This is a genomic window from Streptomyces sp. NPDC043878, assembly GCF_056435735.1.
This window is the reverse complement of sequence record NZ_JBWKDW010000019.1, coordinates 107184-164149: the sequence shown is the minus strand read 5'-3', so window position 1 is coordinate 164149 and position 56966 is coordinate 107184. Positions and strand designations below refer to the sequence as shown.

The 56966-nt window shown below is 69.4% G+C and carries 44 protein-coding genes and 7 pseudogenes (1 of these 51 only partly in view); 24 read left to right on the top strand and 27 right to left on the bottom strand.

What is annotated here, in order from left to right:
* Positions 1–251: 251 nt before the first annotated feature.
* The 3 genes from AC07AZ_RS25690 to AC07AZ_RS25680 all read right to left on the bottom strand — a co-directional run bounded on the left by AC07AZ_RS25690 (position 252) and on the right by AC07AZ_RS25680 (position 3364).
* Positions 252–1769 (bottom strand): glycoside hydrolase family 43 protein, encoded by a 1518-nt coding sequence (locus AC07AZ_RS25690; RefSeq protein WP_478851607.1) that lies wholly within the window; start codon positions 1767–1769, stop codon positions 252–254.
* A 57-nt stretch (positions 1770–1826) separates the two neighbouring features.
* Entirely contained in the window at positions 1827–2021 is a 195-nt protein-coding gene (locus tag AC07AZ_RS25685) for a hypothetical protein (protein WP_478851605.1), read from the bottom strand.
* 359 nt (positions 2022–2380) lie between these two features.
* A complete protein-coding gene (locus AC07AZ_RS25680; RefSeq protein WP_478851603.1) occupies positions 2381–3364 on the bottom strand; it encodes a LacI family DNA-binding transcriptional regulator in 984 nt (327 codons plus the stop codon).
* A gap of 264 nt (positions 3365–3628) precedes the next feature.
* Here AC07AZ_RS25680 and AC07AZ_RS25675 point away from each other — a divergent pair.
* Together AC07AZ_RS25675 and rph are read left to right on the top strand one after the other, a co-directional pair.
* Positions 3629–4579, top strand: a pseudogene (locus AC07AZ_RS25675) (glycoside hydrolase family 5 protein); the annotation flags it as partial.
* Positions 4576–7176 (top strand): rifamycin-inactivating phosphotransferase, encoded by a 2601-nt coding sequence (gene rph / locus AC07AZ_RS25670; RefSeq protein ID WP_478851601.1) that lies wholly within the window; start codon positions 4576–4578, stop codon positions 7174–7176. The pseudogene AC07AZ_RS25675 and the gene rph, both read left to right, overlap by 4 nt.
* 170 nt (positions 7177–7346) lie before the next feature.
* On the opposite strand, the gene AC07AZ_RS25665 is transcribed toward rph, so the two are convergent.
* The 5 genes and pseudogenes from AC07AZ_RS25665 to AC07AZ_RS25645 form a co-directional block, all read right to left on the bottom strand.
* The gene (locus tag AC07AZ_RS25665; protein WP_478851599.1) at positions 7347–8084 is read right to left on the bottom strand and encodes an NADPH-dependent F420 reductase; all 738 of its coding nucleotides are present in this window, start codon (positions 8082–8084) and stop codon (positions 7347–7349) included.
* Positions 8085–8196: 112 nt separating this feature from the next.
* Positions 8197–8790 (bottom strand): TetR/AcrR family transcriptional regulator, encoded by a 594-nt coding sequence (locus tag AC07AZ_RS25660; RefSeq protein ID WP_478851597.1) that lies wholly within the window; start codon positions 8788–8790, stop codon positions 8197–8199.
* A 247-nt stretch (positions 8791–9037) separates the two neighbouring features.
* Positions 9038–9877, bottom strand: coding sequence for a helix-turn-helix transcriptional regulator (locus AC07AZ_RS25655; RefSeq protein WP_478851595.1), 840 nt, complete (start codon positions 9875–9877; stop codon positions 9038–9040).
* A 341-nt stretch (positions 9878–10218) separates the two neighbouring features.
* A complete protein-coding gene (locus AC07AZ_RS25650; protein ID WP_478851593.1) occupies positions 10219–10968 on the bottom strand; it encodes an SDR family oxidoreductase in 750 nt (249 codons plus the stop codon).
* A gap of 399 nt (positions 10969–11367) precedes the next feature.
* Positions 11368–11472: pseudogene (locus tag AC07AZ_RS25645) on the bottom strand (SDR family NAD(P)-dependent oxidoreductase); the annotation flags it as partial.
* A 637-nt stretch (positions 11473–12109) separates the two neighbouring features.
* On the opposite strand from AC07AZ_RS25645, the gene AC07AZ_RS25640 reads away from it, so the two are divergent.
* A complete protein-coding gene (locus tag AC07AZ_RS25640; protein WP_478851591.1) occupies positions 12110–12412 on the top strand; it encodes a hypothetical protein in 303 nt (100 codons plus the stop codon).
* Between the two features lie 676 nt (positions 12413–13088).
* Here the strand turns inward: AC07AZ_RS25640 and AC07AZ_RS25635 are convergent.
* Positions 13089–13493 (bottom strand): type II toxin-antitoxin system PemK/MazF family toxin, encoded by a 405-nt coding sequence (locus AC07AZ_RS25635; protein ID WP_478851589.1) that lies wholly within the window; start codon positions 13491–13493, stop codon positions 13089–13091.
* Between the two features lie 167 nt (positions 13494–13660).
* Here AC07AZ_RS25635 and AC07AZ_RS25630 point away from each other — a divergent pair.
* Both AC07AZ_RS25630 and AC07AZ_RS25625 read left to right on the top strand, forming a co-directional pair.
* A pseudogene (locus tag AC07AZ_RS25630) lies at positions 13661–13792 on the top strand (IS701 family transposase); the annotation flags it as partial.
* Between the two features lie 204 nt (positions 13793–13996).
* A complete protein-coding gene (locus tag AC07AZ_RS25625) occupies positions 13997–14872 on the top strand; it encodes an SCO6745 family protein (RefSeq protein WP_478851587.1) in 876 nt (291 codons plus the stop codon).
* A gap of 301 nt (positions 14873–15173) precedes the next feature.
* On the opposite strand, the gene AC07AZ_RS25620 is transcribed toward AC07AZ_RS25625, so the two are convergent.
* Positions 15174–16601 carry a serine/threonine-protein kinase gene (locus tag AC07AZ_RS25620; protein WP_478851585.1) on the bottom strand — a complete coding sequence of 476 codons (1428 nt, stop codon included), beginning with the start codon at positions 16599–16601 and terminating at the stop codon, positions 15174–15176.
* Between the two features lie 882 nt (positions 16602–17483).
* Between AC07AZ_RS25620 and AC07AZ_RS25615 the strand changes: the two genes are divergently transcribed.
* Both AC07AZ_RS25615 and infA read left to right on the top strand, forming a co-directional pair.
* Entirely contained in the window at positions 17484–18275 is a 792-nt protein-coding gene (locus AC07AZ_RS25615; RefSeq protein WP_478851583.1) for a GNAT family N-acetyltransferase, read from the top strand.
* Positions 18272–18496 carry a translation initiation factor IF-1 gene (gene infA, locus AC07AZ_RS25610; RefSeq protein WP_467912458.1) on the top strand — a complete coding sequence of 75 codons (225 nt, stop codon included), beginning with the start codon at positions 18272–18274 and terminating at the stop codon, positions 18494–18496. The genes AC07AZ_RS25615 and infA overlap by 4 nt, the downstream gene beginning before the upstream one ends.
* A gap of 464 nt (positions 18497–18960) precedes the next feature.
* On the opposite strand, the gene AC07AZ_RS25605 is transcribed toward infA, so the two are convergent.
* Positions 18961–19491, bottom strand: a complete 531-nt coding sequence (locus AC07AZ_RS25605; RefSeq protein ID WP_478851581.1) for a GNAT family N-acetyltransferase — start codon at positions 19489–19491, stop codon at positions 18961–18963.
* Between the two features lie 486 nt (positions 19492–19977).
* Between AC07AZ_RS25605 and AC07AZ_RS25600 the strand changes: the two genes are divergently transcribed.
* From AC07AZ_RS25600 to AC07AZ_RS25580, 5 genes are all read left to right on the top strand, one after another.
* On the top strand, positions 19978–21306 hold the full coding sequence (locus AC07AZ_RS25600; protein ID WP_478851579.1) for an ABC transporter substrate-binding protein: 1329 nt from the start codon (positions 19978–19980) through the stop codon (positions 21304–21306).
* Positions 21307–21376: 70 nt separating this feature from the next.
* The gene (locus AC07AZ_RS25595) at positions 21377–22330 is read left to right on the top strand and encodes a carbohydrate ABC transporter permease (RefSeq protein WP_478851577.1); all 954 of its coding nucleotides are present in this window, start codon (positions 21377–21379) and stop codon (positions 22328–22330) included.
* Entirely contained in the window at positions 22330–23163 is an 834-nt protein-coding gene (locus tag AC07AZ_RS25590) for a carbohydrate ABC transporter permease (RefSeq protein WP_478851575.1), read from the top strand. The genes AC07AZ_RS25595 and AC07AZ_RS25590 overlap by 1 nt, the downstream gene beginning before the upstream one ends.
* An 87-nt stretch (positions 23164–23250) precedes the next feature.
* On the top strand, positions 23251–24435 hold the full coding sequence (locus AC07AZ_RS25585) for an ABC transporter ATP-binding protein (RefSeq protein ID WP_478851573.1): 1185 nt from the start codon (positions 23251–23253) through the stop codon (positions 24433–24435).
* A gap of 342 nt (positions 24436–24777) precedes the next feature.
* Positions 24778–25395 (top strand): hypothetical protein, encoded by a 618-nt coding sequence (locus AC07AZ_RS25580; RefSeq protein ID WP_478851571.1) that lies wholly within the window; start codon positions 24778–24780, stop codon positions 25393–25395.
* A gap of 203 nt (positions 25396–25598) precedes the next feature.
* On the opposite strand, the gene AC07AZ_RS25575 is transcribed toward AC07AZ_RS25580, so the two are convergent.
* The gene (locus AC07AZ_RS25575; protein WP_478851569.1) at positions 25599–26147 is read right to left on the bottom strand and encodes a phosphatase PAP2 family protein; all 549 of its coding nucleotides are present in this window, start codon (positions 26145–26147) and stop codon (positions 25599–25601) included.
* A gap of 339 nt (positions 26148–26486) precedes the next feature.
* On the opposite strand from AC07AZ_RS25575, the gene AC07AZ_RS25570 reads away from it, so the two are divergent.
* From AC07AZ_RS25570 to AC07AZ_RS25560, 3 genes are all read left to right on the top strand, one after another.
* Positions 26487–26717, top strand: a complete 231-nt coding sequence (locus tag AC07AZ_RS25570) for a hypothetical protein (RefSeq protein WP_478851567.1) — start codon at positions 26487–26489, stop codon at positions 26715–26717.
* Positions 26714–27541, top strand: a complete 828-nt coding sequence (locus AC07AZ_RS25565; protein ID WP_478851566.1) for an alpha/beta hydrolase fold domain-containing protein — start codon at positions 26714–26716, stop codon at positions 27539–27541. The genes AC07AZ_RS25570 and AC07AZ_RS25565 overlap by 4 nt, the downstream gene beginning before the upstream one ends.
* A gap of 327 nt (positions 27542–27868) precedes the next feature.
* Positions 27869–30328 carry an Orn/Lys/Arg family decarboxylase gene (locus AC07AZ_RS25560; RefSeq protein WP_478851564.1) on the top strand — a complete coding sequence of 820 codons (2460 nt, stop codon included), beginning with the start codon at positions 27869–27871 and terminating at the stop codon, positions 30326–30328.
* Positions 30329–30514: 186 nt separating this feature from the next.
* Here AC07AZ_RS25560 and AC07AZ_RS25555 read toward each other — a convergent pair whose 3' ends face one another.
* From AC07AZ_RS25555 to AC07AZ_RS25545, 3 genes are all read right to left on the bottom strand, one after another.
* Positions 30515–31513, bottom strand: coding sequence for an amidohydrolase family protein (locus AC07AZ_RS25555; RefSeq protein WP_478851562.1), 999 nt, complete (start codon positions 31511–31513; stop codon positions 30515–30517).
* 238 nt (positions 31514–31751) lie between these two features.
* Positions 31752–32330: an N-acetyltransferase family protein gene (locus tag AC07AZ_RS25550; protein WP_478851560.1), complete on the bottom strand. Its 579-nt coding sequence runs from the start codon at positions 32328–32330 to the stop codon at positions 31752–31754.
* Positions 32323–33009, bottom strand: coding sequence for an alpha/beta fold hydrolase (locus tag AC07AZ_RS25545; protein WP_478851558.1), 687 nt, complete (start codon positions 33007–33009; stop codon positions 32323–32325). The genes AC07AZ_RS25550 and AC07AZ_RS25545 overlap by 8 nt, the downstream gene beginning before the upstream one ends.
* A gap of 111 nt (positions 33010–33120) precedes the next feature.
* Between AC07AZ_RS25545 and AC07AZ_RS25540 the strand changes: the two genes are divergently transcribed.
* Positions 33121–34119, top strand: coding sequence for a helix-turn-helix transcriptional regulator (locus AC07AZ_RS25540; RefSeq protein WP_478851556.1), 999 nt, complete (start codon positions 33121–33123; stop codon positions 34117–34119).
* Positions 34120–34504: 385 nt separating this feature from the next.
* Positions 34505–34858, top strand: coding sequence for a hypothetical protein (locus AC07AZ_RS25535; RefSeq protein ID WP_478851554.1), 354 nt, complete (start codon positions 34505–34507; stop codon positions 34856–34858).
* Positions 34859–35512: 654 nt separating this feature from the next.
* Here the strand turns inward: AC07AZ_RS25535 and AC07AZ_RS25530 are convergent.
* Entirely contained in the window at positions 35513–36271 is a 759-nt protein-coding gene (locus AC07AZ_RS25530) for an AfsR/SARP family transcriptional regulator (protein ID WP_478851671.1), read from the bottom strand.
* A 62-nt stretch (positions 36272–36333) separates the two neighbouring features.
* Here AC07AZ_RS25530 and AC07AZ_RS25525 point away from each other — a divergent pair, with 62 nt between their 5' ends.
* Both AC07AZ_RS25525 and AC07AZ_RS25520 read left to right on the top strand, forming a co-directional pair.
* Positions 36334–36900, top strand: a complete 567-nt coding sequence (locus tag AC07AZ_RS25525) for a hypothetical protein (protein ID WP_478851552.1) — start codon at positions 36334–36336, stop codon at positions 36898–36900.
* Between the two features lie 551 nt (positions 36901–37451).
* A pseudogene (locus tag AC07AZ_RS25520) lies at positions 37452–37901 on the top strand (transposase); the annotation flags it as partial.
* Positions 37902–38003: 102 nt separating this feature from the next.
* Here the strand turns inward: AC07AZ_RS25520 and AC07AZ_RS25515 are convergent.
* Together AC07AZ_RS25515 and AC07AZ_RS25510 are read right to left on the bottom strand one after the other, a co-directional pair.
* Positions 38004–38423: a DoxX family protein gene (locus AC07AZ_RS25515; RefSeq protein ID WP_478851550.1), complete on the bottom strand. Its 420-nt coding sequence runs from the start codon at positions 38421–38423 to the stop codon at positions 38004–38006.
* Between the two features lie 238 nt (positions 38424–38661).
* Positions 38662–39383 (bottom strand): annotated as a pseudogene (locus AC07AZ_RS25510) (dienelactone hydrolase family protein).
* 927 nt (positions 39384–40310) lie between these two features.
* Here AC07AZ_RS25510 and AC07AZ_RS25505 point away from each other — a divergent pair.
* A complete protein-coding gene (locus tag AC07AZ_RS25505) occupies positions 40311–41828 on the top strand; it encodes an alpha-L-arabinofuranosidase B (RefSeq protein ID WP_478851669.1) in 1518 nt (505 codons plus the stop codon).
* Between the two features lie 378 nt (positions 41829–42206).
* Here AC07AZ_RS25505 and AC07AZ_RS25500 read toward each other — a convergent pair whose 3' ends face one another.
* The gene (locus tag AC07AZ_RS25500; RefSeq protein ID WP_478851548.1) at positions 42207–42998 is read right to left on the bottom strand and encodes a hypothetical protein; all 792 of its coding nucleotides are present in this window, start codon (positions 42996–42998) and stop codon (positions 42207–42209) included.
* Between the two features lie 844 nt (positions 42999–43842).
* On the opposite strand from AC07AZ_RS25500, the pseudogene AC07AZ_RS25495 reads away from it, so the two are divergent.
* Positions 43843–44114 (top strand): annotated as a pseudogene (locus tag AC07AZ_RS25495) (xylosidase); the annotation flags it as partial.
* A gap of 53 nt (positions 44115–44167) precedes the next feature.
* A complete protein-coding gene (locus AC07AZ_RS25490; RefSeq protein WP_478851546.1) occupies positions 44168–46186 on the top strand; it encodes a glycoside hydrolase in 2019 nt (672 codons plus the stop codon).
* 308 nt (positions 46187–46494) lie between these two features.
* Here the strand turns inward: AC07AZ_RS25490 and AC07AZ_RS25485 are convergent, their stop codons facing one another.
* The gene (locus AC07AZ_RS25485) at positions 46495–46878 is read right to left on the bottom strand and encodes a hypothetical protein (protein WP_478851543.1); all 384 of its coding nucleotides are present in this window, start codon (positions 46876–46878) and stop codon (positions 46495–46497) included.
* 702 nt (positions 46879–47580) lie between these two features.
* Positions 47581–48159 (bottom strand): TetR/AcrR family transcriptional regulator, encoded by a 579-nt coding sequence (locus AC07AZ_RS25480; RefSeq protein WP_478851541.1) that lies wholly within the window; start codon positions 48157–48159, stop codon positions 47581–47583.
* Positions 48160–48324: 165 nt separating this feature from the next.
* On the opposite strand from AC07AZ_RS25480, the gene AC07AZ_RS25475 reads away from it, so the two are divergent.
* Complete coding sequence (locus AC07AZ_RS25475; RefSeq protein WP_478851539.1) at positions 48325–49191, top strand: AraC family transcriptional regulator; 867 nt, start codon at positions 48325–48327, stop codon at positions 49189–49191.
* Positions 49192–49308: 117 nt separating this feature from the next.
* Here AC07AZ_RS25475 and AC07AZ_RS25470 read toward each other — a convergent pair whose 3' ends face one another.
* The 4 genes from AC07AZ_RS25470 to AC07AZ_RS25455 all read right to left on the bottom strand — a co-directional run bounded on the left by AC07AZ_RS25470 (position 49309) and on the right by AC07AZ_RS25455 (position 54272).
* Positions 49309–49644, bottom strand: coding sequence for a hypothetical protein (locus tag AC07AZ_RS25470; RefSeq protein WP_478851537.1), 336 nt, complete (start codon positions 49642–49644; stop codon positions 49309–49311).
* Positions 49645–50026: 382 nt separating this feature from the next.
* Positions 50027–51151, bottom strand: a complete 1125-nt coding sequence (locus AC07AZ_RS25465) for a S8 family peptidase (RefSeq protein WP_478851535.1) — start codon at positions 51149–51151, stop codon at positions 50027–50029.
* Between the two features lie 180 nt (positions 51152–51331).
* Positions 51332–53317, bottom strand: a complete 1986-nt coding sequence (locus AC07AZ_RS25460) for an APC family permease (protein WP_478851533.1) — start codon at positions 53315–53317, stop codon at positions 51332–51334.
* 463 nt (positions 53318–53780) lie between these two features.
* Entirely contained in the window at positions 53781–54272 is a 492-nt protein-coding gene (locus tag AC07AZ_RS25455; RefSeq protein ID WP_478851532.1) for a hemerythrin domain-containing protein, read from the bottom strand.
* Between the two features lie 246 nt (positions 54273–54518).
* On the opposite strand from AC07AZ_RS25455, the gene AC07AZ_RS25450 reads away from it, so the two are divergent.
* Positions 54519–54797 carry a GlsB/YeaQ/YmgE family stress response membrane protein gene (locus tag AC07AZ_RS25450; protein WP_478851530.1) on the top strand — a complete coding sequence of 93 codons (279 nt, stop codon included), beginning with the start codon at positions 54519–54521 and terminating at the stop codon, positions 54795–54797.
* A 104-nt stretch (positions 54798–54901) separates the two neighbouring features.
* On the opposite strand, the pseudogene AC07AZ_RS25445 reads toward AC07AZ_RS25450, so the two are convergent.
* Both AC07AZ_RS25445 and AC07AZ_RS25440 read right to left on the bottom strand, forming a co-directional pair.
* A pseudogene (locus AC07AZ_RS25445) lies at positions 54902–55192 on the bottom strand (IS5/IS1182 family transposase); the annotation flags it as partial.
* A 115-nt stretch (positions 55193–55307) separates the two neighbouring features.
* Positions 55308–56966: the 3' portion of a glycoside hydrolase family 2 protein gene (locus AC07AZ_RS25440; RefSeq protein ID WP_478851528.1), read on the bottom strand. The gene runs 1062 nt beyond the window's last position; 1659 of the gene's 2721 nt are visible here — the last part of the coding sequence; its start codon lies off the right edge, out of view; its stop codon occupies positions 55308–55310.

The following is a 56966-nucleotide window of genomic DNA, read 5'->3' as shown; positions in this document are numbered from 1 at the left end:
GTGCGGGCAGCGTCCGCGCCGCGGTGTTCCCCCTACCCACGAAGAAGTCGCGGCGGAACGCGGCACTCACACCAAGGCCGAACTCCACCACTCGACGGCCACGTCGAGGAAAGCGCGCACCGGAGGCCCTTCGTCTCACGGCGCCCGGCGGCGTGCCGCGCGGTCCGCGGTCATGGCCGCTCCGGGCCCGACGGCGAATGCCTTGCCTGTCGGGCCCGGAGCGGTGCGACACCGGCTGGGTGCGGGCCGCGTCAGCGATCGACCGGCTCGTACTCGAACCAGTCGAAGTGAACGGAGCCGGCACCGGCGAACATACCGATCACCCGGCCGGTGAAGCCGCCGGCGACCTCCGTGGCAAGGTACTTCCCGTCCAGTGAGGCAAGCTCGACAAAGGTGCCGTCCGCCTCCTCGATGCCGATCGCGACGGTGTCCGGGCCGGTGCGCGCATCGTCCACCGCGTGTACGGCGCTCACCTCGATGCGGAGGACCACAGGTCCGGGGGGTGTCGGACGGGACGTGACGACGGTGCTCAACGGGCCGATACGGGCCCGCACTTGTACCTCGCCGGACGAGGCCTCGATGTCGTAGTGATGCTGCTCGTCGAGGCGGACGGCCACGCCGCCGCGACCGTCCGCGGCATCGACCAGGGTTCGCACGCGACATGACGCGTGCTGCTGCCGCCGGCCGACGAACGTCACGTCGGTGTCGTCGAGCGATCCGCCGCGTGCCCGCAGAGTGAGCCAGCCGGGCTTTTCCTTCGTCGTCCACACCTCCGGCGGTCGGTGCCGCAGAGAGATCCAGTGCGGGGCCAGCCCGCTCAGGTCGAAGTCGTCCAGGCCGGGGACGGGGACCGGCGGCTGCAGCGGCCAGGGGGGCGCCGGCAGGGAGGTCGACAGTTCGCCGACGACCGGCCAGCCGTCGGCCCAGTCGACCGATGCCAGGAACGTCTCCCTGCCGAGTACGTGCCACCCGGGAGTACCACCGCCCGGCCGCACGCCGAGCACGACCATCCACCACGAGCCGTCCGGTGCCTGCACCAGGTCGGCGTGCCCGGTGTTCTGGATGGGATGGTCGGTGCCCCGGTGGGTGAGGATCGGATTGGCCGGACATGGTTCGAACGGGCCCGTCGGCGTACGGCTGCGGGCGATGGAGACGCCGTGGCAGCGCTCCGTGCCGCCCTCGGCGATGAGCAGGTACCAGTAGTCGCCGATCCGGTACAGGTGCGGGGCTTCGGGCGCCTTGGCACCGGGGGCGCCGGACCAGAGCCGGCGGGAGGGGCCGAATGTCTCCCCGGTGTGGGGAACGATACGGATCTGTCCGACTCCGGCGGTGGTGCACCAGCAGTTGCCGTCCTCGTCCCAGGCGAGGTCCGGATCGATGCCCTGGACTCCGGGCAGGCGGACGGGATCGGACCAGGGGCCGGCCGGATCGGTGGCCGTGAACAGCAGATTGCCGTCCCCGCTCACATTGGTGACGATCAGCCAGAAGCGGCCGTCGTGATGGCGGAGGGTGGGTGCGTAGATGCCGCCCGAGGAGCGGGTGCCGGGCGGCAGGCGCAGTTGGCCGGGCCGGTCGAGCGCGTTGCCGATCTGGGTCCAGTGCACCAGGTCCCGGCTGTGGAAGACGGGCACCCCGGGGAAGTACTCGAAGCTGGAGCAGGCCAGGTAGTAGTCCTCGCCCGCCCGGCACACGGAGGGGTCGGGATGGAAGCCGGGGATCACCGGGTTGTCGATGGTGGTGGCCTTCTCGGGCTTGCTCGACACCCTCATCAAGTCCTTTCACTGGTGTGACGCGTGGGAGGCACCGGCGGAGCCGGGACGGTCGGTTCAGCGGTGGAGCTGGACGACCACGATCGAGTAGGCGGGTACCGTCCGGCGGGTTGCACTGCGCGTCGTCGCGGAACCGATCGAAGTGGCGTTCTTCAGGTGCGCGTACACGGTCGGGGTGGCAGCGGACGGGCTGAACCCGCTGTACGACAGCGTGACCGTCGCGGCGCTGGCGGGGTCCTTGTCGATGAACATGACGGTGAGGTCGCCGTTGCCCCGCCGAACGGCGTGCGCGGAGACCAGGGGGTCGAGCCGACGGCCCGGACCAGCGTGTCGCCCGGCGCGCCCAGCTTGGTGGAGTGAGGACGGCGTCCATGGTCCGGCGGGTCGCGGGCTTTTGCCGGCCTCACGACAGGGACGAAACTTTCGCTCCTAACGGTCAGATAATTTCCTTGCCGAGATTAGCCAGGGGAAGCACGGTGGTCAACGGTCGCGAAGCCCGCTCCCTTCGCAGGAAGCCCCCGGACACACCAACTCGCCCGCTGCCGACGGGTTGTCGGCAGCGGGCGTCCGGGCGGCTGATCAGGCGTGCAGCAGCACGCAGGCGCCGAGGGTCAGCCCCTGGGCGGAGCCGTGCTGCCCCGGACCGTGAGGGTCGTCGCGATCTCCACCCCGACCTGAGGTGCCGCTTCACCGCGACCGAGCGTGAGAGCCAACTCGGTGGCGGCCACAGCCATCTCGGTGAGCGGCTGATGGACGGTGGTCAGCGGCGGGTCCACCCAGGCCACGACCGGCAGGTCGTCGAAACCGACCACGCTCAGGTCGTCCGGGATCCGCAGGCCGGCCTCGCGCGCCGCCTGGTAGACGCCCAGCGCCTGCAGGTCGTTGGCGGTGAAGATCGCGGTCGGGCGCTCGGGCAGAGCGAGCAGGGAACGAGCCGCCGCGCAGCCGTCCTCGTGGGTGAGGGGGGCGTGCACGACGAGTTCCGGATCGACCGGCAGAGCCGCTGCGCGCATCGCGGAGCGGTATCCGTCCAGCCGGGCACTGCAGTACAGCTGGTCCTCGGGGCCGCCGATCATGGCGATGCGGCGGTGCCCGAGCTCGGTGAGGTGGCGGGTCGCCGCCCGGCCGCCGGACCAGTTGGTGGCGCCCACGAACGGGACGTCGTCCGGCAGTTCCGTGGCGGGGTCGAAGACGACGAACGGGATTCCCTTCGCCTTCAGTTGCTCGCGCTCCGCCTCGGAGAGCTGGGCCACGGACAGGACACAGTTGGGACGCCTGGAGACGGTGTCGTCCCAGGTCGGCTCGGCGGTGTCGTGCAGCCCGAACTCGGAGACCATCAGGCCGACCCGGTGCCGGCGGGCGACCCGCTCGACGCCTCGGATGATCTCGACCGCCCACATGTGCTTGAGCTCGCGGAACACGAGTTCCACGACGTTGTTCCGGTTGGCCCCCGAGGGTTTGCGGTAGCCGTGCTCGTTGACAAGGGCCTCGACCCGGGCACGGGTGTCCGCGGAGACCCCCGACTTTCCGTTGATCACCTTGGACACGGTAGGGACGGAGACCCCCGCCGACTCGGCGATGAACGCGATGGTCACCGGCCGGGACGTGGCGCCCCGCCCGCCACCCCTGCCCGCCGGCCCGTCAGCTGCGTAGTCCGCCAAGGTCGCCTTCCCGGTCTTCGAACCGCTCGCACCAGGCGGGACCGGATGCGGGAGACGGTTGAACAGCACTGTCTGGGTAATGCCCGGCCATTCTGGCATCTCCTGGCGCCGAACCTGTGGCCTTGAGCACATCCTCATGTTAACTTCTCCGCCGCATGCAGCGAAAGTTTCCTCGACGCCGTACTCACCCGCTACCGCGCCACCTGGACCCAGATCGCGGCGGAGTTCCGCGACGAACCGCCAGGACTCACGCTCGAAAGCGTCAACGAGCCGACGTTCAGCGGCACTTCGGGCGACGACGAGAACTACCGGCTGCTGGCCGAGCTCAACCGGGTCTTCCACACGGTCGTTCGCGACTCCGGCGGCCAGAACGCCACCCGCCTGCTCGTACTGCCCACCCTGTACACGAACGCCGACCAGGGCCGCCTCGACGCCCTGGCCGCCGAACTGACCTCCCTGCGCGACCCGATGATCGCCACCACGGTCCACTTCTACGGCTGGTGGCCGTTCAGTGTGAACATCGCCGGCTACACCAGGTTCGACGCCACCTCGGAGCAGGACCTCACCGAAACCTTCGACCGCGCGCACAACGCCTTCGTCTCACGCGGCATCCCGGTCATCATCGGGGAGTACGCCCTGCTGGCCTACGACCACAACCGTCCCGGCATCATCGAGCGGGGCGAGGTGCGCAAGTACTTCGAGTTCCTCGGCGACAACGCGCGCCGACGGAAGCTCACCACCATGCTGTGGGGAAGCCTGTCCGTTCCGGTGGACGGGAAATGGCGAAGGCAAGGAGAGCTCTCTCCTTGCCACTCTCAACATATAGCGCACTGGGGGGCTTGCCGCAAGGCCCTGGTCACGGCGGAGAATCGTCGGCCGAGCCACAACTTCCGGAAACGGGGCCATGACGTGCGTGTGTTGTTGTCGACGTATGGAGGATGCGGTGACGTCGGATCAACGGCGGGAACGACCATGCCGTTACGGTGGCCGCCGTCCGACTGGGCGGCGCGGCCGGCCGACTCCTCAGAGGGAAGGCGACCAGGGATGAGGTTGTGCTCGACAGGAAGTTCGCCGGAGTTGGAGGCGCCGGTGATTCGATCGGCCACCGCAGTGCAGGGAACCACGGCTGTCTCGGAGGAATCGCGATGATCGAGCAGTACGTGTTGGATCTCCAAGAGGTTGACGACAGCCAGGTCGCGGTCGTTGGTGGCAAGGGCGCGCACCTGGGCGGGCTGTCGCGGATCGAGGGCATCCGGGTGCCGGGTGGCTTCTGCGTGACGACGGACGCCTTCCGGCGGATCGTGGCGGAAGCGCCGTCGATCGACGATCGGCTCGATCAGCTGTCGCGCCTGCACCCGGACGACCGGGAGGCGATCCGCACGCTCAGCGCGAGGATTCGTCGGACCATCGAAGGGATTGCCATCCCGGGCGACATCGCGGCGGCCATCACCGGCGCGCTCGCCCGGCTGGGCGAGCAAGCCGCCTACGCCGTCCGGTCCAGCGCGACCGCGGAGGACCTGCCGACGGCCTCCTTCGCCGGTCAGCAGGACACCTATCTGAACATCGTGGGGCCGACGGCGGTCCTCCAGCACGTCAGCCGGTGCTGGGCTTCGCTGTTCACCGAGCGGGCCGTGACCTACCGTCAGCGGAACGGCATCGACCACCGTACGGTCCACATGGCCGTGGTCGTGCAGCAGATGGTCTACCCGCATGCCGCCGGCATCCTGTTCACGGCCGACCCCGTCACGGGAAACCGGAAGACCGCCACCGTGGACGCCGGTTTCGGTCTCGGCGAGGCCCTGGTATCCGGCCTCGTGAACCCGGACGTCTTCGCGGTTCGAGACGGCGAGGTCGTCGCCAAGGCGATCGCCACCAAACAGCGTGCCGTGCACGCCCTGCCGGCCGGCGGTACACAGGAAGCGGCGATCGACTCCCGGCGGCAGGAGCAGCCGGCGCTGACGGATGCGCAGGTCGTGCGGCTCGCGCAGCTGGGGCGGCGGATCGAAGCGCACTTCGGCCGCCCGCAGGACATCGAATGGTGCCTGGTCGACGATGACTTCGAGATCGTTCAGAGCCGTCCGATCACGACGCTGTTCCCCATCCCCGAGACCGGCGACCAGGAGAATCACGTCTACGTCTCCGTTGGTCACGGGCAGATGATGACCGACCCCATGAAGCCCCTGGGGCTCTCCATGTGGCAGCTGACGGCCATGGTGCCGATGCACGAGGCCGGCGGGAGGCTGTTCGTCGACGTCACCCGGCGCCTGGCCTCGCCCGCTAGCCGTGCCGGCCTCCTGGACGCCATGGGGAGGGGCGATCCGCTGATCAGGGACGCTCTGGAGACCGTCCTCGACCGTGACGATTTCGTTCCGCCGCTCCCGGACGCAGGTCCCAGCGGGCCGCCGGCCAGCGGCGCGCCCGCCCCGACCGAGATCGATCCGGCCGTCGTCACCGAGCTGATCGAGCGCAGCCAGGCGTCCATCGCCGCCCTGGAACGTGACATCCGGACGAAGACCGGGCCGGCACTGTTCGACTTCCTGTTGGCGGAGGCGTTCAAGGAGCACAAGCGAGTTCTCAGTGATCCGCTGAACATTCAGGCGATCATGGCGGGGATGGAGGCCACATGGTGGCTCAACGACAAGCTGCGGGAGTGGCTGGGCGAGAAGAACGCGGCTGACACGCTCTCGCTGTCCGCCCCCGACAACATCACGTCGGAGATGGGACTGGCGCTGCTCGACGTCGCGGACGTGATCCGCCGGCATCCAGAGGTGGTGGCATTCCTGCAGGGTGTCGAGGACGAGAGCTTCCTGGACGAGTTGCCGAAGCTCGCGGGCGGGAGCGAAGCGCGCGACGCCGTCGAGGCCTACCTCGACCGGTACGGCATGCGCTGCGTGGGCGAGATCGACATCACGAGACCACGTTGGCGCGAGTGCCCCACCACGCTCGTGCCGGTGATCCTCGACAACGTACGGAACTTCGAGCCGGGCGCCGCCGAGCGGCGCTTCGAGCAGGGGCGGCAGAAGGCGCAGCAGAAGGAACAGGACGTGCTGTCACGCCTTCGGGCCCTGCCGGACGGGGACCAGAAGGCCGGCGAGACCAAGCGGATGATCGACCGGGTCAGAGCCTTCATCGGATACCGGGAGTACCCGAAGTACGACATCATCAGCCGCTACTTCGTCTACAAGGAGGCCCTGCTGGAGGAGGCCGGGCGGCTGGTGCAGGCCAACGTGCTTCCCGAGAAGGAGGACGTCTACTACCTCACCTTCCAGGAACTCCACGACGTCGTGCGCTCGAACCAGGTGGACGACCAGCTCATCCAGCAGCGCAAGGAAGCCTTCCGGTCGTACCACGCCCTCACCCCGCCCCGGGTTCTCACCTCGGACGGTGAGGCCGTCACCGGGGCGTACCGGCGCGACGATGTGCCGGCCGGCGCCCTGATCGGCCTACCGGTTTCCGCCGGGACCATCGAGGGAAGGGCCCGCGTCATCCTCGACATGGCCAAGGCCGATCTCGAAGCGGGCGACATCCTGGTCACGACCTTCACGGACCCCAGCTGGTCGCCGCTGTTCGTCGCGATCGCGGGTCTGGTGACGGAAGTGGGCGGCCTGATGACCCATGGCGCAGTGATCGCACGGGAGTACGGCTTGCCCGCCGTCGTGGGCGTGGAGCGGGCCACCAGGCTGATCCGGGACGGGCAGCGGATCCGCGTGCACGGAACCGACGGGTACGTCGAGATCCTGCCTTGACCGACCACACCGAGAGGTCCAGGACAGCCGCCTGCCCGCGCACACGACCCGTACTGCTCTTCCGGCCTTGCCGAAGTGAGCGCCGTTCTTCGTGTTCGTCGTGTGCGTTCGCGGCGTGCCGACGCTGCCGCTCTCGTGCCGTTGCGTGCACGAGAGCCGCGACGGGTGACTCAGCGGTGGGCGGCGCGGTTCATCTCGACGACGTCGTCGACGGTGGGATTGGCACCGAGGGCGGCGAAGCGTTCCGGGAGGCTGTCGCGGACGGCCGCGTCCTTGGCGCGGTCGGCCGCGGCCAGGGCCGCCGGCAGCTCGTCGAGGGTCAACTCGGTGCAGTAGGCGGGGCTGTTCGGCTGCTGGCGCCAGGAGTCGGCCAGGGTGCCGGCGTCGTAGGGGTCGAAGCCGGTGTCGTCCACGAGCTGCATGGCCACGCGCCGCGCCTCCTCGGAGTCGCCGGCGACGGGGATGGCGAGGCGGCCGGGTGTTCCGGCCGGAACACCCTTGGTCCGCTGGGTTTCGGCCAGCGCGGCGTTCCACGCCTTGACCACGGGGCGGCCGAGCAGCTCGGCGGTGTACACGCTCTCCACCTGGCCGTTGTCCACCGCCTCGATCGGTTCGCTGAGCATGCCGGGGTAGTAGTTCGAGGTGTCGATGACCACCGTCTCGTCGGGCACCGACGCGAACAGGTCCGCCAGCTGGCCCGCCACCCCGAACGGGATCGACAGGACGATGACGTCCCGGCCCTCGACGGCGTCGGCGAGGTCCGCCGCGCGGGCCCCGGACTCCAGCACCTCCGCCCGGACGGCCACGGGGCCGCGGGCATCGGCCACCTGGACGTCGTGACCGGCCGTGCTGAGCTTGGCAGCGAGGTTCCCGCCGATGGCGCCGGCGCCTATGACAGTAATTTTCATGATTTGTTCTTTCGGAGGTTGTGCCGCCCCTGAGGGCAGCGCGCGATGTGATGGCTGGGTGGTGTGGTGCCGCCTGGCGTTACGGGAGGGTCGGGGCGGGGTGTCTGGCGGTCTACGCCCGGGTGTCCCGCTGGCGGTAGCCGCTCGCGATGAGCGTGCGGAGCCGGTCGAGCGACTCCTCCTCGGTGCCGGTGCCCTTGATCCAGGCGACGGAGCAGGCCGCGAGGAACAGGTCGTGCCCCCGCACCGACGGGCGCACGCGCCCCGCGAGCTGCGCGGCTCGCACGTACTGATCGGTGGCGGTGATGAGGATGTCGCAGGGGATCGTGAGCGGGTTGTCCGGCTCCTGCGCCCGGGCCGCGGCCATGAGCGGGTCCGGCAGCCCGCTGAAGGCGCTGAAGTACTCCTCCATCGCCCGCAGCCACTGCTCCAGCGCCTCGGCCGGGTCGTCGAGCTGCTCGATGTCAGCCTGGCGGGCCACCAGCTCATCGGAGCGCGTCTGCAGCACGGCCGCCAGCAGCGCTTCCCGGGTGGGGAAGTGCCGGTACAGGGTGCCGGGTCCGACGCCCGCCTCCTTGGCCACCGCCTCAAGGGAGGTGCCGACCCCGTGCTGCAGGAAGTGACGCTGCGCGGTCTCCAGGAGCGCCGCACGGTTGCGCTGGACGTCCGCGCGGGGCTTGCGTCCCCGCTGCTCACCGGCGCTCATGCGCCCTCCTGCCTGCCGTGATCCTGCGGCCGCATCAAAACGGATGCTGCCTCCGTACATGTTCGAGAGTAAAACGGAGGCTGCATCCGGTCAAATGGGCGGCCTGAGCGCGGAGCCCGGACATCGCGGGGGGACGACATATTCGGCCGTAGAGCGCAGGGCACAAGCGGTGCGGGCTGCACCATTCCAGGGTGCCCTTGTCCGGCCCCTCCCTCGCCGAGCCCGGCCCGGCCCCCGGTCCAGGACGTCAGGGGGTGAGCTGTTGGTGCCCTATGACGGAGAGCAGCTCGAGTTTGCTGTGGCTCTCCGTGCCGGGGCGAGTGGTCAGCACCACCAGGGTCTGGGCGCGGTTCTCGGTGTACAGGAGCTGGGCGTCGACGTCGATGCGGCCGAGTTGGGGATGGAGGATGGTCTTGCAGTCGTCGTAGCTCTGTGCGACCTCCTGAAGTTCCCACATGCGGACGAACTCGGGGCTGTGTTCCTGGAGTTCGGCGAGGATGCGGGCGGCTCGGGGGGTGTCGCTGCCGGCTGTCAGCGCGGCCCGCAGGCGTGCTGCCTGGGCGCGGCCGTGGCGTTCGCGGGTCTCCTCGGGAACCATCAGGCGCTCGGCCGGGTCCATGAACCAGCGGTAGTAGCCGCTGCGGGCCAGACCGGTGTGGCGGGTCTGGTCGCCGAGCAGCGCGACGGCCAAGGGGTTCATCGCGAGGGTTTCGAACAGGTCGGTCTGCACCATGGCCGGGGAGTCGTCCAGGCGGTCCAGGACCCGCATCAGCGTCGGGCTGACATGTTCGCAGCGGTGGAAGCGGGCCGGGGCGTTGTGGCCGATGAGGACGAAGAGATGGTCGCGCTCGTCCAGGGACAGCCGCAATGCCCGGGCGAGAGCCGCGGTGATCTGGACCGAGGGCTGCGGAGCACGCTGCTGTTCGAGCCGGGCGTAGTAGTCGGTGGACATGCCGGCGAGCTGCGCGACCTCCTCGCGGCGCAGCCCCTGCGTACGCCTGCGCGGCCCCTCGACCAGCCCGACGTCGCGGGGGCGCAACATCTCACGCCGGTAACGCAGGAATTCCGCCAGTTCCTTCTTGTCCATACCCCCATCCTCGCCGCATCCCGCCCGGCTATCCAGAGACCGCCGATCCATGGCTGAGCCACTCCTCTCCCACCCGCGCGAAGCCGCTCACACGGCCCACGCGAGGGCGCTCGCGGCGAGACGACCCGATGGTCACCTGCCCCTGCGTGACCCGCTGGGAAATTCGCCGGCTGTCGGCGGTGCGCCGCAGGCCGTCGGCATGGAAGGCGGCCTGCGGCGGCGGGCTCCGTCGAGGACGCCTGACGCTTTGGACGGGCCCCGGGCCTCGTCGCCCGGCCTGGCCGATACGACGAGGTTCGTCGTGTGACGGCGCTCGCGTGCTGTCGGAAGAAACAGGTCGGTCAGCTGCCGCTGATCATGGCGAGGACGTCGTCGTAGGAGCCGTTGGCCACCGCGTCGCGGATGAACCTGGCGCGCTCGACGACGATTTCCTTCGCGTCGGGCTTCTCGCGCAGCAGGTCGAGGGCCTCGGTGAGGAAGTCGTCCAGTGGCATGGACTGGTCGTTGTCCTGCTGGCCCAGCAGGGTCGTGCGCACGCCCGGCGGGACCACCTCGATCACTTGGACGCCGGCGTCGGCACCGGCGAGCTGGATGCGCAGGCTCTCGGAGAAGGAGTGCAGCGCGGCCTTCGTCGCGCTGTAGGTCGGGGTGATCGGGAACGGGACGAACGCCAGCGCGGAGGTGACGTTCATGACGACCGCGTCGCCCTTGCCCACCAGCAGCGGCAGGAAGGCGTACGTCATCCGGATCGTGCCGAGCAGATTGGTCGCGACGTGATCCTCGGCGACCTGGAGTCCGGCCGGGTCGAGGAGGTCCTCCAGCAGCATGATGCCCGCGTTGTTGACCAGGACGTTCAGCCCCGGATGGCTCGCCGCCACGGTCTCAGGGGCCCGGGCGATCGAGTCGGGGTCCGCGACATCGAGGACGAGCGCGTCGATGCCCGGGTACTTAGCCGTGATCTCGTCGAGAAGTTCCTTGCGCCGGCCGGCGACGATCACCTTGTTGCCGGTCGCGTGCAGACGCAGGGCCAGACCGAGGCCGATGCCCGAGGTTCCGCCGGTGATCAAAATCGTGTTGCCGGTCATCTTCATGGGGGTCCTGCTCCTTCGGTACGGCGGGCCGGTGAGCGCCCGCAGCCTCGACCGTAGGAGCGCCCGCGCAGGGGCGGGAGAGGAGGGCTTGTCCATGGAGCGACGATCCCTGGCTGAGCCGTAGAAGACGCCACAGCCGGTCAGCGCCTCCAGAGCGGGCGCAGGGAGCCGCCGGTAGGAGACCCCGGTGGCGAGGATCACAGTCTGTGCGGTAACGGCGGATCCGTCGTTGGAGCGTGGAGCCGCTGGTCCAGGCGGCGTCGGCACCCGTGGAGATGCCGTAGACCAGAGCGAAGAGGCCGCCGCTGACGCCCGGCGGGACCACCTCGATCACCTGGGCGCCGGCGTCAGCACCGCCGGGTAGTAGCGCGTCACGCCGGGGATCCGGGTGACCAGCGGAGCGAGGAGGACCTCGGCTCCGAGGTCCGCGAGGCGGATGGCCAAAGTGCGTCCGAAATCGCGGCCGGCGGCAGTAATGACCACGCGGTGGTTGTCGAACCTCATGTCGTCAGCTCAGCACGATGCTGGCCGAACCGCACGTGCCTCAGCCACTGATCAGCACCGGGAAACACCTCCAACTCCGCATCCAGCACCGTCCAGTACCGGGCCCCGACGGCAAACACACCGGAAAACTCCGCACAGCTCACGTCCTCAACTCCACAGCCACCTGCAACGGCACACCACAGAGCCAGACACCCCCGGAGATTCACCGTCCAGCGCCTAACGAGGCACCGTCCAGCAACGTCACACCACACCCACGGAGCCCCAAGGAAGCTCAGGGTGCCCTGGGTGTCCGGCGTGGTCGGGGGGACCGGATCGGAGGTCGGTCCTCCTCGATCGCGTCTCCGCTGCCGTCATGCCCCCTTCGACTCGGTGGCCGCGGCGGCGATTCTGGTCGGCGGTTCGGGGGCCGGGACCCGCCGGGACCCAGGGGCCGTACGACAGCCCGGACTTGGGGGCCCCACGGACCGCAGCGCCGGCATTGCGATCACAGCGATGACGGGCGCCTACCGGGAGAGGCTCATGCACAGGCAAGCACGCGGTGTGGCCTGCGGAAACGTGGAAAGCCCCCGCCCGCCGCTGTATGCTCCCCACCCAGCTGCGGCCTACGCAGAGACGTCTCGGCGCACAAGGGGGCACCATGCTGCAGGTCCAGGACTGGTTACTTGTTGGACTCGGCGGGGTTTTCGTGATCTTCGGCCTTGTTCTCCGCTTGACGTCCCGCGGCAAGGCGGAGCTGGCAAACACGGCTTCCAACCGTTTCGGCGGTCCCATCCGGTGGATGTACCCACTGTCTATTGGGCTCTGTCTACTGTTCGGTCAGCTTCCGCGACTTCTCGGCGCGCCTTACGTGGCGGTCGGAGTCTTCGACGCCATGGGCCTTTTGCTGGCGCTCGCCCTGGTTGTCCTCATCATCCGGCAGCTGCGACTCAGGGGGAGGTGACGGAACGGGGATCAGGCGTGAAGTGACCTGCACTGCCTGCGGATTACTGGCCGTGGAAAGCGGTGCACCGGTTCTTCACCGCTGGCGGAAGCAGGGCTGACCAGCGATTGCCCGACCGGCTCCGCGCGACCCGTGAAGCAGAGGGCCGGGATGCGGAGCCGACGGCGGGGTGATCGACTCGCAATCCGCGAAGGACACTGCGACCGTCGCGGCCGCGACCAGCGGCATGAGTTCGACCTCGGCCTGTGCGGCGGCGGAGCGAGATGACGTCGCTGTCACCGGCCCCGGGGCCGCCGGTGGTCACCACGCGGGTCTGGCCGTCGGACGGGCCCTCGGATTGAGCCTCGTCGACAAGGCACTATCCCCGACCGAGGCCCCGGATTTCGCCTGCCCGGACTTGGGGGCCACACGGACCGCAGCGCCAGCCTCGCCATCACAGCGAACTACGGGCGCTTACCGGGAAAGGCTCACCGTCTCCGCGCGGCTCGCCCCACCGCAGTCAAGAGGTCTTGCGTAGCAACCACCGTGGAGGGACCATTGATCGTCGCGGCACCTCCTAGTACTCCAGCCGTAGATCGTGATCTCCATCGTGAGGGGCGCCGAGGAGGCAGCTGGCAGCGTCGATCATCTGGACGAGACCGACCACGCTGTCGCGGGCGTTCGTTTCCTTCTCCGCCTACCCGAGTCCACCGAGACGGAGGGCGTTCCTTATCTCGCTGAGCTTCGCGGTCGTCGCCGGGGTCCACTCCTTCACCTGCTCACCGAGACGGAGGGCGTTCTCGATCTCGCTGAGTTTCGCGGAGGACAGGGCGCCCGCCCGCTCGATCAGGTCGTCCCGGGACACGGTGGTCAGCCACGTGCAAGGGGTAAAGCCCGGACGCGGGAACGCGAACCGAAGCACGCCTTCAAAGGGCAGTCCTTCCACGGCGCCTACTGCCACTTCGACGCCCAGACCGGTGATGTCGACACCCGCCCGAGCGACGACCTGCATCACCCGGATCCCGGACGCGTCGTCTCCCGACAGCAGCACGACCGGCCGCCGCTCGTCGAACTCCACCCACCAGACTTCGCCACGTTGCACATGTCCTCCTGACACAGGACGGCGGGCGGACGCTGCGCGACCCCGACGCGCTGTGGAGACGGGTGCGGCCAACCGTTGATCATCGGTGTGTGAAGACAAACGATCACGCGGTGGCCGCAGGTCACAGCGTAGACCCTGCCCGCTGGCAGGAGGCGTTCGAGGGCCTGATGAACCGGATAGCGGGACGGTTCACACGGGTCGAACCCCGGTTCCGAGTCCGGAAGTTGGTGCTCGGACTGCTGTCGGACCTGCCGCGCAAGAACTGCTGGACCATCGCCGAATGGGCCGGGGAGAGGACCCGGAGACCAATCCGGGCCCTGTCGCAGGGGGGTTGGGTGCGGTGTCGTCACGAACTCCTACCGAGAACCGGTTGCAGGGCAGTAGTCGCCAAACCAGCTCTCCGATAGCGTACCGACCAGACGGTATGACTGGGTGTACCCCGCGCGCCGTCGTGTGCTCGATGAACAGCAACGTTCCATCCGCCACAGGACGGAGAGCCGCTCATGACGCAGACCAAGGACCTCGACGACCTGGTCTTCGCACGCGAGACCTGGAGAACTCTCGAGCCCTACCACGGAGCTGTCTACTTCTCGCCCGAAGCCGCGGGCCTGTACGCCGAGTTGGGCGTGGACGCCAGGACGGGGTACTTCGCGTCCCGCTCCGCCGCGCTCGGCGCAGCTCCGGCGGATCTGGTCATCGCCACGTTCTACAACTTCAATCCCGAACTGGTGCGCCGAGCCATACCCGCGGCATGGGAAGCGGCCACGCCGCAGCGGTTCGCCGCCGCCCGGCTCAGCGGGATCGATGGCACACTCCGCCGCATCCTCGGCGCCGACGTCTCCTCACCGGCGCTGGCCCGCGCCGCGGAACTGGCTCGTACCGCGGCTGAGGTGACCGTGCGCCATCCACAAGGCCGCCCCCTGTTCGCCGCGCACGCCGCACTGCCGTGGCCGAGCGCACCCCACCTCGTGCTCTGGCACGCGCAGACTCTGCTGCGGGAGTTCCGTGGCGACGGGCACGTGGCGGCACTGCTGACTGCCGGACTGAGCGGGATCGAAGCTCTCGTGACGCACGCCGCCGCAGGCGACGTCGACGCAGGGGTCCTGCGCGAATCGCGGGCATGGACTCCGGAGCAGTGGTGCCAGGCCGTGCGGAACCTGCGTGAGCGTGGATGGCTCGACGACGCACCCCACCTGGCCCTGACCGAGGACGGTGCCCGGCGGAGGGCGGAGATCGAGCACACCACCGACAGGCTGGCCGCCCTCCCCTACAGCACGCTCGGTCATGCTGCCTGTGCCGAACTCCGCTCGCTGGTAAGGCCGTTCAGTCTTTCGGTGGCCCGAGAGCTCCTGCCGTGGGCAGTCGAGCGCCTCAGGTGAAGGAGGTTGGTTGTTGGTTCCGTGGATCAAGGGGGCAGTGCCCCGAGGTGACCGCCCCCACCGCCGCCCTGGCTTGGCTTGGCTTGGCTTGGCTTGGCTTGGCTTGGCTTGGCTTGGCACCCGAGATGATCCGCGGCCCAGGGCTGATGCCTGCTCCGCGCGGTGACAGCCTGCTCGTCGCGCTCGGCGACCCACCGTGCGTGAACCTGCGGGCTGAAGCCGAACGGGGCCCAAGCTCAGCCACCTGCATCCCTACCATCTCCGGCAGGTGAATGCCGACGGTCAGCTCCTGTCAGGTCCGTCAGCCGGCCTTGGCCCTGTTCTTCTCGGACTTCTGCTGTGCCTTCTCCTGCGCCTTTGCCGCCTTCTTCGATTTTCCAGGATGCGGCTTGGGCGAATTCGGCTTCGTCTTCGCCTCTCCTCCGCTGTCGGACGCACCGTTGTGAGGAGCGCCGATCGAACTGGCCGGATTGCGGCTCGGATCGTCGGAAACGGCAGCGGCGCTCCTCCTGGAGGCGGCGTCGCGGAGCAGCCCGGCGGAGGCGTCGTGAGCAGAGGACGACGGGGTTACTGGTACCGCGGAGTCGTTGTTGCTTCCCGTCGGGGTGCTGCTTTCGGCGCCGGCTGTCTGGGCAGGTCGGCTGACAGCGCGGGTGGCCTTCCCGTTCTCTCCTGCATGTGAGGCGTCGTCGCTGACGGCGAGGGTGGCGGCCATGACAGCGGCGAACGCGGCGGCTGCACCGGCCGCCAGGACACGCCGGGGTGCGGGCGCGGTCTTCGCCACGGCCCGGTCCGGGGCGGGCGGTGGATGCAGGTGCGTGGAACGGCCGTTTTGCGGCCGTTCGCAACCCCCGACGACGGGCGTGATGCCCTCAGTGGTCACGGCGGGCAGGGAGCGAGGCATGTCGGCCAGGGCGGCCAGTGTCCCGGCACAGGCAAGCGCAGACGGACGGGTCTGCTCGTCCAGGGCAGTCATGGCCCGCAGCAGGACGGCGAGCTCTTCCGGCAGGGAGCCGGGCAGCTCGGGTGGACGGTGGAGGCGCGCTATCGCCGCCTCCAGGGGACCGCCGTCGTACTCGAGCCTGCCCGTGAGGCATTCGAGGAGGACGAGACCGAGGGCGTAGATGTCGGCGGGCCGGCCGACCAACCGGCCGAGCACCTGCTCCGGCGACAGGTACGCGGCGGTGCCGATGAGTGTGCCAGTGGAGGCGCGAGTGGTGGCGTCGACCAGGCGGGAGATACCGAAGTCGGTCAGATAGGGGCGGCCCGACGCGTCGAGAAGGATGTTGGACGGCTTCACGTCGCGGTGAACGATCCCCGCCCCGTGCGCGTGAGCCAGAGCCTCGGCAAGGTCGACACCGAGTGCGGCGGTGTCTTCACAGGACAAAGGGCCCTCCGCGATGCGACCTTTCAGCGTGGGGCCTTCGATCAGCTGCATGACCAGGTAGGCGCGGCCGTCGTGCCGCCCGGCGTCGTAGGCGGTGACCAGTCCGGGATGCTGCAGCCGTGCCAGGATCACCGCCTCGCTCCCGAGGCCTTCGTCCGTTTCGAAGCCGGTGCCGGGCCGGAAGACCTTCACCGCCACCGGTCGCTTCAGCCGCAGGTCGAAGCCACGGTGGACATCGGCTGCGCCGCCCGAACCAATGACAGCGTCCAGGCGGTAGCGGCCGGCCAGTATCTCGGCGGAACAGCGGGACGCCAGCGCCATAGCCGAATCGCGCAGCCTCATTCCATCTCCCATGCTTCGAAGCCCGATGACCGCGGGCGCCCGTTGCCGACCGGGTGCGCGCCGAAGGCAAGTACCCCGAGACGGCTGGACTACCCGACTGATCCACCGGCCTCGTCCCCGCCACCTGCACCGGAACACCGGGACAGCAGCCTGGCTACCGCGTCCTGACCCGTCCGCCTCCCGGCCCACCACGGCCTCCGGCCGCTGGTCGCCGCTGCCCGCACCTTCCCGCCTATGACATCCGTGGTTGGCGGCCACCCAGCATCGGTTGCGACGTCTCGCTCCTGTACTGGCACGGACGGTTGAGCGGCAGGCAGTTGCCGTGCGACGCAAGAGATCCCGTCACGGGATACCTCATCCCTTTCACCCCACCAAGGTGGAGATCAGAGGCATTCACCCCATTGGGCAACAGGGTCATCGAGACCCTCTACAACCGGCGCCGCCTGCGCAAGCATCGGACTTTCGGCCGCCTCCCCCCTGCCGAGACCAGGCAGCGGCATCAGCACACCCTCACGGCATAACGATCGCGTGTCCGAGATCTCGGGGAACCTCACCTTCGCCCTGCTCCACGGTTTCGAACGCCTCACGGTCCGTAGTGGACGATGCGTCGAACTCCTCGACGTCTTCCTCTCGTTTCCGCATCTGCTGGGGACGCCTCGACGAGGCCGGATCGTGAGGGCGTTACGCGCGCGTGGAAAAAGGGTTTGAGCGAGGCGGCGCCCCGCTGCTACTTTCGCGGTGGACCGTGAAGTCGTCGTATGGAGGTGAGCCCCGTGAACACAGTCACCCATGGGTGCTCCCTCAAGCCGTCACGGTTCCGCGGCTGACGTTCGGTGTCGCCAGGAGCGCCTGAGATCGAGGCACTCCTGGAGGGAGACTCCGATGACTACGAAGCCTTTCACATCTGGCCCGAGCGAGAACGCGGTGATGATCACCCGCGTCGCGGACAGGCAATGGCATGCGCTGGATGACGACCTGGTGGTCGGCCGCGGGCATGCGAAGCACCGGCCCGACGGACGCTTGTTCGTCAGTATCGATGCCTGGCACGACACCGCCTTCGACCGACTCGCCGAGGTGATGCTGGCGGCACTGCCGGCGCCTCTGTACACGCTGGTCGACGAAGCCGACGTCGAGCTGACGGCCGGCTGGCGGCGGGCAGGGTTCACGATCCGGCGCCGCGAGTGGGAGTACGTCGTGCCGACCGACCCGCGGGTCACAGGACTCGGTGCAGTCCTGCCGCCTTCGGGCGTGACGATCGTGGCCGCCGGCCAGGCTGACGAGAGTCTGCTGCGGGCGGTGGACCGAGCGATCCGTGACGAAGTCGAGGCGACCGTCGGGTGGCAGTCGATGCCCGCGGAGGTGGTCTCTCGCCCCGTGGGTGACACCATCGTCGACCCGTCGAAGTACGCGGTGGCCGCGGCGCCGGACCGCTACCTGGGTCTGGTCCGGGTGGTGACGGCGAACCGGCCACGCGTCGGGCTGGTCGCGGTCCGGGCCGGCGAACAACGCCAAGGCATCGCGCGGGCGCTGCTGGCCCACGCGCTGGGGACGCTGCACGACTGCGGGTTCGCCGCGGCCTGGGCCGAAGTCAACGAGTCCAACCACGCAGCCTCGGCGCTGTTCGGGGGCATCGGCGCCCAGCCGGCGAGCAGCAACCTGGAGCTGGTGCGATGACGAAGAACAAGAACGTCATCGAAGTCGAGGGCAAGGTCGTCGAGTGCCTGCGCAGCGCCATGTTCACCGTGGAGCTCGAGAACGGGCACCAGGTCCTCGCGCACATCAGCGGGAAGATCCGCAAGAACTACATCAAGATCATGCTGGCGGACCGGGTGCTGGTGGAGCTCCCGCCGTACGACCTGACGCGCGGCCGGATCGTGTTCCGGTACCGGAACTAGCGGCGGTCGGCACCTTCCGCGGTAGCTGATCCCGGGGCCCCGATCACGGCGTTTGCGTGACCGGGGCCCCAGGATGGCTCGTACAGTCGCGGCGGCCACCGCTTCAGCCCCCGCAGGCAGATCTGATCCGAGCGGCAAGATCATCGCACTCCACTCCTCCTGGCGCGAGTTCGGCGATGACCTTCCGGGCGGTGGCCAACGCCGCGAGACGTGCGGTCTCGGTGAGAGCGGCGGTGAAGTGCTCGACCCGGTCGCGTGGTTCGCCGGCCCCGGGCGGTGGCCTCGTCCTGCTGGGCCTGGAGGGCGGCCAGGAGTTCGGTGCTGTTCATGCGGCCGCCTGGAGGGTGTCGCGCCAGGCTGGTGCGGGTGTGGTGAGGCGGCGGGTCGGACCGCCGACCAGGCCGGCAGGTCATGGGGCGGGTAGCGCCACTGACAGCCCGTCCGGTTCTGGTGGAAGATCGCGTTCACGACCTCCCGGAGGTCACAGGTCCCGGGGTCTCCTGTCGCCGCATGCACACCAGGTGCTCCCGCTCGTCCCATGACTCGGTGACGGCGAAGCCGAACCGTTCGTACAGGGCGATGGCCTCGGTCCGCCACTTCCACACCGAGAGCCGCACGGTGCTCACGCCGCTCTCCGCAGCAAGCGCAAGCGCGGCACCGATCAGGCCGGACGCAACGCCCCGGCCCCGGAATGCCGGATCCGTCCAGAGTCTCCTGATCTCCGACTTCCCGTCGAGAGGGGCGGTCAGCACCAAGCAGCCCACCGCGGCGTCCCCGCCCAGAGCCACCAGTACGACATCGTCACCGAACGCGGTCCGCGGGTTGCGGATTTCAGCCAGATAGCGGTCCGGCAGCCCTTGCACATCGGCAACAGCCTCGCCCTTCTCGGCTTCCGTGCGCAGATGGTAGGCCGCCAGCAACCCTTCCAGGCCGTCGTCGACGTGAGCGGCCTGGTCCGGCCAGCGGACGATGGCGATCTCGCCTTGATCAGTCATGACGCCAGCATCACACGACAGAATCCGGACGTGATGCGAGCCCCTTCGACCACTTCCGGGCACACGCCCTGGACCCGCCTACGCGATGCCATGCGCGGGCTGCACAGCGCCCGAGCACGACACAGCGACTCTCAACCCCGTCAGGTCGCAGACTCGCGCAGTCGCTGTGCACCGATCGCGCGGCCGTCGCGCGACCGGCATCGCGCCCTCCGTGCAGCGGGGGAAGGCCCGCCCGCGTCGGCCCCCGCAACACCGCAGTACGGCTCCCCCACGCACCCGGAACGCCTCCCCAGGATTGCCGGACCGTCAGCAAACAGGCCGAAAAGGGATCACAGCCGGCAGGGACACGACGCCATGAACCCAAATGGGCCCCTATGGAGAAATATGCTTGATGTTGCGTTCTGTCCCGTTTAGCGTCCTCGGGGAGAGAACCGCCGCGGTGCGAGTCCCGTGACGGCCGGCCCCCGGGAGCGAGGTGTGGAGCGAATGCACGCGAAGTCCGGTTTCCGGACGGTTCCCAGGCCCCAGCTGGCAGGCCGAAAACCGCGGCACAGGAAAGCGCGCGGGCTACGGGCGCTCGCCGCACTGCCGCTGCTCGCGTCGGTGCTCGCCGGCTGCGGCGGTGACGGCGAGGGCGGCGGCCGGATCACCCTGAACTGGTACAACTTCCCCGACGACTCCGGCGCACTGCAACAGGCCGCCGACACCTGCAGTCGGGCGTCCGGCGGCCGCTACAGAATCGTCTACAACCGGCTTCCGCGCGCCGCCGACGGCCAGCGAGAGCAACTGGTACGCAGGCTCGCGGCCGCGGACAGCTCGGTCGACGTCATGGGACTCGACGTCACGTGGGCAGCGGAGTTCGCGGAGGCCCGCTGGATCCGCGAGTGGACCGGGCGAGCCAGGCAGCAGGCAACGCAGGGCACCCTGCGCGTACCGCTGCAGACGGCCACCTGGAAGAACAAGCTGTACGCCGTCCCGTACAACACCAACACCCAGCTCCTGTGGTACCGCAACGACCTGGTGCCCACCCCGCCCAGGACCTGGGCCGAGATGCAGAACATGGCCCGCGACCTCGCCCGGCGGGGCAGACCGCACTTCGTGGAGATCCAGGGCGCCCAATACGAGGGCCTCACCGTCTGGTTCAACAGCCTGATCAACAGTGCGGGCGGCTCCATCCTCAACAAGAACGCCACCAAGCCCTCCCTCGGCCCACCCGGCGTACGGGCCGCCCAGATCATGCGCGACCTCGCGAACTCCCCGGCTGCGGACCCCTCTCTGCCCAATCAGATGGAAGACCAGAACCGCCTCGCCATGGAGTCCGGCACGGCGGCGTTCGAGATCAACTACCCGTTCGTGTATCCGTCGATGAAGGCGAACAACCCGAAGCTGTTCAAGAACTTCCGTTGGGCGCCCTACCCGAGGGCGGACGCCGGTCGGCCGTCGCGGCCCACCATCGGTGGCATCGACCTGGCCGTGAGCGCCTACTCGCGCAACCCCGGGCCGGCCTTCGAGGCGGCACTGTGCCTGCGCAACCGGGAGAACCAGCTGACGGCGGCACTCAAGGGCGGCCTGCCGCCCACGATGCGCAGCCTGTACGACGAGCCCTCCTTCATCAAGAACTACCCGTTCGCCAAAGAGGTGTTGGCAGCCCTGCAGTCGGCCAGCGTGCGTCCGATCACCCCGGCCTACCAGAACGTGTCGATCGCGGTTTCCCACACGCTGTCTCCCCCGGCCTCGATCAACCCGGAGAGCTCGGTCGCCACCATCAGAGACCAGATCGACCAGGCTCTTCAGTCCAAGGGCGTGATCCCGTGACCCACCACCCCCCGCACCGTCCCGGCCGCCCGCGCCCGAGCGCGCGGACCTCCTCCCCCGGCGGCCCGGCATGAGCATGCAGGCGGAACCGGCCGGGGCCCCGCCGCCCCCCGAAGCGAAACCGCTGCGCGAGGACCAGGCGGCGCCGTCCGCGGGCGCACGGCAGGAACGCCGGCTCGGCTGGCTGCTGTGCGCGCCGGCCGTCATCGTCATGGTGGCCGTCACCGCGTACCCCATCGGGTACGCCGTCTACCTGTCGCTCCAGCGATACGACCTGCGCTTCCCCGCACAGGCGAAATTCGTGGGATTCAGCAACTACGGGGCGGTCCTGTCCTCCCCGTTCTGGTGGGACGCCTTCTGGGTGACGCTGTTCGTCACCGCGGTGTCCGTGGCCATCGAGCTGGTTCTCGGCATGGGGCTGGCGCTCGTGATGCATCGCACGATCTTCGGCCGCGGCACCGTACGCACATCGGTCCTCATCCCCTACGGGATCGTCACGGTCGTCGCCGCGTTCTCCTGGCAGTACGCCTGGACGCCGGAGCTCGGATACCTCGCCGGCCTCCTGCCCAGCGGCGAGGCACCGCTGACGGAGCAGTGGCCCGCGCTGTGGCTGATCATCCTCGCGGAGGTGTGGAAGACCACCCCGTTCATGGCCCTGCTCCTGCTCGCGGGCCTCGCTCTGGTCCCCGAGGAAACCCTCAGGGCATCCATGGTGGACGGGGCCAACGCCTGGCAACGCTTCACCAGGGTGGTGCTGCCGCTGATGAAACCGGCGATCCTGGTGGCGCTGCTGTTCCGCACCCTCGACGCGTTCCGCATCTTCGACAACATCTACATCATGACCTCGGGAGCCCAGGGAACCGGCTCCCTGTCGATCCTCGGCTACCACAACCTGTTCACCGCGCTGAACCTGGGCGTCGGGTCGGCCATCTCCGTGCTGATCTTCATCTGCGTCGGGATCATCGCCTTCGCCTTCATCAAACTGTTCGGCGCCGCCGCGCCCGGCGCGGAGGTGAAGCGCTGATGGCCGCCGTCGGCAAGGCGCACGCCGCCCGCTGGGCGGTCCTGAACGTGGTGGTGGTGTTGTACGCACTGTTCCCGGTGGGGTGGATCGCCTCGCTGTCGTTCAAGGACCCGAGCACCCTGACGGACGGCAACTACATCCCCTCGAAGTGGACCTGGGCGAACTACCGCGGCATCTTCGACACCTCCGAGTTCACCCGCGCCCTCATCAACTCGATCGGCATCGCGCTGATCGCGACGACGATCGCGGTGGTGCTGGGCACCATGGCCGCCTACGCGGTGGCCCGACTGCGTTTCCCCGGCAAGCAGGTACTCATCGGCATGTCGCTGCTGATCGCCATGTTCCCGCCGATCTCGCTGGTGTCACCGTTGTTCAACATCGAGCGGATCCTCGGCATCTTCGACACCTGGCTGGGACTGATCATTCCGTACATGACGTTCTCCCTGCCGCTGGCGATCTACACCCTGTCGGCCTTCTTCCGGGAGATTCCCTGGGATCTCGAAAAGGCGGCCAAGATGGACGGCGCCTCGCCCGCGCAGGCATTCCGGCTGGTCATCGTGCCGCTGGCGGCGCCGGGCGTGTTCACCACGGCTATCCTGGTCTTCATCTTCTGCTGGAACGACTTCCTGTTCGCGATCTCGCTGACCTCCACGCAGAGCGCACGCACCGTGCCGGCAGCGATCGCGTTCTTCACCGGCAGCTCGCAGTTCCAGCAGCCCACCGGGTCGATCGCAGCAGCGGCCGTGGTGATCACCATTCCGATCGTCGTCTTCGTCCTGCTCTTCCAACGGCGCATCGTCGCCGGTCTCACCTCCGGAGCGGTCAAGGGCTGACCAGGCCACCCCTGCCCCGGCCGACCGCCGGTGCGCAGCCACCCGCACCGCGACACCCCGCACCTGGAAGGCAAGGAGGCACCACCCATGGCCGAGATCATCCTCGAGGGAGTCACCAAGCGTTTTCCCGACGGATCCCTCGCGGTGAAGGACGTCAACCTCCGCATCGCCGACGGCGAGTTCGTGATCCTCGTCGGACCGTCCGGATGCGGGAAATCCACCACCCTGAACATGATCGCCGGACTGGAGGACATCACCGAGGGCCGGTTGCGTATCGGCGACAAGGTCGTCAACGACCTCACGCCCAAAGAACGCGACATCGCCATGGTCTTCCAGAGCTACGCCCTGTACCCGCACATGACCGTCCGGGAGAACATGGGCTTCCCGCTGCGTCTGGCCAAGGTGGACAAGACCGTCATCGACAGAAAGGTCGAGGAGGCCGCCCAGGTCCTCGACCTGACCGAACACCTGGACCGTAAGCCGGCCAACCTCTCGGGCGGTCAGCGCCAGCGGGTGGCCATGGGACGGGCGATCGTCCGCGATCCCAAGGCGTTCCTGATGGACGAGCCGCTGTCCAACCTGGACGCCAAACTGCGGGTGCAGATGCGCACCCAGATCGCCCGGCTGCAACGGCGCCTGGGCACAACGACCGTGTACGTCACTCACGACCAGACGGAGGCCATGACCCTCGGCGACCGGGTCGTGGTGATGCGACAGGGCCTCGTCCAGCAGATCGGCACCCCAGCACAGCTCTACGACCACCCCCGCAACCTCTTCGTCGCGGGCTTCATCGGCTCCCCCGCGATGAACTTCCTGACGGCGGCCGTGGAGGACGACACCCTGCGCTCTCCCCTGGGCGAACTGCCCCTGGACGACCGTACGCGAGAGGCACTGGAACGGCAGAACGCACCCCGTGACGTCATCGTCGGCCTCCGGCCGGAGGCCTTCGAGGACGCTGCGCTGGCCCACGAACGGGGGCGCCCCCGCTTCACCGCCACCGTCGACGTCCTCGAGTCCCTGGGCTCCGACGTCTTCGTCTACTTCACCGCCGAGGGCGCGGCCGCGAAGTCGTCCGAACTCGAGGAACTCGCCGCGGACGCGGGCCTGCGGGACACGGGCTCCGAGGCCCACCCTCAGGTCGTGGCCCGCCTCGACGCCGCAACCCGGGCCCGCGAAGGGCAACCGGTGGAGCTCCAGGTCGACATGGGCAAGGCCCACGTGTTCCACCCGGGCACCGGGGCGAACCTCACCCACCCGGAGAGTACTGCTTGACGGCCGCGTCCCGTGCCCCGTCGTGACGCCGTGGTCGTGGAACTCGTCGCGCGTCGGCGCGGCCTGAGCAGCACGAACTCTTCCACGAGTGCCGCCGCTCGCCAGTCGGCGCCCCGCGAACCCTCGGTCAGGGCCAAGGTGTTCACCCGATGCCGGACGAGGGGCGCTCCAGGCTCGTCGGACACGACGTCTCCCGGTCCTTCCTGATCGTCGCGGCGAAGGAAGGACCACTTCGCACACGCGCAGCTCGCAGCGAACTGGGCCGGCCCAGCCCGGACGGTGTGAGGCTGGCCGCTCAGCCCTCGCTGGGGCGGGAGCCACGGCCATGAGTAGGGTGGCGGCATGTACACACGGGGGCGCGGACTCAGATTCACAGCGGTGTCGGCGATGGTCGTCCTGGCTCTGACCGGGTTCTCGTCAGGGCGTGGGCACAGCAGCCGCAGCCATCACAGTGGTGGCGGGGGCGGTTGCAGCAGCTCCAGCCAGGACCACGACAGTTCGACGACGTCGGGCAGCGGTGGCTCGCACGGCAGCGACCCGTACGGCGGTTCCTCCAGCGGCTCGTCCGGCAGCGACGCCTACGACTCCGCAACCACTACCGGTAACAGTGGCGGCGGTACCTACCGCTCGCGGCCCACCCACCGTTCCACCCCGACGACGTCCTCCTCAGGGGGTACCGCCAGGCCCCTGAAGGACGGCACCGCCGTACTCGTACGCTGCACGAGCACGGACGCCCCGTACACGACCGTCGAGGTCAGGAATCCGAACGCACGCGAGGGCCTCTTCACCGTGAGGGTCAGCCTCAAGGACGAGCAGGGCTCTACCGTGACCGACACCTCCGATCGGGTGTCGGTGCCTGCGAAGGACAAGGCAACCGTCCGGGTGCCCGTCGCCAGCACGGGGCGCGCGGACGAGATCGATCACTGCGAGGTCAATCCACGGGCCATCGCCGAACGGTGACGGCCACGGAGCCCACCCCATCCCAAAGCCACCTGCCCGCCGCGCGCCAACCAGACCCGCCTGTCTGTCCCCTGACAGGCTGCCGAGAAACCAGGCACGGCCTCACGGGCCGCGCGGACTCGAGTTCGAGCTGATGGTGCCCTCCTCCGCACGGAGGGCACCATCAGGACCCCGGCTTACCTCACGCTCGCGCCAGAACCTCGTCAGCGCCACCGGCGCAGCACAAGCCGAGGCGCGCGCCGGACCAGTGCGGCGGCGGCCCGGCCGATCACGGCGCCGGCGACCACGTCGCTGGGGTAGTGGGCGCCGGACTGCACACGCTCCAGGGCCACCAGGGCCGCGGGCACGGCACACATCCTGCCGGCAGCCGGCCACACCGGTGCCACCGCAGTGGTGAAGGCGACCGCGGCGGCGGTGTGCCCCGAGGGAAACGAGGACGACTCCGGGCGGTCGTCGACTTCGTCGTGCGGAAACCATTCTCTGGGCGGCCGCTCCCGGCCGGCCAGCTGCTTGCACAACCCGTTGGAGACCAGCTGCGCCACCGCAAGGGCCGCCAGCCCCCGGGCCGCCGCCTTCCGGCCGCGCCGGCCCCCGGCCACCGCCATCACCGCGGCAGCCCCGCACCACAGCTTCGTACTCTCCGCAGCCTCCTCCACTACCGACAGCGCCCTGCCGACACCCGGTGGGACACGGCAGGCGACCTGCCGCGTCAGCGCTCCATCCACCTCACGCAGCTCCGCCAACACACTCATGACCTGCAGGTATCCCGCCATCGTGTTTCCACACGTGGCCGCTGCCCGAAGCACACGGTCGTCTCCGGCAACCCGTTCCCGGCGCCGGGAGACCCAGACGGTGCACGAGCATCACGACGGGACTGACGGCATGTCTCCGCAGCAGGTGGAAGTCCCGGCTCCTGCCGCCTGACCCCGAACATCCGGACTGCCTCCTGCCCCGCCACCAGGGCCGCTGATGGCGACACCCCCTTCGCCCCCGAAACGTACCTCCAGTGCTGGCGGGGCGCGGCACCATCGGCCCCTCCCGGCGAACGGCTGGGCTCGCAGCCCGAGACGAGGCGCGCGATGGTGGAAGGTATGTCGATCGGCGTCTACTCACCGCCCGGAGCGAAAGTCACGAGACAGACCGGCGAAGGTGCGCACCACCTCAACGTGGTCCTTCCGGGACAAGGAGAGGAGGCCGCCAGCGCCGGATTCGAAGCGACCCGCGAACTGCCCGCCCGCGACACCGGAAGCGAGGTGTCGATCGTGGAGCATCCCTTCGCCGTGGGCTTCATCACCGACGCACTGAGCTTGGAGCTTGCATGACTGGTCTTCCGACGACGGTCGCGATCGAACGGGGCCTCGTCTACGCGACCGTCAACGGGGCGGACCTCCGCCTCGACATCTACCGTCCCGCCCAGCCGGGCACACCGGTCGTCGTGTACGCACACGGCGGCGGCTGGAGCCGCGGCGACAGGCGTACCGACGGCGCCACACGCCTGGCACCGCTCGCCGCGTACGGCGTATCCGTGGTCTCGGTCGACTACCGCCTTGCACCGCACGCGGTCTTCCCGCAACCGGTACACGACCTCAAGGGCGCGGTCCGGTGGCTGCGCGCCCACGGCACACGCCTCGGCCTGGACACCGGCCGTCTGGGTATCTGGGGCGCTTCCGCGGGTGCGTACCTGGGATCGCTGCTGGCCCTGTCAGAAGGCGACGGCGAACTGGAGGGCACGGTGGGCGGCAACCTCGAACAGTCCAGCGCCGTGCAAGCCGTGGTGCACTGGTTCGGGCAGGCGGACCTGGCGGCGTCCGCGGCTCGCAGCGACCTGGAAGCCCGGCTCCTGCCCTTTCGTTTCGAAGCCGACCTGCTGGGCACGACCGACCCGGCCGAACTGGCCGACCGGGCGCGCGGGATCAGCCTGTTGTCGCGGGTGTCCCCGCAAGCACCCCCGTTCCTTATCGCACACGGCGACCGGGACCGTATCGTCCCCCTGTCGGAAAGCTTCTCCCTCCACTACGCCCTCGGCCGCAATGGCGCCCGCAGCCGCCTTGAACTCCTGGCCGGCGCAGGGCACGAGCATGCCGATTTCGACAGCGCCGCGTCGCTCGCCTGCACAGCCGCCTGGCTGCGGTCGGTCCTGGGCTGACGTCTGCGCGGCGCCGTCCGGCGCCCACTTCGTCGGTGACGCACCGCGCGAGGCCCGCTCACCGAGCCGAGGAGGATGAGGACGCCCGCACCCTCGTTCACCCCCGCACCCTCGTTCACGCCCGCCCGGAGAACTGACGACCGGCCCGCACGAAGTGCCGGCGGGCAGGTCGCACTGGACCCGCCAGGTCAACACGGGGTGCACAGGCGTACCCCATCACGGTGACGCACCGCCCGAAGTGGCCGGTCCCGCGCCGCCCCGCCCGGACACTGCCAGGCAGCGGCCGCTGTGGTCGCCGGTGGTCGCCGGGAAGGGCGAGGGCACGGAATGGCTGACAGCAGAATCCTGATCGCGGTACCGGAGCGCTGCGACGCCGAGGGCGCCGCGGCCGAGCAGTTGCGCGCCATCCGTGACGCGATCCAGGACGCGGGCTTCGGCGTCCGCTGGGCCGTCACCGCCGAGGACGCGGACGCCGCCCTGCGCACCGAGGCGGGTCTGGCGGCGGCCCTCGTCGCCTGGGACCTGCCCGAAGGCGGCCCAGCGCTCAGGGCCGCGAACGGGCCGGGGGCCGCGCTCGCTGCGCCGGTCCGGCCCGGCGGAACGCTCGACGTGGTCCCGGGCGGCGCCGCCGTGCTGCGCCGGATCGGCCGCCGCTACCGAGACCTGCCGGTCTTCCTCGTGATGTCCGGCGAAGGGCTGCGGGAACTGCCGCTGTGGGTATCGGAGTCGGTCGTCGGCTACGTGTGGCCGCTGGAGGACACCGCCGGGTTCATCGCGGGCCGCATCACCACGGCCGCCGGCTCCTACCGAGAGGACGTGCTGCCACCGTTCTTCCGGGCGCTGCGGCGCTTCGACAACGCCCACGAGTACTCCTGGCACACGCCGGCCCACTCGGGCGGCGTCGCCTTCCTCAAATCCCCGGCGGGGCGCGCCTTCCACGACTACTTCGGTGAACGACTCCTGCGCAGCGACCTGTCCATCTCGGTCGAGGAACTGGGCTCGCTGTTCGAGCACACCGGTCCCATCGGGGAGTCGGAGCGCAACGCGGCGCGGGTCTTCGGTTCCGCGGCCACGTACTTCGTGCTGCACGGCGACTCCACCTGCAACCGCCTGGTCGGCCACTTCAGCGTCACCCGCGACGAGATCGCGCTGGTGGACCGCAACTGCCACAAGTCGGTGCTCCAGGGCCTGGTGGTCTCCGGCGCCCGTCCCGTCTACCTGATCCCCACCCGAAACGGTTACGGGCTGGCCGGCCCCCTGCCCCCGGCCGAACTGGCCGCGGAGTCGGTCGCGGCCCGGATCGCGGCGCATCCTCTTGCCAACGGCGCATCCTCCCCGCACCCGCAGTACGCGGTGTTCACCAACTCGACGTACGACGGGTTGAGTTATCACGCCGTGCCGACCGCGCGGGCGCTGGCCGCCAGCACTCCGCGAGTGCACTTCGACGAGGCATGGTTCGCGTACGCCCGCTTCCACCCTCTCTACGCGGGGCGGTACGGCATGTCGGTGGACGAGAGCACCTTCCCCGGCCCCGACCGGCCGACCGTGTTCGCCACCCAGTCCACGCACAAGTTGCTGGCGGCGCTGTCACAGAGCGCCATGGTGCATGTACGGCCGGCACCCCGGGCGCCCGTCGAGCACCACCGTTTCAACGAGGCCCTGATGATGCACGGCACCACCTCCCCCCTGTACCCGATGATCGCCTCGCTGGACGTGGCGACGGGCATGATGGACGGCCCGCAGGGCGAGTGGCTGGTGGACGAGGCGGTCACCGAGGCGATCCGCTTCCGGCAGGAGATGCTGCGGCTCGGGCGGCGGGTGCGCGACGCCGGGGACCGGCCGGGCTGGTTCTTCGGGGTGTGGCAGCCGGACACGGTCACCGACCCCGTCACCGGCGCGCGGGTGCCCTTCGACGAGGCCGATCCTGAGCTGCTGCGCACCGAGCAGTCCTGCTGGCTGCTCGAGCCGGACGCCGGCTGGCACGGCTTCCCGGGGCTGACGGAGGGTCATTGCATGCTGGACCCGGTGAAGGTCACTCTGACCTGCCCGGGCATCGACGCCGCCGGCGAGATGGCGGAGGAGGGCATCCCGGCGCGGGTGCTGACGGCCTACCTGGCCACCCGTAAGATCGTGGTGGAGAAGACCGACAGTTACACCACTCTGGTGCTGTTCTCCATGGGCATCACCAAGGGTAAGTGGGGCACGTTGCTGGACGCCCTCATGGACTTCAAGGCCCTCTACGACTCTGCCGCGCCGCTGGAGCGCGTGTTGCCCGCGGCCGTCGCGCAGCACCCGCGGCGCTATGCGGGCATGACCCTGCCCGAGCTGTGCCGGCAGATGCACGAGCAGTTGCGCTCGGCCCGTCTGGTGGAGCTGCTGGAGACCGCCTTCCAGCAGCTGCCGGAGCCGGTCTCCCCGCCTCAGCACTGCTACCAGCGGCTGGTCCGCGGCGGCACCGAACAGGTCCGCATCGCTGACGCGGAACACCGCGTGGCGGCGGCGATGGTCACCGTCACCCCGCCCGGCATCCCGGTGCTGATGCCCGGCGAGTCCACCGGCACCGCGGACGGCCCACTCCTGCGCTACCTGGCGGCACTCGAGTCCTTCGACCGCCGCTTCCCGGGCTTCCGCAGCGAAACGCACGGGGTGATGATCGACGAGGAGACCGGCGACTACCAGATCGAGTGCCTGCGCCCCGACGCGGTACCCGCCCGATCCGACGCACGCCACACAGGTGACGTACGAAGTGACGGCGCTCTCCCGCCGGGTGGTCCCGACGCGAAGTGAGCTGAAAGCAGCTGATCCCGCCCAGGTTTCGGGCTGTCATCGATGTCGGGCGCTGTCCGACCGCCTCTACGGCAACCCGGTACACGGCGGAAACGGCCACCGGGAGCGCACCGCCGCCAGCCGACCCGAGCCTCGCCCAAGCTGGCCACCGACCCTGGCGTCCTCTCCGTCCCGAGGCCCTGGGAATCAGCCGGCGAGGCCGAACAACCGGGCGCTGTTGTCGTGGCACACCGCCCGCAGCCAGTCGTCGCCGAGACCGAGCCCTTCCAGTGCGTGCAGCTGATGGACGTACGGATAGGGGATGTTGGGGAAGTCCGTTCCGAGCAGCACCCGGTCCTGGAGAGCGGCGAGCCGGGGCAGCGCCGTCTTCGGGAACGGTGCGAGGCGCTCACTGAAGTCCGTGAACGCCATGGTCGTGTCCAGCCGCACCTCGCCGTACCGTTCCGCAAGCTCCAGGAAGTCCTCGTACTCGGGCATCCCGAGGTGCGCGACGACGAGTCGCAGCCGCGGATGCCGGGCGAGGACCTCGGCGACCGGTCCCGGCCCGGTGTGCTTGCCCGGTGCGGGACCTGACCCGCAGTGCATCACGACGGGGACGCCGGCCTCGGCCAGGAGCCCCCACACGGGATCGAGGAGCCGGTCGCCGGGGTCGTACGCCCCCACCTGCACATGTGACTTGAAGACACGCGCCCCCGCGTCGAGCGCCTCCGTCACATACGCGTCGACGCCCGGCTCGGGGAACAGGGTCGCCGTGTGCAGACAGTCCGGGGTGCGGCGGGCGAAGTCGGCGGCCCAGCCGTTGAGCCAGCGCGCCATGCCGGGCTTGTGCGGGTAGAGCATCGCGGTGAAGGCCCGCACCCCGAAGTCCCGGACGGCCGCGAGCCGTTCCTCCTCGTCCGCACGGTAGGTGATCGGCCACTCCACGCCGCCCGTCAGGGGCCCGAGCCCGTCGAAGTAGCTCCAGACCTTCCGCAGGACCTGCTCGGGCATGAAGTGCGTGTGGACGTCGACGAGCCCGGGCAACCCGAGCCGTCCCCAGAACCGGCGCACTTCACGGGTTTCGGCGTCGCGGCCGCCGTCCCTGGTGACGTTTCCGCCGTGCAGGTCGTGCAGGTCGTGCAGGTCGTCACCACCGCCCCCGTCGGCCACGCCGTCCGTCCCCTTCGCCGCGCAGTGATCGCTCATCCCCCCACTCTCGGTCCCGGCACCCGCCGCCGTCCATGGCCATGCCGCGCGAGCGGGTGTCGAGCCCGCGGAGCATCCGGCGGCGGTGACCTACAGATTCCCGGGTTCGGATGCGATCGTGGCGGGTCGAACCCTGCGATCCATCACGGGGCGTGAGCGCCCGGCGATGAGCGGAAAGGGGGCTGCCGCAGAGCGCTTTGACCGGCCACGCAAAGCCTGCCGGACCGACCGCGCAGCCTCACGCCGGATCAACCACCCTACTCACGATCCACGCGTGCCTACCGACCTGACGACCGCGCGCGAATCCGAAGTCCTCGAAGAGTTCGACGGTCGCGCTGAACAGGAAACGGCCCTGCGCCTCACGTCCGTCGGTCACCTCGGAGATGGCTTCCACGAGGCCGCCCCCGGCTTGCGCGATCTGGTCGAGGGCGCCGTGCAGCGCGGCCCGCGCGATGCCCCGGCCGCGGTGCTTCCTGTCGACGTAGACGCAGGTGATCCGCCAGTCCGGCCGCGGCGGTACGTCCTTGTCGTACGCGCGCCTGTACTTGATGGTGGACAGTTCCTCGGGGCTGCCGTACTGGCACCACCCCTGCGCGGCGCCGTCTGCGTCGAGGACGAGCGCGGCGTGGGCGCGGCCGGTCCGCACCCGGTCCTCCTTGGCCTCGCGGTGGCTGATCCCTCGCCGGCCGCGTTCCGGGTGGTAGCCGATGCACCAACAGCCGCCGAATATCCCGTTGTTGCGCTCGACCAGTTCCGCGAAGGCGTCCCAGGTGGAGGCGTCCAGAAGGCCGACCCGGTACGTCACGGGCTCAGGCATCGGCGGCCGCCGCGGCCAGCAACCGGGCGAGTTCCACGGGCTTGGTGGTCATCGGCCAATGCCCCGAGTCGATGTCGACGAAGTCCAGGTACCTGACGCGGGTGGCCTCGGGCACGTCACCGGCGTCGATCCAGTCCCGGGCCTGGGCGGAGGTGAACTCGGGGCACACCAGCAGCATCGGGATGTCGAACCTCCGCTCGTCCTTCAGCCGTACCGTGGCCTTGGCCACCCTCTCGGGCACGGGGATCGCCGCCGAGGCGATCCGGCTACGCGTCTCCTCGTCGAGGTCGACGCAGTCCGCGCCTTCGAACGGGCCCCAGCCTGGGAAGGGCATCACGCCGTCCTTGGTCTCGAAGAAGTCGGCATACGGCTGCCCGTCGGCGGACGGGAAACCTCCGACGAGGGCGACCTTGGCGATCCGCTCCGGCCGCGCGTCGGCGGCCAGCCAGGCCAGGGCGCAGGCGGCGGAGTGCCCGACCACCATGGGCCTGTCCGGCGCCGCGTCCACGGCGGCGAGCACCGCAGCCACCTGGTCCTCCAGCGTGGCGGACTCGGCTCCGTCACCCTGACCTGGGAGGGTGAGCGCAACGGGGCGATGGCCGAGTTCCCTGAGCGGGGGCACGACGTCGTCCCAGGCGGACCCGTCGAGCCACAGGCCGGCGATGAGCAGGATGTCCATGGATCAGGTCCCCTTCCCGTCCAGCCCGTGTGGCCGGTCGGTGCCATCACGCTACGACTCGTTCCGGACAATCCACTTCCGGTATATCGCGTGGCCGCCTAATCTGCTCGGGTGCCGACCGATCTCAGCCCCACCGCACGAGCTCTGCGCGCCCTCGAGATCCTCCAGTCCCGCACCACAGCCGTGACGGCCGGCGAACTCGCCGCGTCCCTCGGTGTCACGGAACGGGCCGCGCGCCGGTACGTCGGCATCCTCCGGGAGGCGGGCATCCCCGTGCACTCCGCCCGGGGCCCCTACGGCGGGTACCGGCTGGGGCGCGGGACCAGGCTGCCGCCGGTCGTCTTCACGGAGTCCGAGGCCCTGGGCCTGGTCATGGCGGTCATCGACGGTCAGCCGGCAGCCGCCGACCCCGGTGCCGACGACTTTGTCGGTACAGCCCTGGGCAAGGTCATCCGGGCGCTGCCCGAGGGCGTCGGCCGGCAGGCGGCCGCCCTGCGTGAGCACGCGTCGGCGGCGCCCGACCCCAGCCCGTCCCGTCCGGATCCCGCCCTCACGGGCACGCTCGTCGCGGCCAGCGCGCTGCGACGCCGCGTGCGGGTCACCTACCGCACCGAGTCCGGCGACGAATGGGACGCCGAGGTGGACCCCTGGGCGGTCGTCGTCCGTTACGGCCGCTGGTACCTCCTGTGCCATTCCCACCGCGCGCACGCGATCCGCACCTACCGGATCGACCGGGTCCGCGCAGTCCTGCAGACCGCCCTCAGCTTCGACATGCCCGACGGCCTCGACCCGGTGGCAGCGCTGGAGGAGAACCTGGGCAAGGGGTGGGAGTTTCCCACGCGGGTGGTGTTCGACGCCCCGATGGGCGAGGTGATGCCGTGGATCCGGCCACCCATGGGGCGGCTCGAACCGGCAGAAGTCGGGTGCGTGCTCGTCGGCAGCACGAGGAATACGACGATGTACGCGCAGGAATGGCTGGCGCGGCTGCCCCTCGCGTTCCGTGTCGAGGGCGGGCAGGAACTGCGCGCGGCGGTGGAGGCGCTCGCCACGCGATTCACCGCCGCCGTGACGGGCGGGACCCGAGCGTTCAGCGCGAACACGGCTTCGTGACGCGCCACTTGACGTCGCCTGACAAGAGCTGAGGCCAGGGCCGCCGTACGGCAACCTGCTGTTCGCGGCCACGGTGGCGGCGGTCTGCCTGTCAGGCCTCCCGGTGTGCCCCGGCCTGGACACCGTTTCGAGGCCGGGCGCAGCCTGTCCCGTCAGTCCGGCGGCGTCGGGGCCGGGCGCCGGCGCGGGTGAGGACGTCGCTTCCTCCTCCGCCGCGGTCACGGCTGCGGTCTCGCGCCGCGCCGGCAGCGAGGGCCCCGACCCGTTCCTCCCGCCCGACCCGTTCCTGAGCGACTTGCAGCGTCTCCGTGAAATCCCGTATCAGGTCACGTAGTTCTCAGCCTTCCTATGGATCACCGAACGGCCTGGTCGCCAGACTGTGGGCATGGTCTTCTACGTACTCGCGAGCCTGCTGGTTGCCCTTCTCCTCGCGGACTGGGCCATCACGCTGTCCAGTCGGCGCCGGGACGAGTGGGCCTTCTGGGAGGACTGGACCTTCCTCGTCCACGGGCCGCTCTTCATCTGCCTCAACCTGGCGCTGGCCGCCGACATGTGGTGGTTCCAGACCGACTGGTCGCCGAGAGCACGTATCGACTTCGCGCTCGGGGGCCCGGTGATCGCCGTCTGGTTCGGCTTGCGCTGGTATCGCTACTCCCGCGTCCGTCTGCTCGCCCTCATGCGGGGGAAGCACAGGCCTGGCGGGCCGGGCGGCGGCGAGGAGCCCGGAGTCCGCCGTTGATCCCGGCGCTGCCCGGGGTGGCATCCCGGTTCTTCCAGGCCGCAGGCGCCGCGCACACCCACCCGCGACAGCGGTACGCCTGGAGGGCTGTGGAACCTGATCAGCTCTGGTGGCACCCGTCGCACCGGCCAGCGTCGAGGGTGGGAGACACGGAGCCGCGTCACGCGTGAAAGGGCGGGCCCGCCACCACGAGGGGAGTGACGGGCCCGACCTGAACCAAAGGTGCCCTACGGGTCCTCTGCGCGCTGGGCTCTGGGCTCTGAAGGCGCTCACGCACCGCAGGGAGCCTCCCGGGCGGCCCGCTTCCTGGCCGGGAGGCTGCTCGACCGGATCTCCCGCGCCCCGGACCCCAGCCTCTCGGGCGCGTTCGCCGAGCTCCTCGGCGACGGCGCGTTCACCGGTACGTCCCTGCAGCTGCTCGCGATGGGCCGAGATGCGCCGGACGGCGAACTCCGCATGCGCGGCGGCCGGTTGGACAGCACCTGGACGGTACGGGGCGGCAGCGCGGCCCAGTTCGAGCCGGACGCGCACACTCATGCGGCAGATCGCCGGCGCGCTCGGCGGCGGATACGCCGACCATCCGCTCTGGCACCGGGGACGCGTCCTCACGGTGCACCCGCGGGAAACGACCGCTGAGTGCGGGGAAGACCATGCTCAGCAGAGCCAACGCGCCGGACAGTGATCCGTCCTGCCGGAGCCGGCGGAAGTCCACGTTGCCGAGGTGGTCGTCGAGGGCGTCCACGAACGCGCCGTAGGGAGCCCGGTCGAACTCCACGCTGCGGCCGGCCAAGGCCACCAAACCGCGCTCTCTCGCGCGCTCGCCCAGTTCACCGAGCAGCCGTGTCTTCCGATACCCGGTTCCCCGACCACCTCGACCACCCCTGGCGCACCAGCCAAGACATCCTCGATCGCACCGTCGAGAACCATCAACTCCGCTGCCCGCCCCACCAGATGGCCCCTCGCGCGGGACCGCCGCCGTGCCGGCGGACCGGTCAGGTCGGCGCCGTCCCGTGCGGTGCGCACCGGCGGGGGCATGGGTAACGGGCGCGGCACGAGAACGGGCGCGGACCCCGGAGCACGCCCGCCAGCGGGCCCGGCAGCGGGCCCGGCAGCGGGGGCGGCAGCGGGGGCGGGGCCGGCAGCCGGGACGTTCAGTGCGGGATCGGTGGTGAGGATCTGCTGGTGCAGTTGCCGCAGCGCAAGGCCGGGGTCACAGCCGAGTTCCTCGGCCAGCAGCGACCGGACCCGCTGGTAGTGGCTGAGGGCATCGGCCGGGCGGCCACAGCGATACAGAGCGAGGACGAACTGACCGGCCAGTCGTTCGTCCAATGGGTACATCTCAACCCGGGCGGTCAAATCGGCCAGCAGTCCGATGTGGTCACCACAGCGGAGCCGAACATCGGTGTGGTCCAGTTCGGCCGCGATCCGTTCTTGGCCGACCGCGTCGAACCGACTCGATCAGGGGAGCAGACAGAATGCAGAGAATCCTTGCCAAGGCAGGCATCACGCTCGGCGGACTCGCGCTGGCAATCGGAAGCGCCACCGTCATAGCGCCGACCGCCCAGGCGGCCGGAACGTCGACGATCGCACGCTTCGAGGGCAAGACGATCGACCTGTCCAAGGACTGGGGCGCTGCCAAGGCCTGCAACGTCCAGCGCGGCGTCATCGACTGCTTCCGCACCGCCAAGGAGAGCGACGCGAGGGCCGCTCAGCAGGCCAAGACCGCAAGCCCCAGCACTGCCCAGGGTTACTGCTCCACCCCGCTGCGCCTGTACGAGAACGCCAACTTCAACTCCGACCCCTTCCCCAAGGGCCGGATCCTGTCGTTCTACGACAGCGGTTACTGGCAGAACCTGGGCGACTACGGCTTCAACGACCAGACCTCTTCCTACCAGACCGGCAACTGCGCCACCTCCTTCGCCAAGGACAACGACGGCAGGGGAAGCAACCCCTCCAATGTGTTCGTCGGAGCGTGGCAGTCCGACGGGTACATGGGAGGCGGCAGGTGGAATGACCTGCTGAGCTCGGTCTACCTTTACTGACCCAGGGGGCGCGTACGCGGTACGTGCGCACGCGGTGGGCGCCGCGACTCGCCGGCCACGACCACCAGACCTGCAGCTGACTCCGCACCCTGCCTGCAGGTCCCAGTAGACGGGGGAGATCTCCTCGGGCTGGGCAGTCGGGAAGCCGGGGACGGCCGGCGGGCCGATCGACACGTCGATGCCGACGTGGGCGGCCTGGAAGCCGGTGCCGTCCAGACGACAAGGCCGGCTCCCGCCGCATCCAGCGCCCTGGCGGGGGTGAATCGGGGTCGCACGCCAGGGCTTTGACCGGCAGGCCGCGTTCGAGCAGGTGCCGTGCGGTCGCGCCGCCTCGTTGGCCGGTGGCACCGATGACCGGCACGGGTCCCCTGTGATCTGCCATACGAAGCTCCTTGCGGAAGTGGCCGGGCCGTCACATTTCGCGCGGGGTCGGGTCGCATGGAGCGGTGTCCAAGAGGATCGGCCGGCAGCCCGGGTGCCGAACTCGTTGCCTTCCTCGTGTGCCCGCCCTCCCTGGGGAGGACGTCCTCAAAGATCCGTGTGGGCCCACGGCGTGCATCCCAAGGTCCGGCTCGGCCAAGCCGGGCGCGAGGAAGGCGCTGCAGGAGATCTATGACGCCGAGGACCGGGCCCACGCCGAGAAGGCCGTCAAGGCGTTCGCCCGGGACTACGGCGCGACATGGCAGAACGCGGCGGAGAAGATCACCGACGAGGTGGACGAGCTGCTGGCGTTCTACGACTTCCCCGCCGAGCACTGGATCCAGCTGCGCACGACCAATCCCATCGAGTCCACCTCCGCCACGGTGAAACTCCGCACCAAGGTCACTCGCGGCGCCGGCAGCCCGGCCGCCGCCCTCGCCATGGTCTGCAAGCTCGCCGAAGCCGCCCGGGAACGCCGGCGCGCGGTCACCGCACCCCACCTCGTCGCACTCGTGCGCGCCGGAGCCGGCTTCGAGATCGGTCACCGCGTCGAACGCCCCGGGGAACCCGCGGCAGCATGACCCACCTCAACCGACTCGCAACTCTTGACGATTGCTCCCGTCGGCGGGTGCGATGCATGGTCACAGAGGTGGGAAGAGCTTCACCGACCGCTCGGGCCGTGCTCAGGCGACGAGGTGTCCACCTGCGATGAAGGCCGCGAGCACGAGATAGATCGAGTTCACCATCACGAGCTTGAACTGGCCCAGGCGGCCATGGGTGACCATCGCGCCGACCATCAGAAGGATCCAGCACAGGGCGGTCACCGGCACCATGACCGGTGCGATGTCCAGCGCGGCGGGCAGGATCAGGCCCACCGCGGCGAGCAATTCAAGGATCCCGAGAGCCTTGACGAAGCCAGCGCTGGCCTTTCCGGTCCACTCGCCGCCATGCTGCGCGGCCAGCTTCTCCTTGGGGACGAACGTCTTGGTGATGCCGCCGAGCAGGGCGACGGCAGCCAGCAGATTCGCCCTGACCTGGCGCTCCAACAACGACAGCCCCGCCAGCCGTGCGCTGGCCCAGACCGCCGCCGACCTCGGCCCCATCTCCCTGTGACCAGGGGGACTCTTCCAACCTCCCCCCGCCCATGTCGCACCTCGCCGCCGTCGTGGCAGGGATCGGCCTGGTGAGAACACTGGTCCACCCACACACTGGCGCCAGCCCGACACTTCTGCACGAATAGACACTGGACGACACGGACGGTGCAGCCCGCCACATGAGATGTCCAACTGCACCCTGATCCACGGGAATTGACAATTGCTCCGGTACTTGTGGCGAACCGCCTCACTTCAGGTGTCGGTCCAAGAACCGACATCCGTCCTCCAGCTCGAACCACGGGGTGCCGGTGTGCCCGCCCAGATTGGCGTGCAGTGTCTTCTCCTTGCTGCCGAAGGCGTCGAACAGGTCCAGCGCCCGTTGCCGGGGGTTGCCTTCGTCGTCCCACTGCAGCAGGAACAGCAGCGGAATGGTGACCTGCCGAGCCTCCTCGCGCTGGGCACGGGGGACGTACCCCCCGGCGAAGAAGCCCGCGGCCGCGATGCGCGGCTCTATCACCGCCAGCCGAATGCCGAGGGCGGTCCACCCCCCGGAGTACCCGACCGGGCCGCCGATCTCAGGCAGCTCAAGGAGGGCGTCCAGAGTGGTCTGCCATTCCGGGACCGCGTTTTCCACCAACGGGCCGATGAAGGACTCGAAGATCTCGTCGACCGGTTCGCCGGCCCGCATCGCCCGCCGGAGGCCGGCACGGGCCTGCTCGTCGGCGGCGGAACGGGGACGCTCACCGCACCCGGCGGCGTCGATGGTGGCCACCGCGTAGCCGCGCGCCGCGGTGTACCGGGCCCGGGCCACCAGCCGGGGTTCCGCCCTGGGCAGACCGTTGTTGTGGGCCATCAGGATCAGCGGGGCCGGTGCGGATCCGGGCGTCCACAGGGTGCCGGGGATCTCGCCGAGGGTGAATCTCGTTCGAGCACGCCGTCGTCGAGGCGCTGCTCGGAAGTGAAGTGCATGGTCGTGCCTTTCGGGAGGGCTCAGAAGCGGCGCTCCCGGACGAATTATCGCCCGACCGTGACCCCGAAGGGGAGCACCCATGTCGATACGTTCACGGGTACCACCTCCTCGTTCTCTCGCACGGCCTCCGGAAGGCTAGCAGTGGTCGCCGTGGTTCGCCCACGGGTTTTCGCGGAGGCTCGCATCGCCGTGGACGCGCCGGTCCCAGAGGCCGACGCCGGCCCCTCGCCGTCAGCCCGCACGTCGCCGCCGGCGGACGTGCGGTCAGGTGGGCGCCGGGTTCCCTCTCCTGAGGCTGCTGAGCCTCTGAGGCTCCTGAGGCTCCTGAGGCTCCTGAGGCTCCTGAGGCTCCTGAGGCAGAACGCCCATGGGGCCATGTTCGCCGCCCTGCCGACCGCCGACGCCGTCACCGGCACCGGCACCGGCACCGGCACCGGGGACGCCGTACCCGTCGACCACCGGTCCGGGCCCCGCACCGGGCCTCGGTCGCTCAACCGGATCACGGAGGGTGGCCGCGATGTTGTCAGCGAGAGCAGCGATGAGCCAGCCGAGAGCGATGCGTGTCACGAGGAACCGTCACGACCTGTGGAGCGGCCAAGGGTCCGGGCCCGGTCCGCGGAGGCCCGAAAACGCCGCCGCACGCCGGTCGAAGTATCGGACGTGCGCGACACGTTGACACCGGGTGGGCGCCCAATATCATCAGTCCCTGTCCGCTATTGCGACCCGCGTTCGATATATCGTCAACGACGTAGTCTGACGAGTGTGGAGCGCGGCGCAGCAAAACGTCCGCCTGTCAGGAGGATTTGGCAGGTACATGCCAATCAGGGCCCGGTGGTGGGACGCCGCCGGCCCCACTGACCCACGGGAGACACCCCTTGTCTGTGACTCCAACCCGCTCACGGCAGGTCAGGCCGCTTGTCCTGCTGATGCTCGCCCTCACCCTGTCCGTGTTCGGCATGCAGGCGGCCGTCGGCAGCAACAGCGCCGCGGCCGCCGGCTCACTCCCCTGTGACCTCTACGCCTCCGGCGGCACACCGTGCGTGGCGGCGCACAGTACGACGCGCGCGCTGTACTCCGCCTACAACGGCCGCCTCTACCAGATCAAACGAGCCTCCGACGGCGCGAGTCGAGACGTCGGTGTGACCAGCGCCGGCGGTTACGCCGACGCCGGTGCGCAGGATTCCTTCTGCGCCGGGACGAGCTGCCTCATCACCGTCATCTACGACCAGTCCGGCCGCGGCAACCACCTCACCCAGGCACCGCCCGGAGGGTTTTCCGGCCCCGCCGCGGGCGGGTACGACAACCTCGCCGAGGCGTCCGCGGCACCGGTGACCGTCAGCGGCCACAAGGCGTACGGCGTCTTCATCGCCCCCGGCACCGGCTACCGCAACAACAACACCAACGGCATCGCGACCGGGGACCAGCCGGAAGGCATGTACGCCATCCTCGACGGCAGCCACTACAACGGCGGCTGCTGCTTCGACTACGGCAACGCCGAGACCAACAGCCGGGACAACGGCAACGGCACCATGGAGGCCATCTACTTCGGCAACAGCAAGGACTGGGGCTACGGCAGCGGGAACGGCCCCTGGGTGATGGCCGACCTCGAGAACGGCCTGTTCTCCGGTGTCAACCGCGGCTACAACGCCGGCAACTCCAGCGTCAGCCACCGGTTCGTCACCACGCTCGTCAAGGGCGGCCCGAACCAGTGGGCGATCCGGGCCGGCAACGCGCAGTCCGGCGGACTGTCCACCTACTACAGCGGACCGCGCCCCAACGCCTCGGGCTACAACCCGATGAAGAAGGAAGGCGCCATCATCCTCGGCATCGGCGGCGACAACAGCAACAGCTCCGCCGGCACGTTCTACGAGGGCGTCATGACGTCCGGCTATCCGTCGGACGCCACCGAGAACGCCGTACAGGCCAACATCAGTGCGGCCGGCTACACCGCGTCCTCCACCGCCGGCGGACTGACGGTGGGCTCCAAGGTGTCGCTGCGGGCCACCACGTCCTGCTGCACCAACGAGTACCTCCGGCACAACAGCGCCGACACCAACGCCGCCATCGCCACGGTGTCCGCCTCCAGCGCCTCCGCCGACAAGGCCGCCGCCACCTGGACCGTACGCGCGGGCCTCGGCGACGCCTCCTGCGTCTCCTTCGAATCCGTCGACAAACCGGGTCAGTACCTGCGCCACTACGACTTCCGGCTACGCATCGACAGCAGCGACGGGGGCGCGCTGTTCAAGCAGGACGCCACCTTCTGCCCCCAGGCAAGCCACAACGGCCAGGGCATCGCACTACGCTCCGCGAACTACCCCAGCGACTTCGTGCGCCACTTCAACCACAACGCCTACGTCGCCGGCGACGGCGGCACTCACGACTGGGACAACGCCACCGCCTGGGCCGACGACACCAGCTGGGTCGTAGCCTCGCCGTGGTCCTGACACCCGCCAACACCAAGACCAGCCCCATCACCATCCGGCACAGGAGCAGCACGCGCCCGTCCGCATGACAGTGGTGAGGGCCGACCAGACGCCCGGGCGGCCCTCAAGCGGTGGATGCGTTCAGCCTGGCCCGCGGTCAGGCTGAACGCCGGCGGGCGGCACGCGCGGTCGTGCCGGCGAGTTGGAGCTTGTTGGTCTGCGCGCCCCTGGAGCGAACCCGGAAGGGCCGCCTCCAGAGGCGGGCAGCTCCAGCAACTCCCGCGCACACGCAGGGGCCACGGGTCCTTGCTCCGCCACCAACTCCCCCTCGGTGACGTCAGCCTCCGCTACCCACCCATGTGGGCCGACACGGTTGGCTTGACGGACCATCCAGACCCGTCACCTGACGTCGACGAAGTCACCGGCCGCCGTGGACGAGCCGGTGGTGACGGTGCCAGGGAAAAGGAAGCGGAAATAGCCATCGGTCCTGGCCTTCGTGGTGGTCTTCAGCGCACCTCCGCTGCCGCTGGTGATGGTCTTCAAGGTGCTGTAGGCAGTGCTGCCCTTCTTGCGGAACTGCAGTTCGACCGATCGGCCCTGGTAGCCGGTGTAGGTGCCGCTCTCCCAGTTGGCGCGGATCAGTTTGCCGGTGACCGTGACAGTGCTGCCCTTCTTCACCGGCTCGGGCGAGGCGTTGGCCGTCAGCTTGGCGTATCGCTTGAAGTGCGTGGTGCCGGCGACGTCGGTCTCTGTCCAGTCGTCGCCGGCATCCTGCGCTCCGGCGAGCACCTTCCAGGTGCCGGCGAGGCCGTTGTGGTCGAAGTCCCGCGCGGCGTCCACCCCGAAGCTCACCTTGCAGGCGGAGGTCGTGGGGTCGGTGGGCGACACGGTGCACGTGCCCGTCGGCGGGTAGGCCGGCAGGATGCCGTCGGCGTCATCGGTGTTGGGGCCGTGCCACAGGTAGGCCCACGACGCGGCGACGCCGTCCGGGTCCGTCGCCGTCCACGTGATGGTGACGGTCTTCCTGGTGGTCAGACCAAGCACGATGTCCTCGCCGCCGTCGACCACGACGTTCGAGAACGTCGTGTCGCTCGCGGCGGCGGACCGGGGCGCCGCCTGGGCGGCTACCGGAATCGATGCGGAAAGGGCGGCCGCGAGGGACACGACGGTGACGACAGGACGGATACGCATGGAATCCTCCTTCGGGATCGCTGGACTCGCCGTCTCCTCACGGCGAAGCGTGCTGGCTAGACCCGTAAGAGCAGCGCGGGGTTGCCCCATGGTTCCGAGCGGCGTATTCACTGCCCGTTGACCAGCGGTTGTCGACGACCACGTACGGGTAGCCGGCGTCCCGTATGCCCGAGGACACCATCGCGTCGACGGCCCGGCGAACCTGCGCCTCTGTGATCCCGCCCGCTGTGATCCCGCACCCGAGTCTGTTCGGTGACACCAAGGGTGATGTCACGCCATGACACCGCGCGGGACGGACGAGCGGTTCGAAATTTCGGTGATGATTCGGAAAATCAGAGCCGCACGGATACCAGGGGTGGGATCGAACATGTCAACACCCGTCACCTGACCGCCGCCACGATCTGGGTCCGCAGGCCCATCGAAGTGGACACACTCAGACTATTCAGTCAACGTGCCAGCTCCGGCGGCGAGTCGCCTATCTCGAATGTTTCGAAGTCACTACCGATTACTGCGAGAGGTATTGACGGGATCCACCGGCCTCCTATCATCCTGAGTGCTCGACAAGCCGATCCGTGTTCGACATCTCGCACGCTGAGCAGTCGCTCCACGCATACCAGCAGGGCACCTCCGGACAACTCCAACGGCCGACGGCTGGGCCACGGAAGGAGAACGCCACTCGTGAACATGTCATGGACTCATCAGATCTTGTCCTGTCGCCGCGCGCTGACGACCGCCACCGGCCTGACCGCCGGCGCCCTGCTCCCTCCGGCGGCGGTTTACGGCGCCGTGTCCGCCCCGGCGCCCGCGACCGCCGCGGCCTTCACGAACCCGGTGATCTGGCAGGACTTCACCCATCGGCACCGAGACCGCGAGCGCGGCCGTGTCGGGCAGCGGGTCTGGCTACGCGCGAACGCCGACATCCGTCCCGGCACCGGACGCCTCGGCACCTTCTCCCACAGCACCGACGACACCACCTTCACCCGCCTCGGACCGGCCTTCTCCCTGGGCAACGACTGGCGGTTCTTCATGGGCTACCGGTTCACCCTCTTCCACCATGCGACGCAGGCACTCGGCGGCGCGGTGCGCGTCACGCGGTTCGAGCTCACCACGCCCTGAAGAGGTGCACCGATCACACCACGCAACCCCCCACCCACCCCACGAGGAGAACCATGAACCCGCTGAAACGGCTCGGAAGTCGCCACGCCCCGGTCCTGGGCCTGCTGGCCGCGACCGTCCTGGCGACGCCCGGCACCGCGACCGGCGCCCCACACGCGCCTGACACCGTTCGGGCCTCCACCCTGGGCGCCCAGGCGGCCCAGTCGGGACGGTACTTCGGAACCGCCGTGGCCTCGGGCCGGCTCGGTGACGGCGCGTACACCGGCATCCTGGACCGTGAGTTCAACTCGGTCACACCCGAGAACGAAATGAAATGGGACACGACCGAGCCGTCCCGCGGCTCGTTCAACTTCGGCCCCGCCGACCAGATCGTCAACCACGCGACGTCCCACGGGCAGCGCATGCGTGGCCACACCCTGGTGTGGCATTCCCAACTGCCCGGCTGGGTCAGCTCCATCAGGGACGCGAGCACCCTGCGCGCCGTGATGAACAACCACATCACCACCCTGATGAACCACTACAGGGGCCGAATCCACTCCTGGGACGTGGTCAACGAGGCCTTCGCCGACGGCACCAGCGGCCAGCTCCGCAGCTCGGTCTTCCGGGACGTGCTGGGCAACGGCTTCCTGGAACAGGCGTTCCGCACGGCCCGGACGGCCGACCCGGCGGCCAGGCTCTGCTACAACGACTACAACATCGAGGACTGGAACGCGGCCAAGACCCAGGGCGTCTACCGCATGGTGCGCGACTTCAAGGCGCGCGGTGTACCCATCGACTGCGTCGGCTTCCAGTCCCACTTCGGAGCCGGTGGTCCCCCCGGCAACTTCCAGACGACGCTGTCGAACTTCGCCGCTCTCGGCGTGGACGTCCAGATCACCGAACTGGACATCGCGCAGGCCTCACCGACCGCGTACGCGAACACGGTCAGGGCATGCCTGAACGTCCCGCGCTGCACCGGCATCACGGTCTGGGGAATCCGTGACAGCGACTCCTGGCGCAGCGGCGAGAACCCGCTGCTGTTCGACCGCAACGACTCCAGGAAGCCGGCGTACAACGCGGCGCTGACGACGCTGGGCGGCACCCCCGCCACCACGCGCAGCAGCCCCACTGCGAGCGCCCTGCCGAGCAGCTACTCGTGGAGCTCCAGCGGCCCGCTGATCTCGCCGAAGCCTGACTCGACCCACAACATCGCCGGCATCAAGGACCCGACGGTCGTCTACTACAACGGCAAATACCACGTGTTCGCCAGCACCGCGAGCTCCTCGGGCTACAACCTGGTCTACCTGAACTTCAGCGACTGGTCCCAGGCCGGCTCGGCCACCCACCACTACCTCGACCGCACCGCCATCGGCACCGGGTACCGGGCAGCGCCGCAGGTGTTCTACAACGCGCCGCAACGCCTGTGGTACCTCGTCTACCAGACCGGCAACGCCTCGTACTCCACCAACCCTGACATCAGCAACCCGAACGGGTGGAGCGCCCCGCGCAACTTCTACGCGTCGATGCCGGACATCATCAGGCAGAACATCGGCAACGGCTACTGGGTCGACATGTGGGTGATCTGCGACAGCGCCAACTGCTACCTGTTCTCCTCCGACGACAACGGCCACCTGTACCGCTCCCAGACGACCGTCGGCCAGTTCCCGAACGGCTTCACCAACACCGTCATCGCGGCCCAGGACTCCAACAGGTACGCCATGTTCGAAGCGAGCAACGTCTACAAGGTGCAGGGCAGCAACCAGTACCTGCTCCTCGTCGAGGCCATCGGCTCCGACGGCCGGCGCTACTTCCGCTCCTGGACCGCGAACAGCCTCGCCGGCTCCTGGACGCCCCAGGCCGCGTCCGAGAGCAACCCGTTCGCCAAGTCCAGCAACGTGACGTTCCCCGCCGGAGCCTGGACCCGGGACATCAGCCACGGTGAGATGATCCGCGCGGGCTACGACCAGACACTCACCATTCCCGCATGCCGGCTCCAGTACCTCTACCAGGGCCTGAACCCGAACGCGGGCGGTGACTACAACCTCCTTCCCTGGCGGCTCGGCCTGCTGACCCAGACCAACTCGACCTGCTGACCGACGAGACCGTGGGGAGCGCTTCGGGTAGGAGCGCTCCCCACACCCACCGCCGACCAGCGGGCGCATCCCACCAGATGACCAGCGCCGACAACTGAACCGGCGTGGGCGCCCACGTTCGGCGCAGGTGGACCGGAGGGAACGGAACCCGGGCGGATCGTGTCCGTTGATTCGAGCACCTTCGGCGGCGGTCGTGTGGCGCACCGCGGCCGGCCGACAGTTGCTGTGCCGGGGCGGGCCGCGCGCCTGCGTCACCTCATCGCGTCACTCCATCGGGGTCGGTCTCGTCGATCTCGGCTCACCCAGGCTCAACGGGCGGCGATCCAGCGCCTGACGGCGTCGTTGACGGTGTCGTCGAGGCCGCTCAGCGCTTCCACGGCGTGCAGGTCGCCCGGCGCGGGCGCGACTCCCGCTCGGGTGAGTGCCGCGTGCAGCTCCAGGCGACGCCGGTCGGCCGGAGCCATCGCCAGGTGCCTCGCCGGGGACAGCCGTCGGCGCGGGTCGGGGGCAGGCCACGCTGCCTCCCCCTCGACCGCCCGCGCCTGCGGCGGCACGCGCCAGTCATCGTCCTCCCACTGCTCTCCAGCCTCCGCCCCGCTCGTAGTCGTGTGCGCGTCGAATCCGCAGCGGTAGGGGTCCAGGACCAGCTCAGGCACCGTCACGGCGGTCGGTGAGTACTGCCACTCCTGCATACAACCTCCAGCAGTCGGTGTTCCTTCGGTGTCCAGGAGGCAGCCTGCACGGTCCACAGTTCCGGGACTTGCAGCGAACCACCTGAATGCTCCCAAACGCATCTCGTCACACCGCTGCGTCACCCGGACCGAAACCACGGGTGCCGGCGTCACCCAGGTTGGGCTTGACTGCGGCGACGCGGGTCTCGGCACCGGCGATCAGCAGATCCTGCCTGGTCTGCCGACGCCGGTAGGGCGAAGCGCCTACGGCTCCCGCCGCACCCCACCGGCCCAGGGTGCGCGGCGCCACCGCTGCCCGCCTTCACCGTGGCCCACCGTCACCGACAGTTCACCGAGCCGCCCCGCATCTGACGCTCCATCAGACGAGTGTTGGCGCGCACGAGTACGCGGGCGTGGCCTGCTTGACCGGCCGAGCCACCCCCTCTGGGTGGCCGATCGGCCAATGAGTAACGTGTTGTCATGGGCGTCGGGACGCTGCCTCGGTGACGGCGAGCCCACCCGCCGCCAGCCCCATAGCGGTCTCCAGGCCGATCCCCCGGTCCCCGCCGTCACTACCGCCCGCTGCTCCATCAGGTCCACCCTCCACCACCTCACGAAACCGGATAGATATCCGGTTGGATGAGAGCAGGCCAACATGATCGGATACCTATCCGGTTAGCGAGTGGGAGGCGGCCGGTGTCCCTCGCGGACACCGAGCTGCTGTCAGCGACGCGGGCGAAGTCCCTCAAGGAGAACGTCGAGGTAGACCTCGGTGTGTGCCGGGTCGCTACCCCCGGAGCGTACGGCGTGCTCGATGCCGCAGAGCAGACGGCGCACGTCGCCGGCCTCGACATCGCGCCGGACGGCACCGGTCGTGCGGGCACGGTCGAGCACGTGCGCGACGGTCCGGTCGAGTTCGGCCTTCAGTGCCGAGGTCTCCGCGTCGGTGTCGCTGGCGGATTCGAGTACGGCGGCGAACCCGGTGTCGTCCAACGCCTGGCTGAGGGTGAAGCGCAGCAGGCGGTGCAGGCCCGCGAGGGCGTCCTCCTCGGCGGCCGCGGCCCGGGCCTCGGCGACCAGCTCCTGGAAACGCTCGGCCGACAGCGCCTCCCGCAGCGCGTGGCGGTTGGGGAAATGCCGGTACACCGTTCCCACGCCCACACCGGCGAGCCTGGCGATGGCGTTCAGCTGGAGCGAGTCGTCACCGGCGGCCAGCTGCTCGCGGGCGATCCGCAACACCCGGGCGCGGTTGCGTGCGGCGTCCGCCCGCAGCACCTGCCCCTGTTCGCCCTTGGATGTCACGGGTTCAGCATAAAGGGACTCCGAAGGGCACCGGAAACCGCGTCCCTGACACGCTCGACCTTCCGGACCGTCTCCTCCACCCGACATGATCGGGCACAGGATGTCGGGTCCGGCATGGTGGGTGCCACCTAGCGTGGTGGTCGTCAAGAGGAAGGAAGCCGGGGCATGCTGGAGCGGCTGAACCAGGCTATGGCGCACATCGAACACCACCTCGACCAGGCCGTCGAGGTGGAGGAGCTGGCACGCATCGCGGCCACCTCGGAATATCACCTGCGTCGGATGTTCTCGGCGCTCGCGGGCATACCGCTGTCGGAGTACGTCCGGCGCCGCCGACTCACCCTCGCGGGCGCCGAAGTACTCGCGGGGCGTGAAACGCTGCTGGAGATCGCGGTGCGCTATGGCTACAGCTCCGGCGAGGGGTTCGCACGCGCCTTCCGCGCCATGCACGGAATCGGACCGGGCGAGGCCCGACGTACCGGCGCCGCGCTCAACTCCCAGTCCCGGATGACCTTCCGCCTCACCATCGAAGGGAGTAGCACGATGCGATACCGCGTTGTGGACAAGGCGGACTTCACCGTCGTCGGGCTCAAGGCCCGGGTACCGCTGGTGCATGCCGGGTCCAACCAGGCGATCATGGACTTCGTCCGTGGCATCGACCCACAGACCCTGGAACGCCTGCGGGAACTGTCGGACCAGGAGCCGCACGGCATCGTCGCGGTCTGCGACGATCTGGACCCCAGCCGCGCCGAGGGCACCGAACTCGACTACTACCACGGCGTGATCACCTCCCTGGCAGCTCCCGCGGGCACGACCGCCCTGGCCGTCCCGGCCGGCACCTGGGCGGTCTTCACCACCTCTGGCCCGGCGCCGCAGGCCATCCAGGAACTGTGGCGAGACGTGTTCACCGAGTGGTTCCCGTCGAATCCGTACCGCACCCGCACCGGCCCTGAGATCCTGCGCATCCGCCTGTCGCCCGAGAAGACCGAGGCCGACGCCGAACTGTGGCTCCCCGTGGAGCCCGAGCACGGCTGAACCAGACGGCAGACCTCCCGGCGCCCCTGACGGTTCCCGTCGTCCAGAACCAGGTCGGCGTCGTGCACGGGTCTTCCGGATCGCCCGCCGACGGTCCACCCAAGCAGGGGGCCTGGTCTACTCCGAGTGGGCCACCGCCTCCTGCTGGAGCTGCACCGCGGCCCGCAGGCTCAGCCTCGGCTCTGCCTGGCGCAGGGCCCTGACCGCCGCGACCGAGGTGATGTCCCCCTGGAAACCGGTGGCGGCGAGACGTGAGCGGACCCAGCGGGCGCGCAGCCGCGTTTCCTCGGCCGCGGCGGCGGCCTCCACAAGTGCGGCGGCACGCTCCAGTCCCGGACGCTCCTCGGGCGTCGCCTCGGCGAGCGACTGACGCAGTGCCGCAGCGACCACGTCCGAGTCCCTGATCGTCAGCACGAAGGTGTGCTTCTTGTTGAACCCCGCGAATCCCGTCATGTGACTGATCCTGGCCGTCGACTTCCCTCCCTGCCAACAGACTTGAGGAGCCTCAGAGGATCGGCCCGTTCGGGGAGGGCTCGATGTGTCGGGTCGGATCCGGCTTCGCGTGCAGCGCGCCTCCGCGGAGATTCCCCGGCGGCCCGAATGTGGAGGGAACCAGCAGCGGTTCCGTCACTCGACCCGACGTCAAACGGCGGGTGGCCTTGTTCGCACAAGGCCACCTGTGGTCCTGTGCGAAGCGGGCCCGAAATGGGATCATGTCGGGCTTGCCCGCGTTCTGTTCGCGACGGCGGCCCAGTTGCTCCTCGCGCGCGTTCGGCTTTCGCCTGCTGCCGACGCCCGGCGCCGGGTGCCGTCGGCAGGGCGGCAGGACGGCCGGTCAGAGGCCGCCCGTGTTGAGCAGCCGGTTGGGGGTGTCGGAGCGGACGCCGTGCACGACACCGGGGGTGGCCGTGTGGTCGAGCCAGACGTGGACCTGCCGGGCCGTCGCGTGGGGGTGTGCCGACAGGTACAGCGCGATCACGCCGGTCGCATGCGGCGCGGCCCAGGAGGTCGCGCCGTAGTCCACCGTGGTCGTACCGCCGCCGGCGAGCGCGGCGGTCACCTTCTGGCCGGGGGCGTACAGGTCTACGCACCGTCCGTAGCCTGATCCCGAGGAGCCACCGTCGTTCCACGCGCGGTCGTTGGAGGTGGAGGCCGCCACGACGATCGTGCCGGGGACGCCGGCCGGGGAGTGCTCGCAGGCGTCGTCGTGGAAGTTGCCGGCCGACACCACCGTCGGGATGCCCGCGTCGACCATCTTCTTCACGGCGGAGTCCACAGCCGCGGACCGGTGGTCGAGGTTGAGCGACATGTTCACCACCGCGGGCTTCTGCGCGTGCGCGGTGACCCACTTCACCGACTTCACCACGGCCGCCTCGGCCGCTGCCGGGGAGCCGCCGCCCGCGCTCTCGCACAGGATGCCCTGGACCCGTACGAGCTGGGCCTTGGGCGCCACGCCGTACTTCGCCCCGCCGATGATGCCCGAGACGAAGGTGCCGTGGCCGATGCCCTCCTCGCTGAAGCAGTCGCCGGAGTCCTTCGGGCCCACGAAGTCGGCACCGAGGTGGGCGCGTCCCCCGAACTCCTGGTGGGCGATGTCCATTCCGGTGTCGATCACATAGACGTGAACGCCCTTGCCCCTGGCTGTGGTGGTGAGCTTTCCGTTGAGAGGCCGCGCCCGTTGGTCGAGAATGTCGAGGTTCCACGGCACGTGCCGGGTGACAGGCCCCGCGGCGGTTCGCGCGATCACGGACGAGTTCCCCACGGCTGGGGCGGACTTCGGCTCCGAGCCGGCCGACGCTCCGCCCGCGAACGACGCCACGGACTTCCCCTCGCCGCGCGCGGCGACCCTGCTGCCGCTCCCTCCGGCCTGCGCGCCGGCCTTGCCGCCGCATGCCGAGGCCCCCAACACCGTCGCCATGGCCACCACCACGAGACCGGCCTTTGCCACGTTCCGCGTCACAACGTCCCCCACACCCTGGTTCGCACACAGTCAGCGCACAAGACGACCACAGACAGCTGGCGGTTCCGGCGCGGCGTGCGGATGGGCCGGTCCACACGCTCGACCCGCGCCGGGTCGTGCACGGCGCGCCTGGACCGGCCCCCAGCGCCGCCCGTTGTCACCTCGGGCCCGTAGCAGTCGTCAGCTTCCGACGTGGATGCCGGGACGCTTGGCGGGATCGGGTTCGTTGCTGCGGATGATCTCGCGGGTGACGGGTGCGGTGTCGCCCCGGCCGAACAGGAAGTAGCGGAACATGTGCTTCAGCGGGCTGCCTTCGGCCCACGCGAAGTAGCAGTGCGGTCGCACTCCGGTGGCATGGCGCAGGGCCAGCAGGATGGCGGCTATGGCGTTCGGGGCAGCCGGTGCCTCGGCACGCAGGACGCGGTGGCCGTCGACCTCGACACCCTGCACGGTGAGGGTTTCGCTGAAGTCGGAGGGGTCGACCACGTCGATCTCCAGGAACAGGATGTCGGCCGGGCCGGGCACCGGGTTCGTGCCGCGCTGTTCCAGTTCCTTGGCCTGGTACTCGGCGCCGTCGCCGGCCTGGCGCCGGTTGGCGATGATGTTGATGGCCTTGTCATGGGCGAGGGTGTCGGAGATGAACTGCCGGGCGGCCTTGTCGAAGACGATGCGGTCCGCGCGCAGTTCGGTGGTGCGCGCGACACGGGAGATCAGCGACACGAGGATGATCCCGGCGATGAAGAGGCCGGAGATGGCGATGCCGTCGGGCTTGTCGACGATGTTGTACACCAGGGCGTAGAGAAGGATCAGCGTCAGCAGACTGAACCCGACGGCGGCCGGCCGCCGGCCGTGGCGCGCGGCGGCCAGGGTGACGGCGAAAGCCCCGGAGACCATCATGGCGAGGATTCCGGTGGCGTAGGCACCGGCCTGGGCGTCGACGTCGGCGTCGAAGGTGATGGTGATCAGGACGCACAGGGCGGTGTAGACGAGGACGACGGGCCGTACCGCACGGCCCCATTCGGGTGCCATGCCGTAGTCGGGCAGGTACCGGGGCACGATGTTGATCAGCCCTGCCATGGCGGACGCGCCGGCGAACCAGAGGATCAGGATCGTGCTGATGTCGTAGAACGTTCCGAACGCCTCCCCGACGTGTTCGTGGGCCAGCCACGCCAGCGCCCGGCCGTTCGCGCCGCCGCCGGCTTCGAACTCGTGGTGGGGAATGAGCACGGTGGTCACGAAGCTCGACGACAGCAGGTAGACGCTCATGACGAGCGCTGCCGTCGTCAGCAGCCTGCGGGTGTTGCGGATCCGTGCTTGCAGCCGCTGCTCCTCATCGGCCCCGTCGGCGGAGATGAGAGGCATCATGCTCACCCCGGTCTCGAATCCCGACAGCCCGAGGACCAGCAACGGGAACGCCAGGAGGGCGGGAGTGATCAGGTCGCCGAAGCCGCCTCCGCCCTTGATGAGGGCGTCCGTCCACGCCGAAAAGGCTCCCGGTGTGGTGAACACCTGCACCAGACCTACGGCGATGACCACCGCGTTGAGCAGCAGGAAGAGCGCGACGAGGGGGATGGCCACGCTGACCGCCTCGCTGAATCCGAGCAGGAACACGCCTCCCAGGATCAGCAGCAGCGCCACGGTGAGAGCCACCTCGTGACCGTGCAGCGCGGCGGGGAAGAAGGGATTCTCCATGACGTGCACGGAGGCGTCCGCGGTGGAGAGGGTGATCGTGATGAGCCACGAGGTGGCGACGAAGCCGAGCAGGACCAGGATCAGGAGCTTGCCCCACCAGAACGGCAGCAGATCCTCCAGCATCGCGACCGATCCGGCGCCGCGCGGGCTCGCCTTGGCCACCCTTCGGTACATCGGCAGCATGCCCAGCAACGTGAGTGCCACGATCAGCAGCGTCGCCAGAGGGGAGGCCGCCCCGGCCGCGAGCGCGGCGATCGCCGGCACGTATGCCAGAGAGGAGAAGTAGTCGACGCCGGTCAGGCACATCACCTTCCACCAGGCGTGCTGCTCGCTCTGCTGCTCACCGGCTGCCGGTCCGATCGGCTGCACGCGATGACGCAGCAGCCACCGGGCCACCTTGTTGCTCGGATGCGGCAGCAGGGCAGGACCCTCCACCACTTCCGGCACTGCTGAACCGTCGCTGGTGTCCCGCATGTCCCCCATCAACCCTCACGTCTGACCTGTGTCCTCGCCGCCGCTGCGACGGCCGAGGCGATGATCGCCGAGTACGAGCCCTCCCGTGCCGCCGCCCACCGAGGCGAGACACAAGCGGCTGCCCGCGCCTTCGCCTTGTTCCCCGCTTCCGCCACCTCACTTCCCCGCGGAAGTGAAAAAAGCCGGCTCTCCGCCGACGGCCCCGCGGACCATCCCCTTCTCCCCCGCCGCAGGACTTGCCTCTCACACTGATGTCAGGTTCTGGCGTGTCTGTCGGGCCCGCGGCTCCTTGGCCCCGCCGGTACGAAGGAGTTCCCGCAGGCCCGGCACGACCACGCTGCCGGACCGCGCCGCCTCGGCCGTACGGAACCGCCCACCCGGATCGGGGTGGCACCGACGACTCGCCCCGGTCCGAGGCCGCGCGATGCGGAAGCGGCCAGAAGCGTCGTAGGAGACGGAAGGGTCAGGAGCTGACGATGCGGCGCACGTTGTCGACGTCACCGCAGCCTGCCTTCAGCTGACGCTCGCGCTCTTCGAGAAACGCCTCACCCAGTTCCTCGCGGCGCTCCATGGCCACGTTCTCGCGTGCTCCGTTGAGGATGGTGCGCTCCTCCTCGTCGGCGTGGTGGGTGATGGCCTGGACGAGCTCTTCCAGCTTCTCGTCCCACTCCTGGGACCCGACCTCGTCGACCTCAAGAAGTTCCAGGAGGGCCTTGTTGCCCTCCTCGTGCTCCTCCTCGCCGTGCTCCACCTCTTCGTCGTCGATCTTCCTGTAGCGCTTGAGAGCCGGATAGACCTTCGCCTCCTCCGCCTGTGCGTGCGCGATCAGCAGATCGGAGAACTCCCGCAGAGCGGCCGCCCGGTCGGCTTCGACGCTGCGCATCAGACGAAAGAGATCCTCCATCTTTCGGTGGTCCTGGAGAATGAGTTCAACGACGTCTCGTGTCTGTGCCATGGAACAAGCATCACTTCCGTGCGAGGGGACCTTACCGGGATCCCAATACCCCGTCCTGGCGGGTTCAGCACGACATCCCACCCGCTTGGCCGGGCACTCCATCCGGTCCGATCATCTGCGGAAACTCACATGCGAGCGCCCGGACGGCGGTCCCCGCCGAAAGACGCGAAGATGGACGTTTGTTCTGGCGGGATCGGTGCAGACGATGGGCTGACACAGCCTCTTACGACGAAGTGGAGACGCACCATGGGCATCATCGCGTGGATCATCATCGGCCTGCTCGCCGGCGCCATCGCCAAGGCGCTGATGCCCGGCAAGGACCCCGGCGGCATCATCGTCACCATGCTCATCGGCATCGTCGGTGGTCTGCTCGGCGGCTGGCTCGGCAAGGTGATCTTCGGTGTCGACTCCATCGACGGGTTCTTCGACCTCTCCACCTGGATCGCCGCGATCGCCGGCTCCGTCATTCTGCTCGTCCTCTACCGACTCGTCACCGGCAACCGACGCTCGCACCGCCACGCGTAAGCTGCCCCACGCGAACACCTCGTAACGACACCGACGGCTCCCCCTGAACTCACCGGGCGGGAGCCGCCGACGTGTACAGCCCGCCCGGGCCCCCTGATCGCGTACAAACCCGTGGTGCGGAACCCGGTGATCACGTGGTGCTTCGAGCCCGCCCAGCGCCGGCCGACCGGCGATGGCCCCGTGTGCTGCCCCCTTTCAGCGCCCTGACGCGGGAGGAGTCGACCGCACGGCGGGACCGCTCCAGCCGCACGGCCGGGTTCAACGCGGCCGGCAGGACCTCGTGCAGCCGCTGCCGGACGCCGGCCTCGTTCCAGTCACACAGGAGCCGCCAGCACGTCATGCCCTGGCGAACCCAGCTCCTGCGGCAGGTACTCCCACTGACTGCCGGCGTGCAGCCGCCAGCCTTTATGGAGCCCTACTCCGCAGACGTCGTTCATGATCGACGACGCAGCGCTCGACGTGAGCTGAACCCCACGGGGGGTGGGCCGGGCCGGACCACCCCCCGTCGGATCAGGCCGCCGGAACCGTGCGCTCCGGCGTGTTCCACCCGGAGACCCGCACCCGCGGCTGGGACCCGTGCAGATCAGTCGTCCGGTACGTGGCCGTCAGGGTGACCGACTCTCCGGGCCAGAGACTGACCTCGTTGTCGGACCACCGCACCGGCAGCACCGGCTTCCCCGCCGTGTCCACCAGGTGTACGTCCGTCAGCAGCGACGGCGTCCTGCCGCCGTCCGTGTTGCGCACGGTGACCGTCGTGGTCGACGTGTCACCCGACGAGGTCGTCGACGCCGTCGCCGACACCGGAGCCTGCGCCATGGAACTCAGGCCCTTCAGGTCCGCGTAGCTCGTCGTCGGCGTGTAGTACCAGTCGGTGTTGTCCCAGTCGAGCGTGTCGGGCTTGGTGGAGAGCCAGTAGACGTTGCGGCTCACCTCCGTGCCCGTGGAGTCGCTCAGGACCAGGCGCGCGAGGTAGGTCGTCGACAGACCGCTCACCGACGAGGGCAGCGTGAGCGCGGTGCCGCGCGCGCCGTCGCCGCCCACCGTCACTCCGGTGACGGTCCTGTCGTACTTCTGCGTGCCGTCGGTGTTGAAAAGCGTGGCGCGGGCGGTGAGGCCGGACGCGGAGGCGTGCCGGTTGTTCACCACGACGACCGAACGGTTGTCGTACGAGTACTGGACGTGCAGCGGCTCGTTGGCCTTCCTCGCCCCGAAGTAGGCGCCGCCCTGGTCGAGGTAACGGTCCATCAGCTGCCAGTGGAGCGAGGTCCAGCCGCTGTTGAACATCCAGTAGACGACCCCGGTGGAGGGCTTCGAGGAGTCGGTGGCGTTGCGTCCGTACGCCTCGAACTGGGCCCGGACGTTCTCGTACTGGGCCAGTTGCGCCTTGCGTACGTAGTCGGTGAGGCTGCTGGGCGCTCCGTAGCGTCCGGCCAGCGCGTCGTCGTAGAGCTTCAGGGTGCTGAAGGTCGACGACGGTGAACGGTGGTACTGCTTGGCGCTCGGGTTCTTCCAGAGGGTGTCGAGTTCTGCCGGGCTCATCATGCGGCGCAGTGTGTCGAGCGTGGGGATGTCGGGGCCCGCGCTGGTCTCGGAGTTGAAGCCGGTGGCGCCGCCCTCGCGCTTGGTGTACCAGTAGTTCGGCGGGACCCAGTCGTAGGGGCCGGACATCTTCATGCCCGAACGTCCACTGATGGGTGAGGAGTTGTCGGACGCGGCCGCGACCACGGGGGTGGGCCAGTCGGCGGCCTTCAGGGCGTCGAGGTAGGTCTTCTCGATCGTCGCGTCGGGAGCGAAGTCGCTGCCGATGAGGAAGGAGATGACACTCGGGTGGTCGCGCAGCCGGGCGGCCTCGGCGGCCATCGACGCCCCCGCGACCGGGTAGTCCTCGGCGGTCCACTTGTCGCCCGGCTCGCCGCCGTTGACGTTGCCCTCCCACTTGTCGCAGCACTCCCAGCCGGGCAGCGTGAGGATGCCGTACCGGTCCGCGAGGTCGAAGAACTCGTCCGGCTCGATGTGCCCTTCGAGGCGGATGGTGTTGAGGCCGAGGTCGAGCGCGTACTTCAGCCGGTCCTCGACGTATGTCCTGTCCCAGCGCAGGAACTCGTCGGGCGACCAGCCGCCGCCCCGGATGAGCAGCTTGCGTCCGTTGACGCTGTACTGCCGGGCACC

Bases quoted from the DNA above. Each gene is read 5' to 3' on its own strand.
- AC07AZ_RS25570 (WP_478851567.1), top strand. From the start codon at position 26,487: ATGTCGATCGGCGTCTACTCACCGCCCGGAGCGAAAGTCACGAGACAG.
- AC07AZ_RS25515 (WP_478851550.1), bottom strand. From the start codon at position 38,423: ATGGGGCCGAGGTCGGCGGCGGTCTGGGCCAGCGCACGGCTGGCGGGG.
- AC07AZ_RS25550 (WP_478851560.1), bottom strand. From the start codon at position 32,330: ATGCCTGAGCCCGTGACGTACCGGGTCGGCCTTCTGGACGCCTCCACC.
- AC07AZ_RS25560 (WP_478851564.1), top strand. From the start codon at position 27,869: ATGGCTGACAGCAGAATCCTGATCGCGGTACCGGAGCGCTGCGACGCC.
- AC07AZ_RS25490 (WP_478851546.1), top strand. From the start codon at position 44,168: ATGAACCCGCTGAAACGGCTCGGAAGTCGCCACGCCCCGGTCCTGGGC.
- AC07AZ_RS25535 (WP_478851554.1), top strand. From the start codon at position 34,505: ATGGTCTTCTACGTACTCGCGAGCCTGCTGGTTGCCCTTCTCCTCGCG.
- AC07AZ_RS25455 (WP_478851532.1), bottom strand. From the start codon at position 54,272: ATGGCACAGACACGAGACGTCGTTGAACTCATTCTCCAGGACCACCGA.
- AC07AZ_RS25450 (WP_478851530.1), top strand. From the start codon at position 54,519: ATGGGCATCATCGCGTGGATCATCATCGGCCTGCTCGCCGGCGCCATC.
- AC07AZ_RS25460 (WP_478851533.1), bottom strand. From the start codon at position 53,317: ATGCGGGACACCAGCGACGGTTCAGCAGTGCCGGAAGTGGTGGAGGGT.
- AC07AZ_RS25485 (WP_478851543.1), bottom strand. From the start codon at position 46,878: ATGCAGGAGTGGCAGTACTCACCGACCGCCGTGACGGTGCCTGAGCTG.
- AC07AZ_RS25585 (WP_478851573.1), top strand. From the start codon at position 23,251: ATGGCCGAGATCATCCTCGAGGGAGTCACCAAGCGTTTTCCCGACGGA.
- AC07AZ_RS25565 (WP_478851566.1), top strand. From the start codon at position 26,714: ATGACTGGTCTTCCGACGACGGTCGCGATCGAACGGGGCCTCGTCTAC.
- AC07AZ_RS25620 (WP_478851585.1), bottom strand. From the start codon at position 16,601: ATGAGGCTGCGCGATTCGGCTATGGCGCTGGCGTCCCGCTGTTCCGCC.
- AC07AZ_RS25625 (WP_478851587.1), top strand. From the start codon at position 13,997: ATGACGCAGACCAAGGACCTCGACGACCTGGTCTTCGCACGCGAGACC.
- AC07AZ_RS25600 (WP_478851579.1), top strand. From the start codon at position 19,978: ATGCACGCGAAGTCCGGTTTCCGGACGGTTCCCAGGCCCCAGCTGGCA.
- AC07AZ_RS25545 (WP_478851558.1), bottom strand. From the start codon at position 33,009: ATGGACATCCTGCTCATCGCCGGCCTGTGGCTCGACGGGTCCGCCTGG.
- AC07AZ_RS25500 (WP_478851548.1), bottom strand. From the start codon at position 42,998: ATGCGTATCCGTCCTGTCGTCACCGTCGTGTCCCTCGCGGCCGCCCTT.
- rph (WP_478851601.1), top strand. From the start codon at position 4,576: ATGATCGAGCAGTACGTGTTGGATCTCCAAGAGGTTGACGACAGCCAG.
- AC07AZ_RS25640 (WP_478851591.1), top strand. From the start codon at position 12,110: ATGCTGCAGGTCCAGGACTGGTTACTTGTTGGACTCGGCGGGGTTTTC.
- AC07AZ_RS25555 (WP_478851562.1), bottom strand. From the start codon at position 31,513: ATGAGCGATCACTGCGCGGCGAAGGGGACGGACGGCGTGGCCGACGGG.
- AC07AZ_RS25660 (WP_478851597.1), bottom strand. From the start codon at position 8,790: ATGAGCGCCGGTGAGCAGCGGGGACGCAAGCCCCGCGCGGACGTCCAG.
- AC07AZ_RS25690 (WP_478851607.1), bottom strand. From the start codon at position 1,769: ATGAGGGTGTCGAGCAAGCCCGAGAAGGCCACCACCATCGACAACCCG.
- AC07AZ_RS25475 (WP_478851539.1), top strand. From the start codon at position 48,325: ATGCTGGAGCGGCTGAACCAGGCTATGGCGCACATCGAACACCACCTC.
- AC07AZ_RS25575 (WP_478851569.1), bottom strand. From the start codon at position 26,147: ATGAGTGTGTTGGCGGAGCTGCGTGAGGTGGATGGAGCGCTGACGCGG.
- AC07AZ_RS25605 (WP_478851581.1), bottom strand. From the start codon at position 19,491: ATGACTGATCAAGGCGAGATCGCCATCGTCCGCTGGCCGGACCAGGCC.
- AC07AZ_RS25580 (WP_478851571.1), top strand. From the start codon at position 24,778: ATGTACACACGGGGGCGCGGACTCAGATTCACAGCGGTGTCGGCGATG.
- AC07AZ_RS25685 (WP_478851605.1), bottom strand. From the start codon at position 2,021: ATGTTCATCGACAAGGACCCCGCCAGCGCCGCGACGGTCACGCTGTCG.
- AC07AZ_RS25590 (WP_478851575.1), top strand. From the start codon at position 22,330: ATGGCCGCCGTCGGCAAGGCGCACGCCGCCCGCTGGGCGGTCCTGAAC.
- infA (WP_467912458.1), top strand. From the start codon at position 18,272: ATGACGAAGAACAAGAACGTCATCGAAGTCGAGGGCAAGGTCGTCGAG.
- AC07AZ_RS25665 (WP_478851599.1), bottom strand. From the start codon at position 8,084: ATGAAAATTACTGTCATAGGCGCCGGCGCCATCGGCGGGAACCTCGCT.
- AC07AZ_RS25595 (WP_478851577.1), top strand. From the start codon at position 21,377: ATGAGCATGCAGGCGGAACCGGCCGGGGCCCCGCCGCCCCCCGAAGCG.
- AC07AZ_RS25525 (WP_478851552.1), top strand. From the start codon at position 36,334: ATGCAGAGAATCCTTGCCAAGGCAGGCATCACGCTCGGCGGACTCGCG.
- AC07AZ_RS25615 (WP_478851583.1), top strand. From the start codon at position 17,484: ATGACTACGAAGCCTTTCACATCTGGCCCGAGCGAGAACGCGGTGATG.
- AC07AZ_RS25505 (WP_478851669.1), top strand. From the start codon at position 40,311: ATGCTCGCCCTCACCCTGTCCGTGTTCGGCATGCAGGCGGCCGTCGGC.
- AC07AZ_RS25655 (WP_478851595.1), bottom strand. From the start codon at position 9,877: ATGGACAAGAAGGAACTGGCGGAATTCCTGCGTTACCGGCGTGAGATG.
- AC07AZ_RS25470 (WP_478851537.1), bottom strand. From the start codon at position 49,644: ATGACGGGATTCGCGGGGTTCAACAAGAAGCACACCTTCGTGCTGACG.
- AC07AZ_RS25650 (WP_478851593.1), bottom strand. From the start codon at position 10,968: ATGAAGATGACCGGCAACACGATTTTGATCACCGGCGGAACCTCGGGC.